Source organism: Gulosibacter chungangensis (genome assembly GCF_008831155.1).
GTDB lineage: Bacteria > Actinomycetota > Actinomycetes > Actinomycetales > Microbacteriaceae > Gulosibacter > Gulosibacter chungangensis.
Genome location: NZ_WBKB01000001.1, coordinates 344,679 through 401,472, shown reverse-complemented (window position 1 = coordinate 401,472; position 56,794 = coordinate 344,679). Strand labels below are relative to the sequence as shown.

The window sequence follows — 56,794 nt, the reverse complement described above, 5'->3', positions numbered from 1 at the left end:
AGCAGCGCCCGCAAGTCATTCGGCGCATTCGGAATCACCACGACCGGGCGCTTCGTGAGCTTGGCCGCAAGAATCTCACGCTTGGTGGTCTCGGAAACGGTCGCCACCGCATCCGCCCCGTTGAGCGCGAGCCGCTGCGGGCCGTAAGTGAGGTGGTAGGCGCGCCAGCCGAGCCGCAATAGCGGGTTCAGGTGCGTGGGGGGTTTGCGGTGCCGGTAATAAATAAGGTCGTGCAGGGTGACGATTGCCTTGTACTTGCGGCCGGTGGTGCCGATGGTTTGGAGCGGCGAGAACACCACATCGGGGCGGTAGTTATTGAGTTTGAAGGCCGCGATCGGCTCGAGCGCCGACTCATTCGAGTGGAAGAGCAGCCATTTCGCGCCCGTGGGAAGGTGCTCGAGCTGGCGCTCGTCATGGATGAGGAAGGTCACCTCGTCCGGCGACTGCGCGTGCACAGCGTTGCCAAGCTGCGCCGAATACCGGCTAATCCCGTCATGAAAGTCGGTGCGGATATACCGCGCATCGAAGAAAAATCGCATCCCCTCGAGCTTAGCGACCTCCCTTCACCCGGGGCGCGCGGCATAAACTCTCACTGAACCGCCCGCCGATCGAGGACTCACCGTGACCGTTGCCATGACCCCAGTCCAGGTACCGAAAGACGCAGTGTCATTGGGTAAAGGGCCGATCCCCGAGACCGATGCTGAACTCAAACAGCGCATCATCGAAGCGATCGAGAAGGATCTTGCCGAAAACGGTGCGACACTGCCGGTTCCGATTGCCGAGCGGGTGGCTGCAGCCTTTGGCGAGCAGCCAAATATCTCCTCCGTCACCGTGGACTTCAGCAACGTGACGCTCGCCGTGCAGGACGAAGCATCCGAGCAACAACCCGATCTCGGGCCCGCCGTCAAAAAGAAGGTAGAAGCGGAACTGAGCCACGTCGCAGTGCGCGCGAATCCGGCGAGGCTCGAGTCGATGCCGGTCAGCGCATCCTTCGAACTGGAAAATCTCGCGGTTGACTGGCTCACCGACGCGAATGGCGATGTGTGGCTGGCTGTGAGCGAGCGCAAACTCGAGGGATTCTCGGGGCAGGGCGAACTGCAGGCGGATATCGATGATGCTCGGGCCCTGGCTCGGGAACTCGCCGAACGGGCCGCGAAGGACGATTCGGTGCGGATCAAAGAGGTCGACTTCGACATCGAGGTGGAGCGGCCGCGCGGTGGCGAGCAGCGCATCCGGGCGACGGGTGTGCTCGATGGCGGCTACAAGTTCATTGGGGCTCAGGTGAAGGCCGAAGTGGATGCGGTGCTCGAGAACTCGACTGGCAAGGCTCGGGTGGAAGACTTCAAGCTGAGGTCGAGTAATCCGCTCGTGAAGCTGATGCTCCTCGTATTCCGCAAGCAGATTCGGGCGCGTCTCAGCGAGCCGATTGACCTCAATTCCGGCCTCCCGAAGGGCTACCGCATCGACCACCTCGAACTGCGCACCCGCGGCCGCGCCCTCATCGCCACCCTGCGACTTGGGTAGCACCGCCGTACGCCGAGGCGAATCCGCGCCATACTTAGGAGCGTTGTGTCTGCCACAAGCAAAGGATCAAGGGTGACCGAACCAACCTCCACCAGCATCGACCAGGGCGTACTCGCAGGGCTCGTCGGCGGCCTCGCCACCGGCGACATCGAGATCATCGACCTCACGAATAAGCTCAGCCCGAACACCCCCACGCTCACGCTGCCAGAACCCTTCGCGAACCTCATCGACCTCAGCCTCGAAAAGGTCAGCGAATTCGATGAGCCGGGCCCGCTGTGGGCACACAACAACATCCACATCGGCGAGCACATTGGCACGCACCTGGATGCTCCGAGCCACTGGATCAGCGGCCGCGACGGCGACGACGTGTCACAGATCCCGGTCGAGCGGCTCGTCGGACCTGCAGTGGTGATCGACAAGAGCGCCGAGGCCGCCGAGAACCCCGACTTCCTGCTCGAGATCGAGCACATCCAGGCTTGGGAGGCCGAGCACGGCAAGCTGCCCAAGGGCGGCTGGCTGCTCTACCGCACCGGCTGGGATGCGCGCGCTCAGGACGAGGAACAGTTCCTCAACTTCTACGAGGGCAAGAGCCACACCCCGGGGGTAAGCGCCGAGGCCGCGAAGTGGCTGGCCGAGGAGACTGAGCTGGCGGGCTTCGGCGTTGAGACCGTCGGCATCGACGCGGGTGACGGCTTCTCGCTCGAACCTCCCATGCCGGTGCACTACTACCTGCTCGGCAATGACAAGTACGGCGTCACCTCGCTGCAGAACCTCGCGAAGCTACCGACCACCGGCGCCGTCATTATCGTCAGCCCGCTGCCGATCGTGGGCGGTACCGCAAGCCCCGCGCGCGTGCTCGCCTTCGCCCCGAAGCGCGCGTAGCCCGAAGCGCGCGTAGCCCGAAGCGCGCGTAGCCCGAATCCGCCCGTATTCACCAGCACCGGGAACCCGCGCGCATCCGCCCGCGCGCGTCCACCTGCGCGTGCATTCAAACGGACTCGCGTCCTCAGACAACCTGCAGTCACGAACAGGAGTACCCCAGATGAACGTAGGCGAGGCAGTCGGCCACGCACTCGCACAGCTCGGCGTCCGCCAAGCTTTTGGTGTCGTCGGTAGCGGCAACTATCACGTCACGAACGGTCTGCTCGACGGTGGTGTGAAGTTCGTGGCTGCCCGTCACGAGGGCGGTGCGGCCACGATGGCGGATGCATACGCGAGGGTCTCGGGTGAAGTCGCGGTGGTCTCGCTGCATCCCGGTTGCGGACTCACGAACGCCGTCACCGGGATCGGCGAGGCCGCCAAGAGCCGCACGCCGATGATCGTGATTACCGGCGATGCCTCCGACACCGCCTCGAATTTCTTTATCGACCAGGATGCGCTGGCCGCCTCGGTCGGGGCGACAAACGTCCGTCTTCGCTCACCACAGACTGCGATTGTGGATGCTCGCCGTGCCTACGCGACTGCGCTGCGTGAGCGACGCACGGTCGTCTTCCACCTGCCGATGGACGTGCAGGAAACCGAGTTCCCCGCGGAGCGCTTCGATACGGCGCCGGCGGCGCATACTCAGCGATCGGCTTCGGGTAGCGCGGCACGCTTCGATACGGCGCCGGCGGCGCCTACTCAGCGTGCGGGGAATTCTCGTTCCTTGAGGAGCGCGGAGCCCTCCCAACGCTCCTTGAGTAGCGCGAAGCGCGTATCGAAAGGCCAGCCACAATTCACCGGTCTCACGCCAGTTGAACCAATCCCCGCACCACGCGCCGCCGATGAAGCAGTCCAAGATCTCGCCGACGCGCTACGCGCCGCTAAGCGCCCGGTCTTCATCGCCGGCCGCGGCGCTCGCGGTGTGGCAGCGAGGGACGCGCTCGTCGCCCTCGCCGACCAGACCGGCGCACTCCTCAGCGAAGGCGCGGTCGCAAAGGGCCTGTTCGCAGGAAACCCCTGGTCAATTGACGTTGCGGGCGGGTTCTCGTCCCCACTCACGGTGGAACTTATTGGCGCTGCGGATCTTGTCGTCGGCTGGGGCACCGCCCTCAATCAGTGGACCACCCGCCACGGTCAGATGATCGCTCCCGAGACCAAGATCGTGCAAGTCGACATCGAACCGGCAGGCATCGAACGACAGCGTCCCGTGGACCTTGCCGTCCTTGGTGATGTTGCTGCCACGGCAGCCGCGACGACCGAGCTGTTGCGCGCAACCGACGGTGCATCCGAGCCTGAACCCGACCGCGCATCCACCGAAGTTTCGTCACCGGCTCAGGACGGCGACTTCGGTTACCGAAGCGAGGCGCTCAAAGCGCGCATTGCCGCGGAGGTGAAGTGGCGCGGCCTGCCGTACGAGGACGAAAGCACCGCGGACCGGATCGATCCGCGCACCCTGTCGATCACGCTGGATGACCTGCTGCCGCGCGAACGCACGCTCAGCATCGACTCGGGCAACTTCATGGGCTATCCGAGCATGTACCTCGACGTGCCGGATGAGAACGCCTATGTCATGACGCAAGCTTTCCAAGCCATAGGCCTGGGTCTATCGACCGCGATTGGTGCGGCACTCGCGAGGCCGGATCGGTTGCCGGTGCTCGCGAGCGGTGACGGTGGTTTTCTGATGAGCATCGCAGAGCTGGAGACGCTCGGTCGCCTCGAGATCCCGATGCTGATAGTGATTTACAACGACCACGCCTACGGCGCCGAGGTCTACCACTTCACGCCAGATTCCGAACCCCGCGAGACCGTGGTGTTCCCGGACACCGATATCGCCGCGATCGCACGCGGTTACGGCTACGACGGTGTCATGGTACGCACAACTGCCGACCTAGGTGCGGTGGCCGAGCTCGTCGCACAAGGTTTGCGCAAGCCACTGATTGTGGATGCGAAGGTCACCGGGGGAGCGTCCTGGTGGCTCGCGATGGCGCTGAAGCACTGAGTTAGCGAATCACGCATACGCGCAGCGTCAGAACAGGCGCAGTTCGCCTGACTCGCTGCCGCGCATGTCCTCATAGTCGAGCACGACGCAGCGGATGCCGCGGTCTTCGGCAAGGGTGCGCGCTTGCGGCTTGATCTCCTGCGCCGCGAAAACGCCGGTCACCGGTGTTAGTAGCGGGTCGCGGTTCATGAGTTCCAAATATCGCGTCAGCTGCTCAACGCCATCAATTTCTCCACGACGCTTAATCTCGACCGCCACGGCCTTACCCTCCGGGTCCCGCGCGAGGATATCCACGGGGCCGATCGCGGTCATGTGTTCGCGTCGCACGAGGGTGTGCCCGTCGCCGAGCCGCTCAATTTGTGCGGCGAGGAGTTCCTGTAGGTGAGCCTCGACACCGTCCTTGGTGAGGCCCGGGTCGACACCGAGCTCAAAGTTCTGGTCGGAGATCCACTCGTAAATATTCACGCGCAGCTTGTCACCGGTCTTACGGTGCGTGACTTCCCAGCACTCGATTACGCCACCGAGCTGCTGCTCTTCACTCAGCTCAACCACGCTCAGAATTGCGGGCGGGCTCATCCAATTCAGCGGCTTATATGAGCCGCCGTCGCTGTGGACAAGCAGCGAGCCGTCAGCCTTGTGGATGAGCAGACGCGTAGCTTCCGGCAGGTGTGCGGTGAGGCGGCCGACATAGTCGACCGAACAACGAGCAATGACGAGGCGCATTCGTGAAAGGGTAGCGGGTTTATGCGCCGGTCGCTCGGAACAGCATTCCCGTTAGCGGGATGCTCCAAGTACGATCCAGCGGTCACCCACGACGCGGCCAATCAGGGTGATGCCGCGGCCAATGAGATAACCGCCGAAGGCGCACCAGAGCATGTTGACCGCGTATGCCCCCTGCACGTTCAGGCCGAGCACGATAAAGACCAGCGACACGAATGCGATCAGTGGGAAGATGCCCACAATCGCGAGGTACTTCAGGTCGCCCGCACCGATCAGCACCCCGTCGAGCACGAAGACCACCCCGCCGATGGGGAGGAAGAGCGCCATGGTGATGAATGCCGAAGGCAGCATATCGAGCACCGCGAATTCGTTCACAAAGAGGTAGCCGAATACCGGCGACAGCGCGATCATGACCAGCAGCAGCACCACGCCGAGCCCGACACCCCACCACACCAGCATCCAGGTCAGTCGTTTCACCTCCGACGCTCGACCCGCGCCGAGATCATGGCCGATGATGGCTTGGGCTGCGATGGCCAGCGCATCCAGGGTGAAGACCAGCACGTTGTAAACCGTGTAGGTCACCTGCAGGGTCGCGAGTTCCGAAACGCCCAGCTGCGCGCCTGCCCACATCAGTAGCAATAGCGCGATGCGCAGTGTCACGGTGCGGAGGATCATCAGCGAGGAACTCACGAGCGCCTCGCGGGGCTGGCCGATTCCGAAGGAGAGGCTCACCCCGTGGGTGTTCGCGGCCTGCATGCCAACGATGATGTAGATCACCGCCATGAGCGTTTCGGCGATGACCGTGCCGAGTGCCGAGCCCGCGATGCCCAGCTGCGCGCCGTAAATGAGCGCGGCATTCAGCCCCGCGTTGAGCACGGCGCCGCCCACAGCCACCAGAAGTGGCGTCTTGGTGTCTTGCAAACCGCGCAGCAACCCGGTTCCCGCGATCACCAACAGCATCCCCGGTAGGCCCCAGAGCGAGACGGTGAGATAACTCATCGCCGCCTCGTACACGAACTGATCATTCGTGAACACTCGCACCACCGGGTCCGCGATCACCAGGCCCAGTAAGAGCAGCACCACGCCGCAGGCAAGGCCGAGCCACATGCCGTCGATGCCGGCTCGCACGGCGCCCGCCCGATCTCCGGCTCCCAGGCGGCGGGCGACCAGCGGCGTCGTGGTGTACGCGAGGAAGACCATCAGCCCGGTAATCGTGGTGATGATGGTCGCGCCGATCGAGAGTCCCGCCAGCACCGATTCGCCGAGGTGCCCGACCATCGCGGTGTCGGTGAGCACGAACAGCGGTTGCGCGACGAGCGAACCGAGCGCGGGCACGGCAAGGGCCAGGATGCGGCGGGTCGTCTCGAAGCGGGAGGTCACCTGGCCATTCTCCCAGGAAACCGCGATCCGGTACGCCACTGCGCCGTCACTAGGCCGCTACAGCGCCGCCACCCGCAACCGCGTTCACAACCACGCATGGGTACCCTGGTGGTCATGACGACCAGCAAGAGCACGCAGCTTAGTTCAGGCATCGACTTCGAATCCCTCGACTCAGCGGTCCGGCCGCAGGACGACCTCTTCCGCCACGTCAACGGCAAGTGGCGTGCCAACACCGAGATCCCTTCGGATAAGGCTTCCTTCGGCTCCTTCCACATCCTGCACGATGAGGCAGAGGTTGCCGTCCGCGAGATTCTCGAGGGCAGCAAGGATGCCCAGCCCGACACTGGCCTCCGCAAGGCAGCGGATGCATACGCGGCATTTATGAATGAGGACCTGCTTTCGAAGCTCGGCGCAGACCCGATCGCGCAGGACATCATGCAGGCACTCGTGGTCTCCTCGATCGACGAGTTCCTCTGGCTACTCGGTCGTAACGAGCACAAGGGCGTGGGTGGTTTCTTCAGCCAGTACGTCATCGGTGACCTCGGCGACCCGACCAAGAACGCGCTCTATTTTGAGCAGTCGGGCCTGGGCCTGCCCGACGAATCCTACTACCGCGAGGAGCAGTACGCGCCGATCCGCGAGGCCTACCTCGCGCACATTGAGCGGATGTTCGTGCTCACCGATGTGCCCCGGCCCGCCGACCGCGCGAAGAACGTTTTCGAGCTCGAGACGGCCATTGCATCCCACCACTGGGATGTCGTGAAGACTCGTGAGGCCGACCTCACGTACAACCCGACCACGATCGATGAGTTCATGGCGCGCTTTGGCGAGCGCGACATCCGCGGTTGGATGCAGGAATTCCAGGCTCCCGAGGGCACCTTCCAGCGCTTCGTGCTGAGCGAACCGAGCTTTGCCGATGGCCTCGCGAGCCTGCTCACCGAAGAGCGTCTCGAGCAGTGGCGCGACTGGCTGGTGTGGCGGATCGTGCTCGCGCACGCCGCGATCCTGAGCCCCGAAATTTCGGCCGCAAACTTCGAGTTCTTCGGCACCACGCTGCAGGGCGTCCCTGAGCAGCGGGACCGCTGGAAGCGCGGTGTTTCGCACGCCGAATCGCTCCTTGGCGAAGCTATCGGCGAGGAATATGTCGCCCGTCACTTCAAGCCTTCCGCGAAGGCGAAGATGGATGCGCTGGTTGAGGATCTCCTCGCCGCCTACCGGGATTCGATTTCGCAGCTCGAGTGGATGGGCCCGGAGACTCGGGAGCGCGCGCTCGAGAAGCTCGGGAAGTTCACCCCGAAGATCGGTTACCCCTCGAAGTGGCGTGACTACTCGGCACTGCACATCTCGCCGAATGATCTGGTGGGTAACGTGCGCCGCGCCGCCGTATTCGAAGCGGACTGGGAGTATTCGAAGGTCGGCCAGCCGGTGGACCGCGAACTGTGGCTGATGACCCCGCAGACCGTGAACGCCTACTACCTGCCGCCGCAGAATGAGATTGTCTTCCCGGCCGCGATTCTGCAGTACCCCTTCTTTGAGGAAGAGCGGGATGCTGCCGCCAACTACGGTGCGATCGGTGCGGTGATCGGGCACGAGATTGGTCACGGTTTCGACGACCAGGGTTCCAAGTACGACGGCGACGGCAAGCTTGAGAATTGGTGGACGGATGCCGACCGCGAGGCGTTCGAGAAGCACACGGCTTCCCTGATCAGCCAGTACTCGGAGCTCTCACCCGAAGGCGTGGACGGCGAAACGGTCAACGGCGAGCTCACTATCGGCGAAAACATTGGCGACCTCGGTGGCCTCGGTATCGCCTGGAAGGCGTACCAGCGACACCTCGACGGCCAGGAAGCGCCCGTGATCGACGGGCTCACCGGCGCCGAACGGTTCTTCCTGTCCTGGGCGCAAGCCTGGCGAGAGAAGCGTCGCCCCGAGTACATGAAAATGTTGCTCGCGGTTGACCCGCACTCGCCCGCCGAGTTCCGCTGCAATCAGATCGTGCGCAATCTCGACCCGTTCTACGAGACCTTCGGCCTCGGTGAAGGGGATGCGCTGTGGCTGGATCCTGCTGAGCGCGTCGCAATCTGGTAGCGAGCTCGGTATCCACTTCGGGCGCAAGAACCGGGTTTGTCGCAGGACGTACACGTAACCGTGACGATTCTGCGACTAACCTGGAGTTTGAATTTGCAGTGAACCGAAGGGACCAGGATGAAGACCTCAAGCAAGCTTGCCCTCGTCGTTGGCCTTGCAGCCGGATACGTGCTCGGTGCACGTGCTGGCCGTGAGCGATATGACCAGATCGCTGCCGGTGCCAAGTCGGTCTGGAATTCCGGTCCGGTGCAGAAGCAGGTAGACAACGTTCAAGGCCTGACCGGTAAGTATGTGCCGAAGGCAGTGGAGTCTTCTTTCCGCGGCCTTGGCAAGCTGGTCTCCGGGCTCGTCAGCAAGATTCTGGGCAGTGGTTCGAAGAGCAGCGCCTCAAAGAACCGCGCCTCGAAGGCGCCAGAAGCCCCCGCTGGCACTGTGCCGAACCCGGCTTAGGCATCGTTCAAGAGTGAAGGAAAGGGAGTAGCGCAATGAGCGACTACGACAAGGCGTCCCACGAGCCCAGCCGCGGCCCGTTCCCGAACGCTGAAGAACCGGCTCGACTGGGGAAGTTCAACCCGAAATCACGCCGCTCGGTGAGCAAGCTTGCGGGGAGCGTACCCCGGCTCGCACTGTCCCTCGCGAAGGATGAGTTCGAGCACGCCAAGCAAGAAATGACCGCAAAGGCGAAATTCGGCGGCATTGGCGCCGGACTCTTCGCCGTGGTGGCCTTCTTCGCGCTCTCGTTGTGGGCGGTGCTTTTGGCAGCGGCAATCCTCGGGCTCAACACGGTGTTCGCACCGTGGCTGTCGGCTCTGATCGTGGCGGGTGTGCTGCTGGTGATCATGGTGATCGCCGCGCTCGTGGCGATCGCGCTATTCAAGAAGATGAAGGGTGTCATGCCAGCGGAGAGCATGAACTCGCTCAAGCAGGACGTCAACGCACTTAAGGGAGTCGGCAAGTATGAGTAACACCAATAGCGCCCCCAAGCGCAGCTCGAGTGAAATTCGTCGCGATATCGAGCACACTCGTCGCGAGCTTGCCGAAACGCTCGACGCTCTCGAATACAAACTCGATGTCCCTGCACGTTTCGGTGAGTGGGCAGATGAGCGCAAGGAACAGTTGCGGAAGGCCACCGAGGAATCCCCGGCGACCGTGATTGGCGTGGCCGCCGGTGCCGCGGTGGTTATCGGTGGCATTATCGCCGGGGTGATCGGTCTCGCACGTCGCGGCCGCTAATTGCGCACCCGGCTGGCAACACCATCCATCCAATTTCGACAGAGAGCTGTGTCATGACCGAAACTGTAGATTTCACTGAAGGTGCTGCCGTCTACTCGCTGTTCTTGGTATTTGCTGAGACCGAACTGATCGAAACGCGCGCTTCGGGCGACGAAGCGATTCGACTCACGAAAGAACTCGACTCGGTGTTTACGGAACTCACCGAGGAACATGTCCGCGTCCGTGGTGTCTATGACCTCACCGGCTTTGACGCGAGTGCTTCGGTGATGATCTGGCTCACTTCTGAGACCGTCGACGATCTGCAGTGGGCAAAGCGACAGCTGCACCGCACGCAGATCCTCGGAGACACGCTCGCGATTGAGTCGATCCTGACCCTGGGTGTGAGCGAACTCGCGGATGAACCCGGCGGTTGGATTAGCTTCGTGCCGGTGTCTCCCGGCCCGGTTGACGAAGAGTTCGAGGGCGAGGAAATCGACGATCCCGATATCGATAACCTCGACGAGGAATTCGAAGACGACGATGACACGACCGAGGCGACGCCAGCGGATCTCGAAGACCTGGATCTGGCCGCAGACGGCGAGGCCGGCGCCCAGGAAGCGATCCTCGAAACCACGAGCTTGCACGCCCAGATCGGTACCGGACCGGTCAGACTGTTTGCGGCCGTGGAAGCGGATGATCCGGGCGAGCTGATCGGACCCTCCCTCGGTTTGTTGGAAAATGGTCTGATGACCGTAGCGACACCTCGCACAGGGCGCTTTGTGACCCCGGCTGAACTCTACGAGATACTTCGATAGCTTAGGAATGGCATTCACTAAGCGGTATTCCTCCAAGTACTGAAACGGACGGCAACTATGACGACAGGCCAGCCTCTCAAGGGCTGGAAGGTTCTCGTGCCGCGCGGTGGAACTTTCGGTAATGATGCTGCCGAAGCTGTACGCGCGCGGGGAGCTTTCCCCATCACGGCACCGCTGATCAATTTTGCGAGCCCCGCACCGGAAGACGCGGATCTCCTCGCGGAAGCGCTCGTACGCCTCGAAGGCGGTGCCTACGACTGGCTTGCGGTGACCAGTGCCACGGCGGTCGACGTCATGCACTCGATGAACGTGCGGGTGCCCGAAGGCACCCTGATTGCGGCCGCGGGGGAGACCACCGCATCCTCCCTGGCTGCCAGCGGCTACCGGGTCGATTTCGTGCCCACGCACGACAACTCGGCAAAGGGTTTGCTGGTCGAGTGGCCAGAAATTCAGCGACGGATGCCGAAAGTGAACGTGCTCTGGCTGCACTCGGAAGCCTCCAAACCCGCCCTCGCGCGCGGTATGAGCCGCCGCGGTCACGGGGTGGAGTCGGTGGTCGCCTACCGTTCGGTGGGGGTCCCCGCACCGGAATCTATCCAGCACGACATTCTGAATTCCCGCATCCGCGCAATCCTTGTCACCAGCGGTTCGGTAGCGGAACAGCTCATCAAGCAGTTCCACCACATTCCGGAGGACATCATCCTCGGCGCGATCGGTCCTCGCACAGCGAAGGATGGGCGGGCACTCGGCTTGCGCATTGACGTGGTCGCGCGACACCGTTCGGTGGGATCGCTGTTGGACGGTCTCGCATGGGTTGCGGGAGGCGAGGTCATGCCGGAAACCGCGATGATCGACCTGCGTACGCTCGCGGCCTGGGATGACGATGCCCTGATCAGCAAGGAAGACGTGCCGGCTTCGGATGAAGCCCGGCCGGATACCGGTCAGCACGATCTGCGCTAGCGCCTGGTAGCGCCGAAGACACGCTAGAGACGAACCTTTGCGGCGAGTGGCACGCCATACTTTCGGCCGACGTCGTTAGGCTCGCTCTATGGCAACTCCTTTCACCCCCGATGAAGCGAACGGGCCACGCTCGAATGATTCCAGGGGACGTCGCGGGGAAGACGAACTTCACCGCGGAGACATTGAGCAGGTTCGGGCTCGGCGCGTTGAGCGCGCCGATCTCGTGCGCGAAATTCTTGAAAAGAAGCAAGCCGATGATGATCCCGGAGCTGCTGGCTGGAGCGGCCTCGGCCAGCCTGATCCGGTCAACCAGCCCGGTGAGAGCATCCAACCCGATGCGATCATCCTGCCCAACCAGATCCAGCCCGCGGTACGCCCCGAACCGGTCTTCGCACCGGCTGGGCCGAGCGTGCCAGCCGATCAGGCCATCCCCGCAACGCTGCACACACTCGCCGAATGGCGCGATCTTGACCAGCGCGAGCATGCTGCTGTCCGCAAGGCGCAGGACGAGGCGACGAGTCCTCGACAACGGGACAAGCTCGACCCCGCAAGTGATTTCCTGCGTGCGCTGCGGGCCTCCGGCGGCGCCGATTTCCTGCGTCGGCTGATCGACGATGTGATTCGGCCGGATGACCTGCTCGCCTCGGGGTTCGGGCTCAGCGATCTGCGGGATGAGATTCCGCCCTCGCTTACCCCGAAAACTCGCCGGTTCTTCAAACTCGGCGCTTTCGCCGGGCCCGGCATTCCGTTCGTAGCGGTGCCGGCAGTCCGTCGCGGGGCGCAGGCGTTCTTTGGGGACGCGCTCACACGCGAAAGCAACCTCGAGACTGCGCTCGCATCGATTCACGAGCAGAATGGCGCGGCCCGTGTCGTGCCGCTGAGTGACGCGGTTCTCGGCGACGTCGGGATGGATGCGGTGCTCGAGCGGGTGCGGGGGTTGATCGCGAATCCCGCGGTCACCGAGCTCGAACTCACTTGGAGCGATTTCAATCCGCAGGCGTGCGACTGGAATTTTGAGGGCAATGCCGATCAGGCGGCGATGCGCTACGCCACGCTGCTGCAGGAGGCAATGCAGCAGAACGTCACGTTGCTATTGCGCGCGACTTCCTCACGCGACCTGGAGCTGGTCATCGAGACGGTGATCCGGGCGATGGATTTCCACGGCCTCGAACGTGCCCAGCTGGGCGTGGTCGTCCCGGTGGATTTCCCCGATTCGAGCACGCTGCTGCGAAGGCTTACCGGTCGCGCGCACCTGCGTCGCGAAGACGGTGGGGCACCGGTACGCGTTTCGCTGTATCGCCTAGCCGATCGCGCACAGGAACGGGCTGATGCCGTGCTGCACGGCTGGAAGGTCGCAAGCTATGTGGAAGACGCGGATGTCGACGCGAATATGTTCCGCACGATTGACGCACTCCTTGCCCCGGAACACCGCGGCGTGATTGATCTCGAGGTCTCCGGCGAGGTGCGGATGGACGCGGTCTTTGCCGCTCACCTCGGGCGGATGCGCGAAAACTACGCCACCTTGGGCATTGTCCTTGACCGGGCGGATGCGTCGGAGATTCGCGCCCGTTTTCAGCAGTTCGGCGTGCGGGTATGCACACGAGTGCCATTGATTCCGGGGGACAAACTGCGCCCGGCGGGCACCTATTTGTGGTCGCTCGTGACCCGTGCCGAGCGGGATCTCGGACTGCACGAGGCCGCGCATATCAGCGTGGACGGGGTGCATTCAGAGGACGAACGGGTGCTACAGGCGATGGCGCGGATGCACCAGGTCCACGCCGGTCCGGTACGCAGCCAAGTTCGAATCGCGCCGGAAGACGCCCCCGGCATCACCGCATCCATTCCCCTCGAACTCTTCCCTGAGGGGCTCCTCGAAGACGAACCCTCGCAGTCGGCGCCCGCGGAGCGGAGCGCGCAGCCAACCGAGACGGCCAACGAAACCACCGTGCTCGGCTCGCGCGCGGAAGCCGACACTGCTGCAGCCGGAGTCAGCACAATCCACGACCCCGCGGCGGCCGGCGAAACCCGCGAGGTGCGGCCGACCGACGCCGCGGACCAAGCCAAGCTCAACCCCGCCGACACCGGCGCGGCCCCGAACCTCACCGAGGTGGTGCTCGGGCTGCGGCGTGGTCGGCTGCTGCGGAATACCTTCCGCAATGACCCCGCATCCGACCCCACCATCCGCTCCACGCGCGACTGGGCGGCCCGCGTGCAGCGCCGCGCGGCACATTCCGAACTCGGGGTCACCGAGGCCGCGAGTCACAAGCTGAAATCTGCCGCCGAAATCGACGAGGTGCTCAGCCTCGCGCGAGCCGCAGGCGAGCCCTGGAGTCAAACCAGCGGTTGGGAGCGCGCCGCTCGCCTCGAGCAGATCGCGAAGGCGATTGACGCTAATCGGGCGCGGTTGATCGAGGTCGCGATGAACGAGACTTCGCTCACCTTCGCCGAGGTGGATGCGGATGTCAGTAAGGCCGTGGACCTCGCGAACTTCGACGCCCACCTGGCTCGCCAGCTCGACCGGATGCAGGGGGCACAGTTCGACCCCGTAAAGGTCACGCTCGCGGTGCCTGGCTGGATCCCACCGGTTTCCAGCAACGCGGCGACGATCTTCGGTGCGCTCGGAGCCGGGAGTGCGGTGGTGCTCAAGGCTTCGGCCCGGACGGCACGGACCGCGGCGGTATTGGCGCGGGTGCTGTGGTCCACGGATCTGCCGGCCGACCTGCTGCAGGTGGTCTCTGCCGACCACGGCATGATGGATGAAGATCAGTTCGGCAGACAGCTCATCGTGGATCAGCGGATCGAGCGCGTGCTCATGCAGGGCGCCTACGTGACGGCCGCGCGCTTCCTCGAGTGGCGCCCGGATTTGCCGCTGCTCGGTTCGGTGGGCGGGAAATCCACCGTCGTGGTGACTCCCGCGGCCGACTATGACCAGGCCGCGGCAGAGATCGCTCGCTCGCTCGTGACCGCGACCGGGCAGATGCCGCTGCGGCCCTCCACGGTTATCCTCGTGGGTGCGGCGGCGCGCTCAGAACGCTTCATTCAGCAGCTCGCCGATGCGGTCACCTCCACCAGAACCGGCTATACTTCGGATCCTTCCGTACAGGCGGGTCCCCTCATGCGCCGGGCCAATGGCAAGGCACTCGCGATGCTCACCGAGCTCACCGGGGAAGAAAAATGGCTCGTGCAGCCGCGCAGCCTCGATGACACCGGTCGGCTCTGGACTCCGGGCATCCGCACGGGCCTCGCCGCAGACTCGACGGCCCTGCAGAATGATGCTCCGGTGCCGGTGATCAACATCCTCACCGCGCGCACGCTGGAAGACGCGATCGAGATTCAAAATCGCTATGACTACGGCCTCGGCGCCGGGCTCTTCTCGCTCGACCGCGCCGAGATTGCGCAGTGGGTGCAAGGCGTTGAAGCCGGCAACCTCTACGTGAACCGGGATGTGCTCGGCAACCAGGTGCAGCGACAGCCCTCCGGCGGTTGGAAAGAATCCATGATCGGCACCAAGCTGAAGTCGGGTGGTCCAAACACGCTGATTCACCTCGGTCGCTGGCGTGCCGATGAACACGAACAGTCGCACACTCTGCACCTGCGCGGGCTTGAAGAACCCGTGGCGAGGCTGATTGAGGCGCTGCAACCGGGGATGTCCTTCGATGAGTTCGAACGGGTGCGTCGCACCGCACTCAGCTGCCAAATTGCCTGGAATGAGGAATTCGGCGAGGTCGTGGATGCGACCAATCTGCCCGTGGAGCGGAATCTTTTCCGCTACCGCCCGGCACCCTGCGTGATTCGCTTCTCGGAGGATGGCACCGCCGATGAACTCGGTCAGGTACTCGTCGCCGCCACGGTTGCCAGGGCGCGGATCATGCTTTCCACAGCTTGGCCGCTCCCGCCCACGCTCGCGCGAGAACTGGAATTGCGTGACTCCGCGGTAAGGATCGAATCGAACGCCGAGTTTCTTGCCCGTATCGCGGCAGCTGGGCTCACGAAGGCCCCGCGGCTGCGGCTCATTGGGGGCTCCCGCAGTGAGGTGTGCGGGGCGCTCGAGAACGGCGTGGATATCGCGGTGTTCTCGGATGATGTCACCCTCGCGGGGCGCATCGAGATGCTGCCGTTCCTCCGTGAGCAGTCAATTTCGATTTGCGCGCACCGTCACGGTCGGCCGGATGCGCGGATGTGGGGCCTCTTCCCGCACGAGACCGTGCGGGATCCGGATGCCAGCCTCCTTGGCCGTGCGTAGCGGTAGGGTTTCCATATGAACGCTTCTGTATCGCCGCGCGCAATAGACGAAATTGCCAAGGTAAAGGATCACAGCGCGAGTAACTACGCGCCGCTCGAACTCGTCCTCGAATCAGCCGAGGGCGCCTGGATCACCGATGTCGACGGCAAGCGATACATCGATTGCCTCTCGGCCTACAGCGCCACCACCTTTGGGCACTCGTACCCGAAGTTCATTGAAGTGCTGCGCGAGCAGACCTCGAAGATCTCCATTGCATCCCGTGCCGTATATGTCGAAGGCTTTGGCGCCTTTGCCGAGGCGCTCGCGAAGCTCGCCGGTAAGGACATGATCCTGGCGATGAACACCGGTGCCGAGGCGAATGAGACTGCGATTAAGATCGCCCGCAAGTGGGGTTACCGCGTCAAGGGCGTACCGGCCGACCAGGCCAAGATCATTGGCGCCGAGGGGAACTTCCACGGCCGCACCACCACCATGATTTCGCTCAGCGACGACGATATCGCTCGCAATGACTACGGTCCGTTTACTCCGGGCTTCGAGCTGGTGCCCTATAACGACGCCGAGGCGCTGCGAGCAGCAATCGACGAGAACACCGTCGCGGTGATTCTCGAACCGATTCAGGGCGAAGCGGGCGTCGCTGTTCCGGACCCGGGCTACCTCGCCGAGGTGCGCAAGATCACCGCCGAGCACAATGTGCTGCTCATCCTCGATGAGGTGCAGACCGGCATGGGCCGCACCGGCACGACCTTCCGCTTCCAGGCTGAGGGTATCGAACCCGATCTCATCACCACCGCGAAGGCGCTCGGCGGCGGCATCCTGCCGGTGTCGGCGGTGATCGGCAACAAGGATGTGCTGGGAGTGCTCGAGCCGGGCACGCACGGCTCCACCTTCGGCGGCAACCCGCTCGCGGCCGCGATCGGTAAGGCCGTGGTGGATGAACTCGCGACCGGTAAATGGCAGCAGAACAGCCAGGACCTGCATCCGGTGCTCTTCGAGCCGCTGCGCGCGCTCGTCGGCCGCGGCGTCACCGATGTTCGCGGTGCGGGCCTCTGGGCCGGGGTCGATATCGATCCCGCGATCGGCAACGCCCACGATGTCTGCGAAGACCTGCTCGAGAAGGGCATCCTCGCGAAGGACACCCGCGGCAAGACCGTCCGTCTCGCGCCGCCGTTCATCGTGTCTCGCGAAGAGATTGAGCAGATCACCAACGCATTCACCGAGGTGATCGAAGCACGCTGGCAGCAGGCGCAGTCCGCCGGAGCTGCTGAGTAGCCATGCCCGTCTCCGCTCGCTTTTACACCCCGGGAATGGACACCTCAAACGATGGTTTCGAGGTGGACTACGTGGAACACATCCTGCGAATCGAGGGTGTCGACGTGCACGTGTACGAGTGGGCGACTGGGCGGTCGCCGAAGGGCGTCGTGCACGTTTCGCACGGCGCCGGCGACCACGCGCGTCGCTATCAGCGGCTCGCGAACGCACTGCGGGATGCTGGCTACGCGGTCGTCGCGGCAGACATGCTCGGCCACGGGCGCACCGGCGTCGGCAGTTGGGGGCTGAGTAATCTCGGCCCCGGCGGGATGCCCGCGGCTCGAAGGATGCTGCGCGAAACCGTGCGTTGGGCTCGGGGACGCTACCCGGGCATCCCGCTGATTGAAGCCGGCCACTCCTGGGGCTCGCTGCTTGGCCAGCAGCTGTTTTGGAACGAACCGGAGATATTTGACGCGATTGTCTGGACCGGGACGACTCTGGCGCTGCCGGGACTGGTGAACCCCGGCGATTACAACGCCAAGTGGGCCGGTGACGGTCACGGCATGAGCTGGCTCAGCCGCGATCCCGCCGAAGTGCAGGCCATGATCGATGACCCCTACGGTTTCGATATCGCCGACTCCTCGGTGTGGACGCCGCTTGGGGCAGTGCAGCTGCTCACCGCGCCACCCGCGCCGCGCTGCGGTCGTGCCGCACGCGTGCCGATACTCGTTATGACCGGCACCGAAGACCCGCTCGGGTACGGAGTGCGCGGACCGCGCGCGCTCGCGTGGAGCCTGCGGCACATTACCCGGATGCGCGATGTCACCTTCCGGATCTATCCGGAGTCGCGTCACGAGGTCTACAACGAACTTGACCGTAATGAGGTGACCGCGGAACTGCTCGAGTGGTTGCGCTGGCACTTTGAAGCTCCGGCTACGCGGTAGAAATGATCAACGAGGTTTCGCAGGAGGAAGACGCAGATGCAGGACAAGCGCGACTTGCACGGTGAATACAAGGTGCCGGGCGGCAAGCTGGTGGTGATCGATTTCGATGTCACCGACGGCAAGCTCGAGTTCGTGCGACTCGCTGGCGACTTCTTCCTGGAGCCCGATGAGGCCCTCGACGATCTCAATTCGGGACTCGAGGGGCTCCCTGCGGAGTCGACTTCTGAGGACATCGTCCGTGCGGTGCGCGAGGCGCTGCCGAAGGATGCGCAGCTGCTCGGCTTCTCGCCGGAAGCAATCGCCGTGGTGGTGCGACGAGCCCTGACCGGAGCGCGAAATTGGCGTGACTACGATTGGCAGATTCTGCATCCCAGTCCGCTGCCGCCGCGCGTGCACGTTGCCCTTGACCAGGTGCTGACCGAAGAGGTCGGCGCGGGTAGGCGCGGACCCACCCTGCGGATTTGGGAGTGGGATGAGGATGCGGCGGTGATCGGCTCCTTCCAATCAGTCAAGAATGAGATCGATATGGCCGCGGCCCGGGCTGAAGGCGTCGAGGTGATTCGCCGAATCTCGGGCGGCGGCGCGATGTTCATGGAAGCCGAATCGGTCGTGACCTATTCGCTCTACGTGCCAGCTGAACTGGTCGGTGGGATGAGTTTCGCCGACTCGTACGCGTACCTCGATGAGTGGGTGCTCGAGGCGCTCAATAACCTCGGCATTGAGGCAACCTATGAGCCGCTGAACGATATCGCCTCACCCAACGGGAAGATTGGTGGTGCCGCACAGAAGCGGCTCGGTTCTGGGGCGGTATTGCATCACGCGACCCTGTCCTATGACATCGACGCCGAGCGGATGGTGCGGGTGTTGCGGATCGGTCGCGAAAAGATGAGCGACAAGGGCACGAAGTCGGCGAAGAAGCGAGTATCGCCGCTGAAGTCACAGACCGGGATGCCGCGCGCGGAGATTATCGAGAGCCTCAAGGAGACGTTTGTTTCGCGGCACGGCGGCACGCCCGATGAGATCACCGACGCCGAAATGGCGCGGGCTCGCGAACTGGCCGAAACCAAGTTCGCGAGCCGCGAGTGGACGCACCGCGTCCCCTAGCCCCACCGATCCCTGAGTAGCGGAGCGTATCGAAGGAGCCACTTCGATACGTCGCTTGGCTCCTACTCAGTGACCGGCTTCCTGCTCGCCCGTTAAGTAGGCCGTAGGCCGTATCGAAACGACTAGTCCTCAGTAATCTCGCCGGTAACCGCGTTCACGTAGATGTCCCGCTGGTCGTCGTCTTCGTAGTCGATGCTCCAGACGACCTCGCCGTTTTCGGTTTCGAGCTCGACCTCATCGATCGTGCCGTTGTGGTGGCCGAGGGCGATTTCGATGGCCTCGATAATGGTGAGTTCGGCGGTGTCGATCTCGCGGCGATCGTCGCTGTCGAGCTCGCGGGTTTCGGTTTCGTCCAGGCGCGCGGTGCCATCGGTGAGGATGTCGATTTCGTGGACGGTGGTACCTTCGGCGACATCGATGTTGAAGATCTCGTCGTCATCATCGTCGTCGTCTTCACGATCAAGATCAAAGGCGAACGCGCCGTCGCCAACGAATGCTTCCGCAGCCTCGATTGCCGCGGCGTATTCGGAGGCGTCCACCGTGCTCTGAGCAGGTGCGCCAGTGTCGGTGCCGGCGTTGCTGTCATCGGTCGTGGCGCCCGCGTCTGGAGCCGTCGTCTGCTCGACGCCGGCATCGGTAGCCGGGGACTCGGCCGCCGGCTGGGTGTCGTTTGCTGTCCCAGCGCATCCAACGAGGCCGAGCAAGACGACCGTGGAGGCGAAGGTGACCATTGCTGTGCGTTGTGGAGTGCTGTTCATCATGGTTTCAGGTTAAGAAACCCCGATGAGAAGCGGATGAGCGGACGACCGCGCAATATGAGAACTTGATGAGCGCCTCCGCGCTGATCGGGCCTTCATTGAGCGGGTCGTCACTGAGGAGGCAGTTGCTGGGCGTGGGGCGCTGTTAGGCCCGAGCCTCAGTGAGGTGCTGATAGTCGGGGTGCCGCTTGAGCCAGGCATCCACGTAGGAGCAGTCGGGAATGAGCGCGAGCTTGCTGGTGCGTTCGAAATCGTCGAGCGCAAAGCGCACGAGCTTCGAGGCAACCCCGGTGCCCTGGTGAGCCTGGTCGACGACCGTGTGGTCGAAATGCACGCCGTCGGCGAGCTCCCGGTACGAGGCGAAGCCGACAATCTCGTCGTCATAGTGGACCACATAGCGATTGTTTCCCGGGTCCTTGGAGTAGCTGTATTCGGCCGGTGTCGTGTCGGATGCATTGGCTTGAGTCATGTCGCCAACCTAGGCAGCCAGTTTGAATCTTTGCCGTGATTTTGGGGCGACTGGTGCGTGGTTTTTGCGTGTTTCGGGGCGTCGAGGTTCCGCCGCTCGCGAACTCGGTGATTGCGAACTTGCCGGTGCTGCGGGCCCCGCGAGGCTTGGAAATGGCTGTTGGCGGTGGTGAGCTGGGCGCTTGAACGGGCAAATTGCTTCAGCGCCGGGTAAATTTGTGGCAATACCTGGCCGTGACGCCCGCGAATACTGCCCAGTCACGGCACTTGAGGAAGTGATGAGCATGACGAAATGTCCCCAGTGCGGTGCCGCAGCGAGTCCGTCACAGCGATTTTGTGGCGAATGCGGTACCCGACTGCAGCAGGCCGCCACGCCGCAAACGCCGGATGACCGTAACGCGGTGCCGCACCGTCCGGGTGGTGGCAAGCCTGACCCCTGGGACCTGGGGACGAGTGGTCAGATCGGTGAGGTTGAAGACGACTTCTTCAGCCGATATCGCCCCAAGTCTGCGGTGGCGGGTGAAGACCCGATTCCGGCTGCCCCGCATCGACCACGTCGTCGCTTTAACCCAGACCTGAATGGGAAGGGCACGCCATCGACTCCAGCACCGACACCGCCTTCGGTGCCGCCGCTGTTCCCTCAGCACACGGATGAGCACAGCGCGACGCCCGCGGATATCCCTTCGGGCGCGCAGCCGGGTCCGTCTGCCCCGGCACGGTCGCCCTTCGCGAATGTTCCCGGTAACGATCAGTCTCAGCGGGATGCGCAGGCCCAGTTGGATGCGCAGGCCCGGCTTGAGCGCGAGGCCCAGCAAGAGCGAGAGGCTGTTTTGCGTCGCGAGGCTGAGCAGCACCGCGAAGCGGAACAGCGTCGCGAGGCTGAACAGCGCGCGGCCCAAGAACAAGCAGCTCGTGAACAAGCTCAGCGCGAGCAGGCCCTGCGTGAACAAGCTCAGCGCGAGCAGGCCCAACGCGAGCAAGCCGAGCGGGAGCAGCTTGCCGCGCAGCAGCGCGCCCGACAGGAGCAGGCCGAGCGCGAACGTCGTGCGGCCGAGCAGCGTGCGGCCCAGGTGAAGGCGCTCCAAGACCAGCAAGCGGCGCGCGAACGAGCTCAGCAACAGCCTCAGGGCCAGGGGGCAGGGGCGCCGGGTGTCGGCGGTTTCGGCCAGCCTTCGCAGGGTCAGCCAGCGCAGGGCCAGCCCGCACAGGGTCAGCCCGCGCAGAACGACCCGCTCGCATGGATTGCACCGGCAAACTCGAACCCGTCAACAACTCCTAACCCGTCAGCAAACGTTCCCTCAGACCCGGACGACGCGACATTTACGCAGCTGATCACCGGTCTCGATAATGATCCAGCGGACCGGCCGATCCTCACGGATGGGTTTGATCAGACCGGGATCGTGCCGCTACCGCCGCGTCAGCAGGATGCTCCGACGCCGTCGCCGGCATCTGACGCGGAGCGTCAGGCGCAACAGCGCGCGGCCGAGTTTTATGGCACCACGCCCGCGGCTCCCGGTAACCGGCAGGGCATGCCTTCGTTGCCGCCGCTCAACGCTGACTTTGCGTCGGCGGATGAACCAAATGGGCAGCCCTCAGTAATTCCGGCGGCGCCAGTCCCTCCGACCGCGCCGACGCCACCGGCACCTGACACTGAGCCCAGCCCGGTGTCCTCGGCAGATGGTGCAGAGGCGGAACGCAGCTCACCGTTTAGCTCGCCGTTCGTGACCGAGGCGACGACACCTGAGACGGCTCGTCGTTCGCGACCGACCGGCTCCGACCAAGCCGGTACTGACCAAGCCGACGCTAACCAGGCGGCAGTCGATCAAGAAGAGGATTTCTGGCCCTTCGGCGATGAACTCGATGATGAAACGAGGCCGCTGCAGACGGCAGAGCCACGGAATCGGTATGAGTCTGGTGCGGGGTCTGCCGCTGCCGGGTCGGCCGCTGCGGGCGCGGCGGCCGGAGCCTCGAGCGCACCGGGGCCGGGCTATGACTTCGGCCTCGGCGGTGGCGCTGGGAGTGGTTCCGGAAGTGGCAGGGGCGGCTCGAGTGGTGACTCCGAGCAACGCAAGAAGGGGCTGAGGACGATCCTGATTGCCGCGGTGGCCGCGGTGGTTGTGATTGTGGGTGCCTTCGCGATCAGCGGACTGTTCCGTGGTGGCGACGAGGAGACCCCGGTTGCGGATGAGACGCAGCAGCAGGGTGAGGAGACCGCCGAGCAGCCAGCGGATCCGGAGCCGAATGAGGACCCTGAGACCCAAGAGCCCGAGACGCAGGCACCGGCTGACTTTGAACCGGTGACCTTCCAGTCGGGATCCGGCAATCTACGGTGCCAGATCACTCCCGAGGGTGGTGCCGCGTGCCAGATCCTGCAGCAGAACTTCAGCACTCCCGATGAAGCCTGCACGAGCGGTGGTGGCGCCGGAGTCGCAGTCGGCGTCAACGAAGAGGGTATTACCTGGCCCTGCCTGACCAGCAACCTCGGTGGCGGTGAGGTACTGGCGTATGACGAGCCCGTCGAGGCGGGGGACTACACCTGCTCGATCAACTACTCGACCGGTGTGAGCTGCGAAAACAGCTCGGGCGCATCCTTCTCGCTCGAATTCAATTCGGGCGTGGAGACCAACGGCGACACGGCCTCCGAACCGCAGTTTGAGCTCCAACCGGTCAACTAGCTCAGGCCCAGTTAACTAGCCCGAACCGTCAACTGCCTCGAGCTGGCCGGTCTGCTATTGCGAATCGGCCAGCTCGAGGCAGTTCGCGACGCCAGTAACGACATTGGCGCGTGGATGCGCACCCGAAGGTGCCCTGCATCCACGCGCCAATTCTCGTTGGGCTACTCGGCGCTGGTGTTATCCGGCCCTGGCGCTACTCGGCCGCCAGCGCCGCATCCACAATCGCCTTGGCCTCGGCCTGCACGATCGCGAGGTGATCCGGACCGTTGAAGGATTCCGCGTAAATCTTATAGACGTCCTCCGTGCCGGAGGGCCGGGCCGCGAACCAGGCGTTCTCGGTGACAACCTTGACCCCACCGATCGCGGCATTGTTGCCCGGAGCATTTGAGAGTTTCGCAAGAATCGGCTCTCCGGCGAGCTCGGTGGCAGTAATGCTGTCGCCAGATAGCTTCTTCAGCACCGCCTTCTGGGCCGGGGTGGCTGGCGCATCCACGCGCTGATAGGCCGGGTTCCCGAACTGCTCGGTGAGTTCCTGATAGCGATGCGCGGGCGTCTTGCCGGTCACCGCGACGATCTCAGCAGCGAGTAGCGCCAGCAGGATGCCGTCCTTATCGGTCGTCCACGTGGAACCGTCAAACTGCACGAAGGAAGCGCCCGCCGACTCCTCCCCGCCGAAGAGAATTGAGCCGTCCATCAGCCCCGGCACGAACCACTTGAAGCCAACCGGGACCTCCACGAGGTTGCGCCGCAGTGACTTCACGACCCGGTCGATCATCGAACTCGAGACGAGCGTTTTGCCGATGCCCGCGCCGCGGGGCCATTCCGGCCGGTTCGTGGCGAGGTAGTCGATGGCCACGGCGAGGTAGTGGTTCGGGTTCATTAGGCCACTTGACGGGGTCACGATGCCGTGACGGTCCGCATCCGCGTCGTTGCCGGTGAGGATGTCGTAGTCATCCTTGTGCGCGAGCACCGAGGCCATCGCCGCGGGGGAGGACGGGTCCATGCGGATTTTGCCGTCCCAGTCCAGCGTCATGAACGGCCAGCGGGGGTCGACGTTCGGATTCACCACCGTCAGGTCAATGCCGTAGGTTTCACCGATCAGCTGCCAGTATTCGACGCTGGAACCACCGAGCGGGTCGGCGCCGATGCGCACGCCGGCGCGCTGGATAGCTTCGAAGTCGATGACCTTTGCGAGATCCCGCACGTAGGCGGCGCGGAAATCATAGGTGCCAATGCGGTTGTCGGAGTTGACCTCGCGCACGCCCTCGAGGCCGCCAGCAATGAGTTCATTGGCGCGGTTCTCGATCCAGGTGGTTGCGTCGGAGTCCGCCGGGCCGCCGTGCGGCGGGTTGTACTTGAAGCCACCGTCTTCGGGCGGGTTGTGGCTCGGGGTGATGATGATGCCGTCGGCGAGCTCGGTGTTATCGCGATTGTTGTTGTGCACGATGATCGCGCGCGACAGCGCCGGAGTTGGCACCCAGGAACCGCGCGAGTCGGCCAGCACCTTCACGCCATTGCCGGCTAGGACATCCAGTGCGGTTTTTTCTGCCGGGTCGCTCAGCGCGTGCGTGTCGCGACCGATGAACAGCGGCCCGCGAATCTTCTGCGAGGCACGGTATTCAACGATGGCTTGGGTGATCGCCTTGATGTGCTGTTCGTTAAACGAGCTCTTGAAACTCGAGCCGCGGTGGCCGGAGGTTCCGAACGCCACGCGCTGGGCGGGGTCAGACACATCGGGCACGTTTCGGTAGTACGCGCCGATCAGCTGGTCGACATCAATAAGATCCTGGGGTCTGGCGACAGTGCCTGCTCGTTCATGCATGGAATAAGTTTCGCAATATTCATTGAATGCTGCCTGTCGGCGGGCCGTTTAGGGTGGAACCTATGAGCGAAATCGAAACGCCGCCCGCCGCATCCCCGAATGCGTCCGAGACTGTCTCGTTCTTGGGGCCGGCAGGAACCTTTACCGAGGCGGCGCTGAAGCTCGCTCCCGAGGCCAAGGGGAAGCACTGGAAGCCGGTCACGAATGTCCTCGAGGCGCTCATGGATGTGCAGCAGGGCCGGTCGTTCGCGGCGATGGTCGCGATCGAAAATTCGGTTGAGGGCGGCGTGACTGCGACGCAGGATGCGCTGGCCACGATGGACGGGCTGCGCATCTTTGGCGAGTATGTCGTGCCGATTCGCTTCGTGCTCGCTGTCCGGCCCGGGAAGTCGCTGCGCGATATCGAAACCATCGCGGCGCATCCGGTCGCGTATGGCCAGTGCCGGAAGTTCCTGCACCGCACGCTCCCGGACCACCTCTATGTGCAGGCTTCTTCGAATGTGGCAAGCGCGCGCCAGCTGTTCGAGGAAGACGGGCTCGCAGATGCGGCGATCACCCCGCCGACGATTCAGGACCACTTCGATGTGGAAATCGTTGCGGAAGACATTCAGGACTCTTCGATCGCACGCACCCGGTTCTTGCTCGTCACCACGCGCACCGATCTACCCGCACGCACCGGCAGCGATAAAACCTCGATCATCGTCACGCTGCCGGAAGAGCGGCCGGGTGGCTTGCTCTCGATGCTTGAGCAGTTCGCCGCGCGCGGCATCAACCTTTCAATGATTACCTCGCGGCCGATTCCCGAAAGCCCCGGCCGCTATCGCTTCGTGATTGATCTCGACGGCCACCTCGAGGATGCGCGGGTGTCGGATGCGCTGCTCGGCTTACGTCGCTACAGTCCCTCGGTGAAATTCCTCGGTTCGTATCCGCGCGCGGTGCCTTCGCCGGTGGCGGTGGATCCGTCCTATTCGGATGCGCACTATGCGCAAGCACAGGACTGGTTGGACGGGTTGGTCCGCTAGCGTGCCTCGATACGACTTCGTCTACTCGGCCGTCGATCGTTGAGTAGCGAAGCGTATCGAAACGCGACTAACGAGCCACGCGTACGGTGAGGGATTCCGGCAGCACCGTCACGCGGGCCGCGACAATCTCGCCGACCGCATCCCCGTCGATCTGGAAAGGTTCCGGGGTCGAATCGATGCGGAAGGTGAGCTCCGGGTCCTGATAATAACTGAGCACGCGAAGTTTCCGTGGCCCGAGTGGGCCCCGAACTTTGAACCGACGTGAAATCGCGCGGAACTGTTTGGCGACCCCGCGAGCAATCACTCCGGCGCCGACCGCGGCCCACCCCATCGGTCCGCGCGGCCGCATGATCACCATGTCGAGCTTGCCGTCGTCGAGTTCGGCGTCGGGAATAAGCCGAACTCCGCCGGTGAGGAGCCCGCAATTCCCAACCATGACACTGGATGCGCGTGAACCCCAGGTGCGTCCCGCACCGACTCGGTAGCGAATATTGAAGGCACCGGAGCCGATCATCCATTTCAGGATGCCGCCGATATACGCCGGCCAACCGATCCGCTGCTTCAGGTCGTCATCGGTGTGCGTGATCATCCCCGCATCCACCCCGATGCCAGAAATTACTGCGAAGACAAAGGTCTCGTGTTCGCCTTCGGGGCGCTCGACTTCCGCCTGACCGAGGTCGATGTGTCGATCGTGACCGTTGAAGGCAACGTGGAGCGCGCGAGCGAACGAAAATGCATCCAGGCCGAGATTGCGGGCCAGGAGGTTCCCGGTGCCGGCGGGCACGATGCCAAGCGGGATGCCGGTGCCGGCGAGCTGCTCGACGGCCACTCGAACCGTGCCGTCACCGCCCACGACGATCACCAGGTCGACTCCGGCGGCGAGCGCTTCGCGTGTTTGGCCGTGGCCGACATCCTCCGGGGTGGTTTCGAGGATGAGGGAGGAATCCCATCCGTAGACCTGCTCGTATTTGGGGAGTGAGCGACGAAGCCGACCGAGGTCAACTTTGCTTGGGTTCGCGATCACTGCTGCGCGTGGCGACATACCTGCATCCTAATTTCAAGAACTGCGTTGTCGCTGGCGGCTACCATGGCGTTGTGATTGACGTTCAGCTCCTTCGTGACCAGCCCGAACTCGTTAAGGCCTCCCAGCAGGCTCGCGGCAACGATCCGGCGACGGTTGATGCTGCGGTTGCGGCCGACCTTGCCCGCCGTGAGGCATTGCAGCACTTCGAGTCACTGCGTGCCGAGCAGAAGGCGAAGTCGAAGGAGATCGGCAAGGCGTCGAAGGATGAGCGCCCGGCCCTGCTCGCGGCCGTGCAGGATCTCGCGCAGCAGGTGAAGGATGCACAGGCCGCGGCTAACGATGCAGAAGAAGCCTTCACCACGGCGGTCATGAAAATCGAGAACATCGTGCTGGACGAAGTGCCGGCCGGTGGCGAGGACGACTTCGTGGTGCTGCGTCACGAGGGGGATAAGTCCGAGTTCGATTTTGAGCCGCGCGATCACCTCGAAATCGGTGAGTTGCTCGGCGCGATTGATATGACTCGCGGGGCGAAGGTTTCGGGCACTCGATTCAGCTTCCTGCGCGGTATTGGTGCGCAGCTGGAACTCGCGATTATGCAGCTGGGGTTGAACAAGGCGATTTCGAACGGCTTTGTGATGCTCACCCCGCCGACCCTCGTGAAGCCCGAAATCATGCGCGGTACCGGCTTCCTCGGCGAGCACGCCGACGAGGTCTACAACCTGCCTGCGGATGACCTCTACCTCACTGGGACCAGCGAGGTTGCGCTCGCGGGCTACCACGCCGACGAGATTATCGACGTGAGTGAGCCGCTGCGCTACGTGGGCTGGTCCACCTGCTACCGCCGCGAAGCGGGTTCGGCGGGGAAGGACACCCGCGGCATCATCCGCACGCACCAGTTCAATAAGGTCGAAATGTTCGTCTACACCGACCCCGCTCAGGCGGCGGAAGAGCACGCACGCCTGCTCGGCTGGCAGGAAGAGATGATGCAGGCGCTGGGCCTCCACTACCGCGTGATTGACACTGCGGCGGGCGACCTCGGTTCCTCGGCCGCGCGTAAATACGACGTCGAGGCCTGGGTGCCGACCCAGGGCACGTATCGCGAACTTACTTCCACCTCGAACTGCACGACCTTCCAGGCCCGCCGCCTCGGCATCCGGGCCCGCGGGGAAGACGGCAAAGCGCATCCGGTCGCGACCCTGAACGGCACGATCGCGACCACGCGCTGGCTCGTGGCCGTGCTCGAAACCCACCAGCAGGCCGACGGTTCGGTGCTGGTCCCAGAAGCCCTCCGCCCGTATCTGGGCGGTCAAGAGATACTGCTGCCGAAGGAATAAGCAAGCACAATGACCACCGACCCCTGGCTCATCGCACTCGATATTGACGGCACCATCTTGGATGTGGACGGGGAGATCCCCGATGCCACGCATCGTGAGATTGACCGGCTCGTTGCGGCCGGTCACGAGGTGATGCTTGCGACCGGGCGTTCCGCTCGCGACACCCTGCCGGTGCGCGAGCGGCTCGGAATTGAGCCGAAATATGTCGTGTCGGCAAACGGCGCCATGACGCTCGAGAAGGATGCGGCGGATGCGCGAGGCTATGCGGCTCGCTGGGTCGAGACCTTCGACCCCTCTGGGGCGCTCGAGGCGCTCAGCGGGGTGCTGCGGGATGCCCGCTTCGCGGTCGAAGGCTCGGATGGGATCTATCGCTACTCGGGTCGCTTCCCGGAAGGAACCTTCGAGGCGCAGGGAATCGAGGTGCCCTTTGCGGACCTCGCGAAGGAGCCGGTGACCCGCCTCGTGGTGGTCTCACCGGACCAGACCATTGAAGAGTTCCTCGCGAATATCGAAAAGTCGGGGCTGCACTCGGTGAGTTATTCGGTGGGCTGGACGGCCTGGCTCGATATTGCTCCGGACGGGGTCAATAAGGGAACTGCCCTGGAACGAGTGCGCGAGTCACACGGAATCGCCCGAGACCGCGTGTTTGTGGCGGGGGATGGCCGCAATGATATTGAGATGCTGCAATGGGCGGCTGCCGGCGGTGGTCGCGGGGTTGCGATGGGTAATGCGCCCCAGGAAGTGATTGACGCGGGCAACGAGCTGACCACGGACTTCTATCACGAGGGTTTGGCGAAGGCGCTCGCGAAGATTCCGGGCTAGGCGTGTGATCTCGCATCCGGCGAGTGATCTCACATCTGCCGCGTGTGATCTCACTTCTGAGGTGAGAAACTCTGGTTCGGGAGCGAGATTCCCTTTACACTGGAAGCTTGCACAATGGCGCTCAGGATTCGTTCGGTTCTTCCGGAAGAACTCCGCTACTATTGTGCGCAGCCAAGTAATTCGTTATCGAATTGTTGCTTGGTCGGGAGGGCTGTCCGAGCGGCCGATGGAGCTGGTCTTGAAAACCAGTGGGCAGCAATGTCCCGTGGGTTCGAATCCCACGCCCTCCGCACAGTGATGGGCGAGGTGCCTTTGGGCGCCTCGCCCAGACACCACCGTTGCACACCGACTTGAGGACATTTCTTGGCACGTCACCCCGCCAATCGGGATCCGCAGCAGCTGCGCCTCGGCGGAACCATGGCTCGCCACGGCCGACTTCCAACAACCACCGTGATGAAGTCGCTCGGTAAGGGCATCGCCATGGTGATGGGTGTCATCCTCGTCTCGGCGGTGACCTTCGGTGGCATCGTCTACGCAAACCTGCAGTCCGGTGTTGAGACCTTCGAGCTTGCCGATAACTCGGAACAGCAAGACCCGACCAATATCTTCGAAGGCGGGGTAAACATCCTGCTCGTCGGCAGTGACTCCCGCGCCGATGCAGATGGGAATGTCGCCGCCGGACAGTCCGAAGGCGTGCTGAACGACGTCAACATGATCTTCCACCTGTCGGAAGATCATTCGAACGCGACCGTCGTGTCGATTCCCCGCGACACCCTCGTGAGCCGGCCGGACTGCACCGGCGATGACGGTGAACAGCACTACGCGCAAGACGGCGTGATGATCAACTCGATCCTCAATGACGGTGGCATGAACTGCATCGTCAGCACCGTCGAGGAAATGAGCGGTATCGATATTCAGTACGCCGGCATGATCATGTTCAACGGTGTCATCGAAATGTCGAATGCCGTTGGTGGCGTCGAGGTCTGCGTCGAGCAGCCAATCAATGACACCTACTCGGATCTCTACCTGGATGCTGGCTACCACTCGCTGCAGGGTGAAGAGGCGCTGAAATTCTTGCGCACCCGCCACGGTGTCGGCGACGGCTCGGACCTCGCTCGAATCGAGAACCAGCAGGTGTTCCTGTCCTCGCTGATGCGCACGGTCAAGAGCAATGAGACGCTCACGAACCCCACGAAGGTCTACGGCCTCGCGCGTGCGGCGACGCAGAACATGGTGCTCTCGAGCAACCTCAACAGCGTTGACACCCTCGTGAGCCTCGCGAATGCGCTCGCGCAGGTGCCGCTGAACCAGTTCACCTTCGTGCGACTACCGGTGGTGGATTCGGAGTGGCAAGCAGGGCGCGTGGAGCCTGCCTACCCGGATGCGGATCAAATGTGGGAGCTGATCGCGAACGACCAGCCGCTCAACCTCGGTGCCGGTGAAGAAGAACCGGCGGATGCGGGGGACGAGACTTCGGATGCTGGTGAAGGTTCCGAGGATGGCAGCGAGTCGACTGCGGACGACTCAACGTCGACCGCGGAAGGGTCTGACGAGGTCGAGGGGCCGGGCGTGACGCAGGATGCAACGCCCACGCCGGACCTGTCGGGGCAGACCGCCGATACAGAATCCTGTTCGAACTCGGGCGGATTGTTCTAGCCGATCTGACGTGGAGCGAAAATCCATGTACACTTGGCGAGTCTGGACACGTGCTAGAGCGGCCGAATAGACCACCCTGCTAAGGTGGAGTCCCTGATTACGGGGACCGAGGGTTCAAATCCCTCCGTGTCCGCCAGATGAAAAGCCCCCGGCGTCGTTGCAGTTTCAACGAAGTTGGGGGTTTTGCCTTTCCCAATTCCCGATCTCGTCAACACTTTGGCACCAGCACTTCAACGCTGGCCCACGGTTTCTATACTTGGTAATCTGTTTCAGATATCGAAACGTCATTGAAGTCAGGCGGTGCCCATGGCTGAGGCAGGATCCCAGACGCTTTCACGCGGCTTGAAAGCGCTCGAGCTCGTTAGTGAGGCGAGTGAGCCGTTGACGGTTCCGCAGGTTGCTGAGCAGCTCGGCATCCATCGCTCAATGGCCTATCGGCTTGTGCGGACCCTAGAAGACCATGCCTTTGTGGTTCGTAACGCAGACGGGGCGCTGGAGGTTGGAGTGCGCCTTGTGGCGCTCGCGCGCAATGCCGCGCGAGACCTTCGCGCGGCTGCGACAGCAGAACTTACGCAGCTCGCGCAGGAGCTCGGCAAGACGGCGTTCATCGCCACCTATGACGGCGCAGAAGTCGTGACGCTCGTCACCGTGGAGCCGCAGCACACCGACTCCACGGTGGGGCAGCGGCCGGGCAGCCGCCATCCCATCGATAGCGGCGCTCCGGGGCGGGTTATTCGCTCTCAACTGCAGCCTGAGGTGCATCCACCGGCTCGGTACGAGCTCAGCCACGATGAGGTGATCAACGGGCTCACCTCGATCGCCGTGCCGGTCCGGCTCAGCAATGGGGTGCCCGCATCCCTGGCGATCGTTTATCTCACGGAAGAAATTGATGTGATCGAAGCGGTCGCGAAGCTAGAGGCGGCGGCGCAGCGAATCGAGCGCGCATCCCACTAGCTGGGAAAGTCGTCCCGTTTTGTGGCAAAGAGATCTCGTTCCGTCGTAGCTTTCCGGGTATTCCCTTCCTAGAAATGCAAAGGAGCAGGCGGGATGCCGAAACAAACATACGAGATCGCTGTTTTCCCAGGCGATGGGATTGGTCCGGAAGTCATTGACGCCACACTGACGGTGTTGCAGGCCTGCCAAGAGCGGTATGGACTGTCGCTGAACTACACCACGCACGATTTCAGTGCGGAGCTCTATCGCCGAACCGGGAAGAAAATCACCGCGGCTGACATGGACGAGATCGGTGAGCAGGCGGATGCGGTGCTCTTTGGTGCGATGGGGCTTCCAGAGGTGCGCGGTCCGGAAGGGCTCGAGCTCGGGGCCCAGGTCGAGATGCGAGCGCACTACGGGCTGCTTGCCAGCCTCCGTCCGGTGCGGCTCTTTGACGGGGTCGAGGGCCCGCTCAAGGATGAGAACGTGGACATGCTCGTGATCCGCGAGATCTCCGAAGGGATGTTCGCGGGGCTCGCAGACAAGCACGAACCGAGCGATGAGACCGCGACCGACCGGATGACCATCACGCGGGCGACCTGCGAAAAGCTCTTCGACGTAGCGTTCTCGCAGGCTCGTGCGCGGCGCAAGCGTGGCACGCCGGGGCGGGTGACCCTGCTGCACAAATCCAATGCGCTGCGCAGCAATGTGCTTATGGAGAAAGTCTTCGACGAGGTCGCCGCGAAAAACAAGGATGTGGACAGCCAGAAGTTCTACATCGACGTGGGATCGATGTACATGGTCACCGATCCGCAGCGCTATGACGTGATCGTCTCGGAGAACATCTTTGGTGACATTACCTCGGAGATTGCCGCCGGCCTCGGTGGTGGGCTCGGCATCGCGCCCTCGGCAGATGTGAGCCTCACCCACGGTGTCTTCCAGCCCTCGCACGGCAGCGCGCCGGACATCGCCGGGCAGGGGATCGCCAACCCGATCGCGATGATCCTCTCGGCAGCAATGATGCTCGAATGGCTCGGCGAGCAGCACGACGACGACCGCTGCACGGACGTGGCTCAACGCATCCAAGCAGCCGTCGAAACCGTGCTCGCAAATGGCCCGTGGGCCAAAGACCTCGGCGGCGATGCAGGTACGCAAGAAGTTGCCGACGCCGTGACCGCGGCACTCGCAGGAAAGTAGACCGACTCATGACGAACAAAGTGCTGTACCTCAACCCGTTGAAGGACTACATCGAAGGCTTTCAAGCCGCGACGCCGGAAGGCTACTCAGTGACGTTGATGTCGCCGGATGCATCGGTGGCAGAGATGGTGCGCGAGGCTGCGGATGCGGATTACATCGTTTCGGGGATAGAGATTCCGGACGTGGTGTTTCGCGCGGCAAAGCAGGTCAAATTCATTCAGTACATGAGTTCTGGCTACGGGCAACTGCCGGTTGAAGTGTTGAACGAGCTTGGAGTTCCGGTTGCGCAGATGAAGACACACTCGATCTCGGTTGCCGAACATGCGGTAACCCTCATGCTGTCATTGCTGCGAAGAATTCCCGAAGCCGCGAAACTCATCCGTGACGGCAAGTGGCGGCCCGATCTCGACGAGACCTCCTACGCGGAGCTCTATGGCAAGACCGTCGGCATCGTCGGGCTTGGCAACATCGGGCGCTGGGTTGGGCGAATCGTGCACCACGGGTTCGGCGCGAATGTGATCTATTACGACCACCACGAGATCCCATTGACAGTTGCGGAGCTCATTGGCGCGCGACCAGTGTCGCTCGACGAGCTCATGGAGCAGTCCGATGTCGTGTGCGTAAACATGCCGCTCAATGAGGGATCGCGGCACATTATTGGCGCCGAGGAACTCGCTCGGATGCAGTCCAGGGCCGTGCTGATCAATGTCGGTCGCGGTGAGGTGATCGATGAGGATGCGCTGACGCAGTCCCTCGTTGAAGGGCGCATCGCCGGTGCGGGGCTCGATGTCTTTGACAGTGAACCGCTGGATCTCAACAGTCCGCTATTGAACCTCGAGAACGTCATTTGCACGCCACACATGGCCGGTGTCGGTTGGGAGAACGTGCAACGGCGAATTGCGACAGCCTGGGGAAATATCGCGAAGGTGCAACGGGGTGAAGCGCCGGTAGGCGTCCTCACCGAGACCACGTTCGCGCGGGAGACCGCGGACGCGACCTGAGCGCATCCGCGGGTCTGCGCATCCGCCGGGATGGCATCCGGTCGCTACCGGCTGCCAGCACCACCGGCAGCGAACACCACCGGCTGCCAACACCAGACGGTGCTCACACCACAATTTCCGCAATGGTGCGGACTATCGAGTAGGACAATGATGTCAACGAATAACACAACGCCGAGCGGCGTGAGGCAGGACGAAGCCATGCACGAGCAGGATGAAGTGGCCAAGGACCCCTCGCGTACCGAGCTCATTGCCGTGCGCGACCCGGCTCTGGCCACGCAGAAGAAGCGATACACCTGGACGCGTATCAACGACATGCCGATCTGGTGGTTCCTGGCGGTACTAGCCACACTTGCTGTCGCCGTCTACACCGGCAACCTGCCGGGCGCACTGCTCGGAGGGTTTGCAGTCACGCTCACACTGGGCGGGCTACTGACCTGGATCGGAACGATGATTCCGGTACTCCGCGACTACGGTCTGGCGACGCTCCTGTGCACGTTCATCCCGTCGACCATCATCTTCCTCGGCGTCATGCCTGAGAACGTGATTGAGACCGTGACCGGCTTCATGAACGACGTAGGTTTCCTCGACTTCATCGTGGCTGCGATCATCACCGGTGCGGTACTCGGCATGCCGCGAAAGCTACTCATCAAGGCTGGGCCTCGATTTCTCATCCCTCTGGCTGGCTGCATCACCCTCACCTTTGTGATCATTGGCGGTATCGGTGCGCTGTTCGGCGGCGGCTTCGTTGAAAGCATGCTGCTGATCGCGGCGCCGGCGATGGCCGGTGGTATCGGTGTTGGGGCCATCCCGATGTCGGAGATGTATGCCGCTGAAACGGGTAATGATGTCGGCGGCTACTTCGCGCAGCTGGTCGCGGTCACGGCCCTCGCAAACGGTGTCTGCATTCTCTTTGCCGGTGTATTCAAGGGCATTGGATCGCGGAAGCCGAACCTCTTCGCCGGCTTCTACGGGAGCGGTCAGCTCATGCGTATTGAGGACAAGAACGGCGACCTCACCATGCCGAAGAAGAAGGGCTCCGCGAACTTCCTCAGTCTCGGTAAGGGCCTGCTGATCACCGCGGTGCTCTTCAGCCTCGCAACTGTCGTGAACGCGTACCTGCCGATGTTGCACACCTTCGCATGGTTGATTATCGCGGCGGCAATCCTCAAGGTCTTCAACCTGTTCCCGAGCGAGTTCGAAGAAGCTGCCACCGAGTGGGGTGACCTGATGACGAGCTACTTCGTGCCGGCACTGCTGGTCGGCGTGTCGATCGCGTACATCAACCTTGAAGAGGTGCTCGTGGCGGTCACCGACCCGATCTTCCTCTTGTTGGTGGTGCTCTGCGTGCTGGTTTCGGGTCTCGTTGCTGGTGTCCTGGGCTACCTGCTGAAGTTCTACTTCCTTGAGGCCGCGGTGATCCCGGGGCTGGTGATGGCTGACTCCGGCGGTAGTGGCGACGTGGCGGTGCTTTCGGCAGCAAACCTGATGCACCTGATGCCCTTCGCGGCGCTCGCCACGCGTATCGGTGGTGCGCTGACCCTGTTCATTACGGCGTTGCTCGTGCCACTGCTCTCGGTGGTCGCGTAGTCGAGATCTCGGCTCGGGCCTTCTGACCCGCTACGGATGCTGTCGGGTCGCCTCCTTGGGGCGACCCGGCAGCATCGTGCTGGCGATGACGAAAGCGATGAGGAACAGCGACCCGACCATGGCGGTCAGCCCCACCCATCCCCACTGCTGGAAAAACAGGCCGCCCACATACCCGAGGATGCTCGAGCCGATGTAATAGCTGAGGTTATAGAGGGCGGTGGATTGCGCACGGCCGAACTTCGGGTAGGCGCCCGCCCAGCCAGATGCGGTCGAGTGCGAGCCGAAGAACGCCGCGGTGAAGAGAATGAGCCCAGCGATGATCGCGATGAGGTTCGGGATGAGCATGATTCCGAGGCTGGCCCAGGTGATCACCTGCGTGATCAGCATGACGCGTTTGCGGCCGTATTTGCCTGCGAGACGACCTGCCGGTGGTGAGGAGACGGTTCCCGCGAGGTAGGCGAGGAACACCAGCGAAGACACCCACACCGGCAAGAAAAAGGGTGCCTCGGTGAGGTGATAGCCGAGATAGTTGTAGACGGCGACGAAGCCACCCAGGAGCAAGAATGGCTGCGTATAAAGGGCGATCAGGACGGGATTCTTGAGGTGCTGCCAAGAGTTCGAGAGCGTGAACTGAACCGACTGACGCATGGTGCTGCCGGTGCCACCCATGGGGATGAACCCCTGGGGTTGCGGGGTAATCACCATGAACAATATGGACGCGAGGATGGACAGCCCCGCGACAACGAGAAAACCGACCTCCCAGGAGCCGGTGGCCTCACCGACGGGGCCGCTGATGATTCGTCCCGAGAGGCCGCCGATCGTATTGCCGGCCACGAAGGTGCCGCCCGCGGCAGCAGCATCCGACCGGTGAATTTCTTCGTTGATATAGGCCATGGCGACTGCGGGCACACCACCGAGCGCGAGCCCCTCGAGGAATCGCATCGCGAGGGTCAACTCGAAATTGGGCATGGCGGTCGAAAGGAGGCCGAGCAGGGTCGCTGCGACCACGGCGATGGAGATGGTGCGTTTGCGGCCGATTCGGTCGGCGACCAGGGACCAAGGTACGACGGCGATGGCGAGGCCTGCCGTGCCCATTGAGATCATGAGTGATGAATCTGCGATCGAGACGCTGAAGGCGTCGGCGATCTGGGGGAGGAGGGCCTGGGGTGCGTAGAGCTGTGCGAAGGTTGCGATTCCTGCAAGGAGCATCGCAAGTTGGATGCGCGCATAGGGTCCCGTACCTCGGCGGTGTCCGATCCAGGTCGAGCCTGTCAGGGAGTAGCCGGGGTCGTTGTTCATCACAGTCCTAGGGTAGGCGTGTCGGGCGAGCGGGCGCCGTTGACCGGAGTCTTCCGGAGCCGATTTGCAAAGAAAAATTAATCTGGCTATGCTTGACCAGTCGCCAGCACGGCGGCACGCGCCTGTGGCTCAATGGATAGAGCATCTGACTACGGATCAGAAGGTTGGGGGTTCGAGTCCCTCCAGGCGCGCGATCGGCCCTGTTCTTCGGAACAGGGCTTTTCGTTTCTTGAGTGGGGTTGAAGCTGAGTGCCGGCTTATAGGCCTATCAGCCTCGAACCGGGTTGAAACCTCACCGACCCAGGTCCCAATACCACCGAGGCGTACCGTTTGCATCGACCCAGGCCGTTAGGACAACCCCGCTCAGCGTGAACACCCTGTCTCGCTGAGCGCCTCCGGTCGCGGAACCGGGCTTATAGGCCAAAACGTGTGGCTGTGACGAGGTTTGAGGACCTGCGCAGCGCCCGTACCTTGCTCTGACCTCGGGTGGCTATTGTGTGGCCATGGCTGAGAATACATCCGGTACCGTGGCCAGCCGCTGGCGTTGGGCAGTGCAGGGTGGAATCTACGGGGCAATCCTCGCGGTGGCCATAGCGGCGATTATCGGCTGGGTCCGTGCTGATCCGATCGACCCCATCACGACGTTCTACAACCCGGTGGACGGTAAAGAGCGGATTGCGGTTGGAGGCCACGCCGCCAACATTATTACTGTGCGAGACCAGCAGCAGCCGTCTGCTTTTCCTGACATTCCTGGAATAGGCGGCGACCGGTATGTGGTGGTCGTCATCACCATTGATGGAGCGGCCGAAGAAGTTGACGACCCGCAGGGTTTCGAAGGGCTACCTGAACCGCGCGAGCTGGACCTCGGCACGGTGGAATTCCGCGTGTTCGCCGTCGATAGCAGCGGTACGCGGAAGGAAGAGCTCGTTCCCTCCCCGCAATCTCAGCGAACGTTGGACGGATACCCCGGAGGTGTGATCTACACGACTGATCCTTTCTGGCTCACCCTCACGTACAACCCGCCGACGATTGCGGTCGATCACTACGAGCTTGAGCTGACGATTGGCGATGACACCGGCACGATGACGACTGAGCGGGATGTTCCATGACGGGGTCTGCTGCCATGCGCAAGATTCGCACTTTGCTCCTTCCACCTCGGGGCGCGGGCACACTGTTCTGGATTGTGCTGGCGGCGGTGAGCGTGATTCTGCTTGTCCTGCTGTTGCTCCTGCCACGCGGAGGAGAAACGCAGACTCCGGTGGCTGGTCCCGAGGCGAGTGCCCAGTTCGGTGAGGATGTGACGGTCTCGGTGCTGCCGGAGATTCGGGAGCAGGGGTGGCGTGCGAATGACAGCCGGGAGCCCTACCGGATGGATATTCGGCTGACCGTCGATAACCAGTCAGGGGAGATGATCCAGCGTTGGTTGAAGATCACGGTGCTGCCACAATCAGGTGCTGAACCAGGCGATCAACCAGGGGATGCCCCAGGAACTGGTGCGCAGGAGGGGCTCCGTGAGACCGGATCTGGCAGTTTGACGACCGTGCATGTTCCGCCTGGTCAGGCCACCGGCTTTGACTTCTCGTATGCCGTGGCTGAATCCTGTGGCGACTTCGTTGTACTGATCGAAGAAGAAGCATTCGACAAGGCTGAAGCTGACCGCCGCTACACGGAAGTGTCATTCCAGGTTCCCGGGCCGGATTGCTGAGCTAGCCACCTGTTGGCTCCCACCTGACGGCACTCACGTGACGTCTCCGTCAGGTACTACTCCTGCGCATCCCGCTCACCCGGCCGCGCGGACCGGGCGGCGGGCGCCAGAAATACCGCCAGCAGCGCTGCAGCCATCGGCACCAGCAGCGCATTCCGGAGGCCAAATTCCTCGCCGAGGAATCCGAGCGCGGGCGGGCCGACGAGGAACGCGATGTAGCCCAAGGTGGATGCGAGGGCAACGCGCTGAGTCGGGTTCGGTCCCGAGTCTCCCGCGGCCGAGAGCGTAAGTGGGAAGCCGAGCGATGCGCCGAGGCCCCACAGAATTACCGCGACCGCCGCCGCAATTTGATTCTCGGCAACCGACACCACGAGCAAGCCCGCTGCCGCAAATAACCCGCTCGCAGCTAGCACCGTGCCGCGACCGAACCGAGTCACCAAACCGCCGCCGAGGAAACGCCCCAGCATCATCGCAAACGCGAACACCGCAAAAATTGCCGAGCCGAGTGACTCCGGGAATCCGTGGCCATCGACCATCACCAGCGGCAGCCAATCATTCGCCGCGCCCTCCGCCAACGCGAGCGCCATGACCATCAAGCCGATCAAGACAATCCGCGCATCCGGACGGAAGCGATCTGACCTGGCCTTGATACCTCGAGCCAGCGCCTCGGCCTTCTTGGGCCGGCTAATTCGACCCGTGTCGCGGGGAAGCTTGCCCACGCTTGCCACCAGTAGCACCAGCGTCACCGCGAAGACGATCGACAGGTGCCACAACACGGGGAACGAAATCGCAGCGAGCCAAATCCCGAGCACGGCCCCGACCACATTTCCGAGGCTATAGAACCCGTGCAGCAGCGGCAGGAACGTCCGGCCGGTGATGCGTTCAACATCGCCGCCCTCGACATTCATGGCCACTTCCGCGCTACCCATACCCAGCCCAAACATCGCCAGGCCGATCGCCACCAGCAGCTGGGAACCGAGCACCGCACCGAGGCCGATCACCGGTAGTCCCGCGACGAGACCTGACATGCCGATTGTGATCGCAAGCCTCGCGCCAACACGCGCGACGAACGGTCCCGAGCACAGGATGCCCGCGAGGGATCCGAGCGACAGGCCAAATAGTACGAGTCCCATCTCAGCCGTGGATGCGTGAATCTGGTCGCGAATCGTCGGTGTGCGCGTCACCCAGGACGCAATCGCAAGCCCCGGAATTGAAAAGAGCGCAAACAGCGCAAGCTTGCGACGCATGACGGCTGACAAAAATGAACCTCTCGCGGGCCTGGCCCGGTGACGCGTGAAATCACTGATGAGAGCATCCTAGTGATGATTTCGCGAATATACGCCCTGGGCGATCCCAAGAGAATCAGCGGCGCTGGTCCTGGCGACTCTGCGCCGCGAAACCCGGCGCAGTACGACTCTCCGCCGTAAGGCCCGGCACTCCACGCACTAGGTCAGGTGCGCCGCCTCAGTGCTCCCGCAACTTCTTGATCAGCTCACCCTTCCGCAGCTTCGAATACCCGCTCAGCCCAAGTTCTTTCGCGCGCTCCCGGAGCTCCGACACTGTGCGGTCCTCGTAATCCTCGGCCTCGCCGCCGCGCTTACCGACCTTTGATCGTCCCTCGGCTGCCGCGGCGTTCGAGATCCGCGCCGCCTTTTCTTCCGACGCACCTTCTTCACGCAGGTGCTGGTACAACTTTTCGTCCTTGATGCTCGGATTCGGCATGGTTGCCTCCTAATCGATCGCGTGGCCCCAGCCTTGCCTCTCGACCATGGCATGACCTCCACGTCACCCGGGTGCGCGATCCGCAATATTCGGTGGATGCTCGGAAGAGCGCGGAATAGGGTCGGGGCCCGCGACGTTGCCCCGCTCAAGATCGCAAACCGGGTAATTGCAAACCAGGCAGCAGCCCAGCGCATCCCGATTCAGCATCTCAGCAAGCAGACCCACCAAGCAGCCACTCCGAAGGAGCCCCAATGGCCAACGCCACCCGCGGATTTGTGTACCACGTCGCCGACAACGACCCTGCCCGCATCCTGATGGCCACCGCATCAGCCCGCAATGCGATTGCGGCGCTTGGCGATGATGTGCGCGTCGACATCCTTGCGCAGGGTGGTGCCGTGACGGGAGCCACTAGGTCTGCTGCGCAGGCAGCTGACCTCGCTGCGGCGCTCAAGGAGCTACCGACCGTGCAGGTGTGGCTGTGCTCCCTCGCGGCCCGCGGAAACGGGATCTCCGAAGACGACTTGCTCGAGGACGTCCACTTCGCGGCCACTGCAACGGCACACGCGGCTCAGCGTCAGTTCGAAGGCTGGGCGTACATCCGCGGCTAGCGTCGGCTAGTCGGATAATCCAGTCGGCGAAGTCAGGCGCGGTGGCTCGGGCTCGCTTACGCCTAGCCCGGCGCGAGAAGCGCCGTAAGCTCTCGCAGAGCCTCGGCATCCGCCCGATACATTTGCCAGGTACCGGACCGCTCCATCGTGAGCAGCCCCGCGCTCACCAGCAGCTTCAGGTGATGCGACACGGTCGATTGTGAGAGCCCCAGCGCAGCCACAATCTCGCTCGTGGTCATCGGCAGGCCATCCTTGGCGGCAATGATCGACAGGATGCGAACCCGGTGCCCATCCGCGAGGGCGTGGATGCGCGCGGCGAGATCCGTCGCAACCACACCTTCGATGGGCGGCCGGTCGGGGCGGCCCGGCCAGGCAAAACCTGCGGGGTTCATCGTTCGCGATCGTGGAAGTCGGGCACGCTAGTCGACGTAATTATTCTGCGCCTGCAGCAGCGCCGTGCACAGCTCGTGGAGCTGTGTTTGCTGCTCCGGGCTGAGTGCGCGACTCATGTGGTCGTTGATGTTGCGGGTGTGGACTGCGGCGGCCTTGCGAAATGCCCGAACGCCCGACTCGGTAAGCCGAACGATGGTGCCTCGCGCATCCGTCGCATCCTCGGTCTTCTCGACAAAGCCGCGGCTCACGAGCCGATCGACCAGGCGCGATACTGAGGACTGCGTAATCAGCACTGACCGGTTCAGCTCGCGAAGCCGGAGACGGTGGTCCGGAGCGCGGTAGATGTTGAAGAGCACGTCGTACTCATTCATCGAGATACCTACCCCGGTGAACTCTTCCCGAAGATCTCGCATGACCGAAACCTGTGCGCGAAACAACGACTCCCACGCATCACTCGGCCGGACAGTTCGATTTCCCATCTACCCACCCTAAAGCGCCTTGGCTTAGAGGCGGATGCGGCCGCGCGCAGAATCAGCCCGCATTCGGCGCAAATCCCTCGCGAGTCGCATAAGGCAAGTACCTCACGCGCCCATGCGGCGGAACGTGACCGACCCAGCGCGCAGACTCGTGGTCGCCAGACTCAGGTGGCCTAGTCGCAGTCGCAGGTTAGACGCGGTCCGGTGAAGGGCTCGGGGCGTGCACCACGCGGACATCCGCGTGACGGTCAAAGCGGTAGCCCGCGCCACGAACGGTGCGGACGATGTCGGCGTACTCGCCGAGGCGCTGACGCAGACGACGCACGTGCACGTCAATCGTGCGCTCGTGCGGACGCTCTTCGGTGGTGTCGCGCCACAGCACATCGATGATTTCTTCACGGCTCACGGTGCGACCCTCACGGAGCACCAGTGCCTGCAGCAGTTCGAACTCTTTATAGGTGAACTCGGCGTTCTCGCCGCGCACCTCAACGCGCTTGCGCGAGGTGTCAATCGTGACCTTGGCGGATGCGCGCTTGGCTTCCTCGGCACGCTCCTCTTCCTGACGTGCCTGGCGACGGTCGCGCACGGCACCCGGTTCCTGGAGCGCCAGGCGGACGAGATCAATGTTTTCGCCGCGGGCATCGGCCGGTGCGAATGCGACGGATGCGTAGCTCTGGGCATGCGGGGCACGCTCGGCAATGACGGTGCGAAGGGCGGTGACGAGGTCGGTCAGCGAAATACCGTCGAGCTCCGAGGCGTCGCTGTCGAGACCAACGTAGAGCGCGAAACCGCGAGCCTCGGGAGCCGCTGCTTCCTTTGCCTCGGGCCGGGCAGTGCGCGCGGCTGCAGTGAACGCGGGCTTCGGCACAGCAGTAAGGTTCGGGCGACCGGCCTTTGAAGCGGCGGGCTTGCCCGCGGGCAGTGGTGCAATATTCGAGAAGGTCATGAGAAAAATCCTTGGTGATGATGTTTTGGTGACTTGTGCGTAGTCAGCGGGGCGTCGATGCCCGGGTGCTCAAGTGGAGATATCCAGCGATGAGCAAGCCTGATTAGGCGGGATTGGCTAACGGTGCGTAATTAGCGGCACATTCGACAACACGCCATCATGCCGACCATCATCATGTCGGCACGACCTGCCACCTCAAAGGCGGACACAGGGCGAGCAATCGTTTCAGTCATAGGCTTCAGCATCCACGAGGTGACGAAGAATGTCAAGGTTTAACCTTCTGCGTCGCCCCGTGACGCCCCGTGACAACTAGTCGGACGAACCGTAAGACTAGTCGGCCGAACCGTACAGCCGGTCACCCGCATCCCCGAGCCCCGGCACGATATAGCCGTGCTCATTGAGCCCCTCGTCGAGTGCGGCGACGACCACGCGCACATTGTCGTCAGGGAAGCGTTCCTGCATGAGCGCGACGCCTTCGGGGGCTGCGACCAGGCAGATTGCGGTGATTCCGGTTGCGCCGCCGTCCAGCAAGAACTGCACGGTCGCGGCGAGCGAACCGCCGGTGGCGAGCATCGGGTCGAGCACGAAGCACTGCCGGTCGGAGACATCGTCAGGCAGTCGCTTTGCGTAGGTCTCCGGCTGCAGGGTGTCTTCATTGCGACGGATGCCCACAAAACCGACCTCGCAGTACGGCATGAGCTGCAAGAAGCCGTCGAGCATCCCGAGCCCCGCACGAATAATCGGCACCGCAATCGGCAGCGGGCTCGCCACGTGCTTGCCGACCATCCCGGTAACGGGCGTGGTGACCGGTACATCCTGAACGCGAAGATCGCGGCTGGCTTCGTAGGTGAGAAGGTTCACGAGTTCGGCAACGAGCGAACGGAAGACGGGGGATTCGGTGCGCTCATCGCGAAGGATGGTCATCTTGTGGTCAATGAGCGGGTGGTTCGCTACGTGCAACTGCATGACACTAAGGGTACTGAGAGAATTGGGAAGTCAGCTCCCAGAAGCCTAGAATCCCAGAAAGTCACCCATGCGAGTACCGCCAGAGCTCGAAGCGCTCATGCGTATTGCGCTCACCGAGGCCTTAGTAGCGCCGCAAACCGGGGACATCCCCATCGGTGCCCTCGTTGTCGACGCAACCGGGCGCATCCTGGGTCGCGGGAAGAACGAGCGAGAGGCGCGACAGGACCCCACGGCGCACGCCGAAATTGTGGCGATCCGGCAAGCCTGCGCGGCCATCGGCAGCTCGCGCCTCGAAGGATGCACGCTCGTGACAACGCTGGAGCCCTGCGCGATGTGCGCGGGCGCGGCGCTCACCGCGCGGGTCGATCGCGTCGTATTTGGTGCCTGGGATGAAAAAGCGGGAGCCGCCGGTTCACGCTATGACTTACTGCGTGACCGACGGCTTCCGCTGAGTGCCGAGGTAATCGGTGGCGTGCTCGAAGCGGAATGCGCCAAACCGCTCACCGAGTTCTTTCGGACCGGCTAGAACCAGTTCGCTAGTCCCAGCTCATTAGTCCCAGCTCACTAGTCCCAGGAACGAATCACGATCGACTCGGTGGACACGTTCTTGCGCTCGGGCGCGGTGGTGTCGGGCTCAACAAACACTGCGACGTCGGTGCCAACGACGCCGCGCACCAGTGCACGGAGTTCGGCGATCACCGGCGGGAGCGAAGCCAGGTCCGGCACGTTCGCGATTGAGACACGAACACCAACCACTGCAATCTCTTCCGCACTACCCGCAACCTTGGTTACGAGTACTTCTTCGATATACGGACTGGTCAGCAGCGCTTCACGAATCTGTGTCGCGGGGCCGGAGTTAGGCATAATGCTCCCCTCTGGAACGGTGAATGTGGTCAAAAGCATACGACCTGGTTCCGAAAGCGAGCCGTAATCTGAGAAATTCCTTGATGCCCCATAGACTCAAGAATGTGACTCCTGCAGCTGAATCGACGAACGCTCCGGCCACCCCGCTCCCCACAATCGCCATGATCGGGACCGGCAATATGAACAGCGCCATCTTGTACGGGCTGCTTGATTCCCCGGTGGCACCGCGTGACGCCGTGCGAGTTACCACGCGCTCGCAGGCCAGTGCCGAGAAGTTTGCCGCTGACGACCGCATCACCGCTTTCGCACTCGAAACCGATCCCGAAGCGAACCGCAAGGCCGCTTCCGGTGCCGATATCGTCCTGCTCGGGGTGAAACCTGCCCAAATCGTGGCCGTGGCCGAAGACATCGCCGATGTCCTGCATCCCGAAACCGTGGTGATTTCGGTGGCCGCCGGAATCGAAACCGCGACGGTGGAAGCGCGCCTCCCCGAAGGCATCCGGGTGGTGCGCGTGATGCCCAATACGCCCTCGCAGATCGGTCTCGGGGCTACCGGCGTGGCGGCAGGCAAAGCCGCGGATGCGCAGGCCATGGCGCTTGCCCGCACGATTTTCGAGTCGGTCGGCTCGGTATATGAGGTACCGGAGTCGCAGATCAGCGCGATCGGCGCGGTCGCCGGTTCCGGCCCGGCACACGTGTACCTACTGATCGAGCAGATGGCGCGCGCCACCGAGCGGCTCGGGGTCGCCTATGAGGAAGCGCTCGACCTCACGGTGCAGACGTTTAAGGGGGCGATCGAAATGGCGCTGCAGGATGAGCACCGTGACGTCATCGACCTGCGCCGCAAGGTGACCAGTCCCAATGGCACCACCGAACAGTCGATCAAGGTGCTGCTGGATGCGGACCTCACCGCTACCTTTGAGCAGGCGCTGCGAGCGAATCAACGCCGCAGCGATGAACTCGCGGCCGAAAACCGATGAATAGGCTGCTGAGCTTTCCCGAGAACCTCTACGAGGTCCTCGGCGTTGCGCCCGCGGCAACCGACGAAGAAATTCGCCGCGCCGCCCGCCGCAGGCAACGCGAAACTCACCCCGACCTCGGTGGTAACGCGGCGGACTTCACTCGCGTGCGCCTCGCCGTCGAGGTGCTCTCGAATCCGCGCCACCGTGCCGAACACGATGCCTGGCTTGCCACCGAACGCGGGGTCGTCACCCCGCCGCGGCCCGACGGCGTGCGGCTGCGGCAGCAGCAACGCACCGCCCGCGCGCGCCCCTTCGAACCGCCCACGCAACCGGCGGGAGAGGCGGGCTCTGCCGCAGCAGCATCCCGTTCGGCTGCCGGGCGAAGCACCGCCGGAGCCGACGAACCCACGTATGACCGCATCCCGAAACCTGCCGCGGACGCGCGAAAAATGGGTTGGTACCGGCGCTCCTGGCCCGAGCATCCGGACGTCTGGCCGGGGCTGCACCCGAGCCCGCCGCTGCCGACCGTGCGCGAATACGTCACCGTGCTGCCCTTCGTGGTGCTCGGTGTGGTGCTGATCGCCGCGCAAATCATTCCGACTTCCCCGATGGCCACGCACTGGTGGTTTGGCACGGTGGCGCTTTGGGCGCTCGGCCTTGTGTGGATCGTAATGCGTGCCAGCGGTCGCTATCTTGCGCTGACCAAGGCGGTGTATTGGCTCAGTCTGGCCGGGATTTCCCTGGGCGCCGCGGGGCTTTTTCTCATCGCCATGATGCGCATTTTTGACTCGGCGGAAGGTGCGGGGCTCTTGACCGTGCGCGCCGCAATCGCGCTGGCCGGTGTGGGACTCGCGGCACTCGCCTGGTGGGGTTTGGAACCGCGCGCACGCCGAATGGAATTCGATCGGATGCTCGCAGACCTCGCCAATGACTCGGCGCCCGCGGCTGACTCAGATCAGCGGCAGTGGGGTCAGCCCGGTGCGACCGCGATGTCGCATTCCACCCCCGGGGTGAATGCCGTGCGGCGCATGTACGCCGAACAGCTCGTCGGTGAGCGGTTGGCAGTGCTCGAGCGGATGCCCGGGGTGCGAATCCTGCACGGCCTGCGGTTGCCCGGGGGAGACCCGCGGGTTGCCACGGTCTCGCACGCGGTCCTCGCCGGGCATCGGCTGGCGGTGATCGATTCGGTGCTGTGGCGCCCCGGGGCTTACGCGATTGATGCGCGCGGGCAGATGTGTTGTGATGGCGTACCGCTCGCAGCTTCGGTGCAGGAGTTTCCACACCGGGTGGAGCGGATGCACGAGTATTTCGGGGACATCGCGGAAGTTCGCGGCTGGCTCACGGTGGTTCCCGAATCGGCCGGCGATTTTTCCATCGACTACGCGCGCACCTGGCGTCGCGTGCGGCCCGCATCGGTAGCCTCGCTCCTGCGTGAAGTCGGCGATTGGCTCGCCGAAGACGGCACCGATGTTGATCGCCTGTTATTGCGAGATCTGCTCGAATTGCAGGTTGAGGCGTAGATACGCCGGGCGACGTTTTCCGCGTCGCGCCGGGCCGCTCCGTTCATCAGCACAATGAAGCTCATTCCGCTTCGTCTCCAGGCATAAGGAGATTCAAATACTCCCGCTTTAGGTTGGTATTCGGAATAGATTCACGAGGTTCACGCAGGGCCATTTCATGGCGAAGAACGCAGCGAAGAACTGAGATCAGGAGAACATCAATGACGACGTTTGCTGTCATCAACCCGGCCACCGGCGAAACGATCAAGGAGTACCCAACCGCTACCGCGGCCGAGGTGCAGGAGGCAATCACCTCGGCGCAGGATGCGTACCAGAACTGGGCGCGCAAGACCACGGTCGCGCAGCGCGCGGCTCTCGCACAGCGTGCCGCCGAGCTCTTCCACGAACGCAAGGATGAGCTTGGCGCGATCATTAACCGCGAAATGGGTAAGCCGCTCGACCAGTCGATTGGCGAGGCGGAGTTCTCGGGTGACATCACCGCGGCCTTCGCGAAGAACGCCGAGCAGTGGCTTGCGGACGAGCCGCTCGAGGTGGAAGACGGGCTCAAGACCTTCTTCCGCTACCAGGGCCTCGGAGTGATCCTCGGCATCATGCCGTGGAACTACCCGTACTACCAGGTGGCCCGCTTTGCGGTGCCGAACCTCATCCTCGGTAACACCATCATTCTGAAGCACGCCGCGCAGTGCCCCGAGTCGGCACTCGCGCTCGAGCAGCTCTTCCGCGACGCTGGGTTCCCCGAGGGTGCCTATGTCAATGTCTTTGCCACGCACGAGCAACTCTCGGACATCATTGCCGACGACCGCGTGCAGGGCGTCTCGCTGACCGGTTCGGAGCGTGCCGGGGCGATCGTTGCTGAGCAGGCCGGTCGCGCACTGAAGAAGTGCGTGCTCGAACTCGGCGGCTCGGACGTCTTCCTCGTACTCGACACCGATGACCTCGACCACGCGGTCGAGCACGCCGTTGGCGGTCGCATGGAAAACACCGGCCAGGCCTGCAACGGCTCCAAGCGCATCGTGGTGCTCGACAAGTACTTTGACGAGTTCTCGGAGAAGTTCAAGGCCGCAATCGGCGGGCAGTCCTACTCGGACGGCGACTTCGGTCCGCTCTCCTCGGCGGGCGCGACGAAGACCCTCGTGAGCCAGGTTGAGGACGCCATCAAGCAGGGCGCCGAAGTTGCTGTGGGGAACAACGACCCCGAGGGCAACGTTTACACGCCGACGGTGCTCACCAACATCACCCCGGCCATGGACGTCTACAGCCAGGAGCTCTTCGGCCCGGTCGCGCAGCTCTACCGTGTTTCGAGCGACGAGGAAGCGATCGAACTCGCAAACTCCTCGCCCTACGGCCTCGGTTCGGTAGTCATCTGCGATGACCTCGAGCGTGCCGAGCAGATCGGTAACCAGCTCGACGTCGGCATGGTCTTCATCGGCGGCGCGGGTCTCGAGGGCGCGGATGTGCCCTTCGGTGGCGTCAAGAAGTCGGGCTATGGTCGCGAGCTTGGCCGCGTAGGCATGCTCGAGTTTGCGAACAAGAAGCTCTTCCGCTTCGCCGCGAAGTAGTTTCGCTGCGTGCGTGCGTGCGCACGTTGGGTTGTGTTGCGTTGCGTTGCGTTGCGTGCGTTAGCCGCGTTGCGTTCGTGAGCTGAGCTGGCGGGGCTGCCCTGAACTAGGGCAGCCCCGTCCACCCATTGCCGGTATCGCTAACCATTGCCGAAGTATTGGCCATGGTTAGCGATACCGGCAATAGCTTTGCCGCAAATTGACTAGAGCGCGGCGAGCAACGCCACCACCGCGTCGCGGCTGCGAGCTGCGGCCTCATCGACACCCATGTGGAAGTCCTGCCCGGCCTGTGGGCCACAGAGATCCGAGATGCCGCGCACCGAGATAAACGGCACACCAAAGGCCCCTGCGGTCTGCGCGATGGCGCAGGATTCCATGTCGGTGGCCACCGCATCCGGGAAGGCTTCGCGCATATCGGCAACATTGCGGGCGGTCACAAAGGTGTCGCCCGAGAGGATGCGGCCTACCCGCAGCGCTCCCGCGGATGCGCCTGGAATGCCGGCCAGGGCAGCTTCAACGAGCTGCGGCGAGGACTCGAACCGCACCGGCTGACGCGGCACCTGACCGCGCTCGTAGCCGAACTCGGTCGCATCCGCCGTGCCATAGGTGCAGGATTCGGCCACGGCAATATCGCCGACCGAAATATCCGCCGGCAGACCCCCGCCGGTGCCGGCAGAGATTACGACCGATGGCGAAAACTCGCCGATAGCCCAGGTGGCGGCACTCGCGGCGGCGACAAGGCCAATATTGCTCGTCAGAAGCAGGGCTTCGACCGAGCGGCCATCGGCAAGTGAGAGCACGCCCCGCTTGGCGCTCGCGGAGGACAGCGGCACTGGAACCTCGCTGACCTCGCTCAGCAGCGCACCAAAGGCAGCTGCTTCCTCGGCCATCGCACAGATTATGAGCACTAGGCCGTCGACGAGAGCGTCTGCATCGGTCGAGGCGACAGAGTTCGGTAACGCAGAACCGGGCAGCGCAGAAGTGGAATCAGAACCCGCGGCCTCACCGGCCACTATGCATCCGCCTTCATGACGTTCGACCAACCGTCACGGGACATCAGGAACTTGGCCACCGCATCCTTCGCCCCGGCCAAGTCGTGGCTGGCAGCCCAACCGCACTGCACCTCATTCGCCGCCGGCACCGCTTCCGCCTCAAGCAGGTCGTGGAAGGTCTTCTCGAGTAGGTCGAAGAACTCCTCCTCTTCGACCCCAAGGGTGATCGCGTAGAAGCCCGTCTGGCAGCCCATGGGCGAGAAATCGATGAGCTTATCGGTGTGGTTTCTCATGAGCTCGGCCGTGGTGTGTTCGATCGAGTGGATCGTCGGCATCTCGAGGTGGTCCTCATTCGGCTGGGTGAACCGTACGTCGTACTTAATGAGCACATCCCCACCCGGGAGCTCCTTGCGGTCGGCCACCCGAACGTAGGGAGCCGCGACCTCACGGTGATCGAGATTGAAGGATTCAACATTCATGCGCATGCCAAAGAGCCTACGCGTAGCCAACGACAGAAGCGTGAGCGCTGCTAGCGCAGCGCGCTAAACCGCTCGATCCGTTCCCCGGTGCCAGCCACAATAATGAGGTCGAGGTTCGAGATGCGCATGTCAGGCGTGGCCTCTCGGAACTCATTGCCGGGCGACTTCACACCCATCACGCTCACCTGATACTTGCTGCGAATCTCCGCCTCGCGCAGCGTCAGCCCGCGAATCGGCTTCGGCGGATACATCTTCGCGAGCACGAACTGATCGTCAAAAGCGATGAAGTCAAGGAGTCGTCCGTTTAGCAGGTGCGCGGCACGCTCACCTGCCTCGGCCTCGGGGTAGATCACGTGATTCGCACCGATGCGTTTTAGGATGCGCCCGTGGGTACTCGACATCGCCTTCGCCCAAATCTGCGGCACCTTAAGATCGGACAGGTTCGCGGTAATGAGCACGCTCGCTTCGAGGGAAGTTCCCACGGCGACGACTGCGATCTTGAACTCCTTCGCGCCGATCTGCATGAGCGCATCCATATTGCGAGCATCGAGCTGGGCGGTGTGGGTGACTCGATCCGACCATTTCTGCACGAGCGTCGGATCCACATCGATCGCGAGCACCTCGCGACCGAGCCGGTCCAGCTGGCCCGCAACCGCGGCGCCGAAGCGGCCCAAACCGATCACGAGCACCGGGGCATTCGGTGGAATTGGTTCAGCCAACGATGATCCTTTCCTCAGGCAGCGTGTACAGCTGCCGCTTGTGTCTCGAGGCGAGCGCCGCGGCGAAGGTCACGGTACCCACGCGGCCGAGCCACATGGTCGCGGTGAGAATATACGTCGCCGAATCGGGCATTTCTTGCGTGAGCCCGGTCGACAGACCGCAAGTCGCAAACGCTGAAATCGTGTCGAAGAGGGCGTATTTGAATTCCGCTCCCGAAAGCTGCATGACCAAGATCGAAGCGACCGCCACAATCGTCGCGCCCCACAGCGCCACGGCAATCGCCAGCCGCAGCACGTCCACCGGAATCCGCTTGCCGAAAGACTGAATGTCACTCGCGCCCTTGGCCTCGGCCACGGCCGCCAGAAAAAGGATCGCAAGCGTGGTCACCTTGATGCCACCCGCGGTTGACGCCGAACCCCCGCCGACAAACATCAGCATGTCCATCACCAGCAGGCTCGAGTCGTTCATATGACCAATGTCGATCGTCGAGAAGCCTCCGGACCTGGTCATGGCTGACATAAACCCTGCGGTAATTGGCCGGAACCACGCATCCTCTTCGGCGAGTGTGCTCGGGTTGTCGAACTCGAGCAGATAGATCACCACCCAGCCGATAAAGAACAGCAGCACGGTGGTCACGAGGGTGAGCTTTGCGTGAATCGGCAGTCGCTGCTTCGTGCGCAGCCGCCGCACGAGCGCAAAAATCACCGGAAAACCGAGCGAGCCGAGAAAAACCGCGCCGCACAAGCAGCCAAGAAACCAAATGTTGTTCTGGAAGGGCTCGATGCCATCGGGGTGGTGCGAGAAGCCAGTATTCGTGAAGGCACTCGCCGCGTAGTAATAGGAATCGATAAACGCCGAGAGCGTGCCATAGCCGGGCGTCGCCAGAAATACCGGCAGGATGCACAGGGCCACGACGGTCTGAATCGTCACCAGCGAGATGGCTGCGGTGGCGAGGATGCCGCCGACCTCATCCAGCTTCACCGCCTGGGATTCAGCGACCGGGCCGGCGTGGGTGCGCAGGGGATTGCCATCGGAGGCGGCGAGGAGTTTTTGTCGCAGCCCCAATCGGCGGGTGACTACGCGGCCGAGCAGGGAGGCGAGCGTCAGTACGCCGAGCGCGCCGACCTGGATCCCGACAAAGACCAAAATATTGCCGAATACCGACCAGTGTGTGGCCATATCGACCACCGCCAAGCCGGTGACGCAAATTGTCGAGACCGCGGTGAACAGCGCATCCGCGAACGGCGTAACTTGCCCGTCTGCCGAAGCTGCGGGGAGCATGAAGAGGAAGGTCCACAGCGCGATGATCCCGGTGAAGATGCCCACCGCGAAGCGGCTCGGGGATTTCGTCGAGAAGTGGGAGGCCTGGTCGCGTACGCGTTGCCACGGTGAGCGTTTTTCGTGCTCAAGCCGGTATTGAAACGGCATGGCTGGCTCCTGGTGGCTAAGGGCTATGTTGCGGGTGGCAGTGGGATAGGGTCGCCAGCGATGCTACTCGCGTAGAGCGGGGCAGTGTAGCTGCCAGGCCTGGCAAATCTGGGAGCGACACTCTAGTGTTGAGGATGTACTCACAGATAACTCGTGTCACTCTAGTGACGTTAGTTACATTACGGCCGCGGATCGACAGGAGACAAGACACCATGGCGAATGACCTGTCTGATGTCCGTTTCCTTACGGTTGCCGAAGTCGCGGAGCTTATGCGCGTCTCGAAGATGACGATTTATCGCATGGTCCACGCGGGGGAACTTCCCGCAGTGAAATTCGGGCGGTCGTATCGGGTACCGGAATCGGCGGTCAAGGATGCGATCCGCGCCGCCACCGAGGGTGAGCAGCACTCCGCTTAGCGAGGCATGTGGTTGGCCGGTGAAGCGCCGGACGACCTGACTTGTGCGGCAAAGCGGGTGTAGACTGGCCCGAGCGCATTTTCCGGGGAGGGCTAACGCTCGTCGGGGCCGAACGGCCGAAATGCTCCCCGTTCGCAACTTGTAATCAATTTGAGGAAACAATATGGGTTCTGTCGTTAAGAAGCGCCGCAAGCGTATGTCGAAGAAGAAGCACCGCAAGCTGCTTCGCAAGACTCGCCACCAGCGTCGCAATAAGAAGTAGTTCACTGCTTCTGAAAGCGGGCACCGTTCTTCGGAACCGTGCCCGCTTTGCAGTTTCCGAGCGAGAACCTGACGTCGGCCCAACGTTGCGGCGGGAACGGCGTACACTTCTACGAGGTGTGCTGGGAAGTCTGGTCAGCGGTTCGCTTGCCGAACCTGATTTCTGACCACTCGCGATAGCAGAGGAATCCCTATGGCACTGTTGCCGAAGCACCGCCCAGATGACACGTTCTCGCTCAAAGAACGACTCAACTCCCGGAAGGTCGGCGGCACGCTGCTGCTCGCCGCTGCCGTGATCGCGATGATCCTCGCGAATACCCCGCTCGCGCCGTTCTACAACTTCATCCGCGACTTCGACCTGTCGATCCCCGCGCTGGGCATGCATCACATGACGGTCGCTCACTGGGCCAGCGACGGCATCCTGGCGATCTTCTTCTTCGTGGTCGGCATCGAACTCAAACGCGAGTTCGTGACCGGTCAGCTGCGCGATCCGCGGAAGGCCTCGCTCCCGATCGCGGCGGCCGTAGGTGGCATGGCCGTCCCGGCGCTCGTCTACACGGTCGTAGTTTCGTCCTCCGGCGTGGATGCGCTCGAAGGTTGGGCGATCCCGGTCGCCACCGATATCGCCTTCGCTCTCGGCCTCCTCGCGGTGTTTGGCAAAGGCCTGCCGTCTCCGTTCCGCGCATTCCTCCTCACCCTCGCGGTGATGGATGACCTGCTCGGCATCATTGTGATTGCGATCTTCTACACGGATGCGCTCGCACTGTGGTGGCTGGTCGGCTCGCTCGTGGTGATCGCGCTCTACGCCCTGTGCGTGAACCGCGGCTGGAACCCGCGCTGGCTGCTGATCCCGCTCGGGGTGATCGCCTGGTACTTCATGCTGCGCTCGGGCGTGCACGCCACGATCGCCGGAGTGTTGCTCGGGCTGGCTGTCCCCGCTCGGCCAATTCGAGACGACAAGATCTCCCTCGCCGAAGACATGGAACACGACTGGAACGCACTCTCCCAGGGCCTCGCACTGCCGGTCTTCGCGTTCTTCGCGGCGGGAGTACCCTTCGCCGCCGGCGACGGCACCTTCCTCGAAGCACTCGCGAACCCGGTGTTCCTCGGCGCCTTCCTCGGGCTGTTCGTGGGCAAACCGATCGGAATCTTCCTCACCGTGGCGCTGCTGCACCGCTCCAAACTCTTCCGCCTCGACAGTGCTTTGAAGCTGTGGGATATTGCAGCGCTCGGGGGACTCGCCGGGATCGGCTTCACGGTGTCACTGCTGATTGGTGAGCTTGCGTTCCGCGGTAATGAGGCGATGCTTGACTACGCACATCTCGGCGTCATCCTTGGATCGATTGCCGCGGCCTTTGCCGCGATCTTCATGCTGCGCCTGCGCGAGCGCGCCCACCACGCGGATGCGCTACCCGAAGGAAAGGTGCGCATGCCGTGATCGGGCGACTTTTTGGCCGCGGCCGGGTGGATGCATCAGGGCACGTCATCGACTTCTACGAGAAACCTGGCTGCCACCTCTGCGAGGACGCACTCGCGGTTGTCGAGGCAGAAGCCTCCCGCGCGGGCGCCGAACTGCGCCGCCACAACATCCTCGAAGACAAGGACCTGCAGCGAAAATACGGCGAGCTCATCCCGGTTGTCGTAATCGACGGCGAACAGCACTCGACCTGGTTCGTGCAGGAAGCTCGGCTGCGCCAGGCACTGAGATGACAGCGCTGTTCGCTTGACCCCACGGTGCAGTGCCAAGGTCAACAGACACGGCACACCCCATAATGGGAGCTGAGATCACACAGCTAAAGGAGGCTGCCGTGCTGGATGACATTGACCTCGCGATTGTGCGGGCACTTCGGCGGGATGCACGGCTATCGATCCGGGCGCTCGCGGAAGAAATCCACGTATCGCGCTCGACCGCGCACGAACGGGTGAACCGGCTCCTCGAACGCGGTGTGATCAGCGGCTTTTCGGCAGTGGTGGATCCTGCGCAGGCTGGCCTCACCGTGCGGGCCCTGCTCGTTGTAGATACCGGCGCAACCCCCGAGGGCGCGGGTCTGGCGGATGCGCTGCTTGAGATCCCCTTCGTGGTGCGGGTACAAACCATCGCCGGCGATATCGACTACGTGGTCGAGATCGCGGCCCCCACCCACGATGCGCTGAGCAATCTCGTATTGCGACGGGTGCTGCGGCTGCCGGGTGTGCATTCGGTCCGCACGCACCTCATCATCGGCGAACAAACCCGAGACCCCATCCAGCAGCCACCCGCCGACTACGAACCCGGCCCCTCCGACGGCGCCTGGTGAGCATCCATCCGATCGACTTTCGCCGGACGTTTGGCCCTTAACGCTGGAGGGCCCCGGACAAATGGCGCACCCAGGCCGACAGAATGACCGGCTGTCGGGAGTTGCCAAACCGGGTATCTAATCCCAGCCTGACCGGCGCATCCTGGGTACATGCGAGACAACGAAGTCGAGCCGACACGGGCCCGCGCACAGGACAGCATCCAACCCGGAAGCGACCGCCGCAGCCCCACGCTCAATACCCCAGGTTCCCAGTACGAGAAGCTGCTTGATCTGCTGCCCGGCGCAAGCCCGGTGCAGCTGATTGACGAGCACGGCAACGAGGTCGAAAACGCCACCGGCTACCCGATGCCGGATGCCGAGACCCTGCAGAACGCATACCGCGGCATGGTGATCGCCCGCCGTTGGGAAGCGCAGGTGACTGCGCTAACCCGCCAGGGTCGCCTCGCCACCTATCCCTCTGCCTACGGGCAGGAGGCGGGTGAGGTCGGCAGCGTGCTGTCACTCGAATCGCACGACTGGATGTTCCCGACCTACCGGGACTCCTCGGCGCTACTGACCCGCGGGGTACCGCCGCGCAATCTGCTGAGCTTCTTCCGCGGCGACTGGCACAGCTCCTTCGATCCGTATGAGTTCCGGATCAGCCCGCAGTCCACCCCGCTCGCCACACAGGCCCTGCACGCGGTTGGCTTCGCGCACGCCGAAAAACTGCAGGGGCGCAACACCGTCACCCTCACCTACCTGGGCGATGGCGCATCCAGCGAGGGCGACACCCACGAGGCGATGAACTTCGCCGCGACCTGGAACACCGCGACGGTCTTCTTCGTGCAGAACAACCAGTATGCGATCTCCACGCCGGTAAACGAGCAGATGCGCTCGCGGTCGATCGCCGACCGCGCCGCCGGGCTCGGGATGCGCGGGGTCTGGGTGGACGGCAACGACATTGCCGCGGTGATCGCAGTGACGAAGGATGCGATCGCTCGTGCCCGTGCAGGCGAGGGCCCGACCGTGATCGAAGCGCGCACCTATCGCCTCGAATCGCACACCAACTCGGATGACCCCACCCGCTATCGCACGTCCGAAGAAGCCGAATCCTGGAAGGCCTTCGACCCGATCGAGCGGCTCGCAAACTACCTACGCGCCAATGACCTGCTGACCGCGGAACTCGAAGCCGAGATCAGCGCCGAGGCCGAGGACAACGCCGCCAAGACCCGCGCGGCGATGAACGAAACGGTCGAAATCGATCCGCTCGAAATCTTCGATCACGTCTACGCAACCCCGCGCGCATCCCTCGAGGAACAGCGGGCCATGCTCGCCGAAGAGCTCGCCGCCCGCGAACCCGTTGGCGCTACCGCCGCATCCGCAACCGCTGCATCCGCTGCCGAGACCCAAGGAGCCACCTCATGACTTCGCTCACAATGCCGACCCAGCCCTCGCGTGAGGAACGGCCGAAGCAGCCGGGCGCCGCGACCGGTGCAACCAATCCTGTCGGCGAACCAGGGCAGGCCTCCGGCGTCGAGACCATGTCGATTGCCGGTGCGCTGAACGCCGCGCTGCGCGATGCGCTCGCGGCAGACCCGCGCGTGGTCGTATTTGGTGAGGATGTTGGCCCGCTCGGCGGCGTATTCCGCGTCACCGACAAGCTTTCGGCCGAGTTCGGGGCAGACCGGGTGTGGGACGCGCCGCTCGCCGAGTCGGGCATCGTCGGCACCGCGATCGGCATGGCG

Annotated in this window: 55 protein-coding genes and 3 tRNA genes (2 of these 58 only partly in view); 39 read left to right on the top strand and 19 right to left on the bottom strand. The window is 63.3% G+C overall.

What is annotated here, in order from left to right; all coding sequences use genetic code 11:
* Positions 1-539: the 5' portion of a glycosyltransferase family 4 protein gene (locus F8O05_RS01830; RefSeq protein WP_158051030.1), read on the bottom strand. Its footprint begins 586 nt before the window's first position; 539 of the gene's 1,125 nt are visible here — the first part of the coding sequence; its start codon is at positions 537-539; its stop codon lies off the left edge, out of view.
* Positions 540-621: 82 nt separating this feature from the next.
* On the opposite strand from F8O05_RS01830, the gene F8O05_RS01825 reads away from it, so the two are divergent.
* The 3 genes from F8O05_RS01825 (at position 622) to F8O05_RS01815 (ending at position 4,444) form a co-directional block, all read left to right on the top strand.
* On the top strand, positions 622-1,524 hold the full coding sequence (locus tag F8O05_RS01825) for a hypothetical protein (RefSeq protein WP_158051029.1): 903 nt from the start codon (positions 622-624) through the stop codon (positions 1,522-1,524).
* Between the two features lie 72 nt (positions 1,525-1,596).
* Positions 1,597-2,406 (top strand): cyclase family protein, encoded by an 810-nt coding sequence (locus tag F8O05_RS01820; RefSeq protein ID WP_158051028.1) that lies wholly within the window; start codon positions 1,597-1,599, stop codon positions 2,404-2,406.
* Between the two features lie 160 nt (positions 2,407-2,566).
* Positions 2,567-4,444, top strand: a complete 1,878-nt coding sequence (locus F8O05_RS01815) for a thiamine pyrophosphate-binding protein (RefSeq protein WP_158051027.1) — start codon at positions 2,567-2,569, stop codon at positions 4,442-4,444.
* A gap of 27 nt (positions 4,445-4,471) precedes the next feature.
* On the opposite strand, the gene nucS is transcribed toward F8O05_RS01815, so the two are convergent.
* Both nucS and F8O05_RS01805 read right to left on the bottom strand, forming a co-directional pair.
* Positions 4,472-5,167 (bottom strand): endonuclease NucS, encoded by a 696-nt coding sequence (gene nucS, locus F8O05_RS01810; RefSeq protein ID WP_158051026.1) that lies wholly within the window; start codon positions 5,165-5,167, stop codon positions 4,472-4,474.
* 51 nt (positions 5,168-5,218) lie between these two features.
* Positions 5,219-6,544 carry an MATE family efflux transporter gene (locus tag F8O05_RS01805; protein ID WP_225735673.1) on the bottom strand — a complete coding sequence of 442 codons (1,326 nt, stop codon included), beginning with the start codon at positions 6,542-6,544 and terminating at the stop codon, positions 5,219-5,221.
* 114 nt (positions 6,545-6,658) lie between these two features.
* On the opposite strand from F8O05_RS01805, the gene F8O05_RS01800 reads away from it, so the two are divergent.
* The 10 genes from F8O05_RS01800 to F8O05_RS01755 all read left to right on the top strand — a co-directional run bounded on the left by F8O05_RS01800 (position 6,659) and on the right by F8O05_RS01755 (position 19,158).
* Positions 6,659-8,632, top strand: coding sequence for a M13 family metallopeptidase (locus F8O05_RS01800; RefSeq protein WP_158051025.1), 1,974 nt, complete (start codon positions 6,659-6,661; stop codon positions 8,630-8,632).
* 117 nt (positions 8,633-8,749) lie between these two features.
* Positions 8,750-9,082: a YtxH domain-containing protein gene (locus tag F8O05_RS01795; RefSeq protein WP_158051024.1), complete on the top strand. Its 333-nt coding sequence runs from the start codon at positions 8,750-8,752 to the stop codon at positions 9,080-9,082.
* 35 nt (positions 9,083-9,117) lie between these two features.
* Complete coding sequence (locus F8O05_RS01790) at positions 9,118-9,597, top strand: phage holin family protein (RefSeq protein ID WP_158051023.1); 480 nt, start codon at positions 9,118-9,120, stop codon at positions 9,595-9,597.
* Entirely contained in the window at positions 9,590-9,865 is a 276-nt protein-coding gene (locus tag F8O05_RS01785) for a DUF3618 domain-containing protein (protein WP_158051022.1), read from the top strand. The genes F8O05_RS01790 and F8O05_RS01785 overlap by 8 nt, the downstream gene beginning before the upstream one ends.
* 53 nt (positions 9,866-9,918) lie before the next feature.
* Positions 9,919-10,659, top strand: coding sequence for a chlorite dismutase family protein (locus F8O05_RS01780; RefSeq protein WP_158051021.1), 741 nt, complete (start codon positions 9,919-9,921; stop codon positions 10,657-10,659).
* A 57-nt stretch (positions 10,660-10,716) separates the two neighbouring features.
* Positions 10,717-11,619 carry a uroporphyrinogen-III synthase gene (locus F8O05_RS01775; protein WP_158051020.1) on the top strand — a complete coding sequence of 301 codons (903 nt, stop codon included), beginning with the start codon at positions 10,717-10,719 and terminating at the stop codon, positions 11,617-11,619.
* Positions 11,620-11,707: 88 nt separating this feature from the next.
* Complete coding sequence (locus tag F8O05_RS01770; RefSeq protein WP_158051019.1) at positions 11,708-15,862, top strand: aldehyde dehydrogenase family protein; 4,155 nt, start codon at positions 11,708-11,710, stop codon at positions 15,860-15,862.
* Between the two features lie 15 nt (positions 15,863-15,877).
* Positions 15,878-17,131, top strand: a complete 1,254-nt coding sequence (rocD, locus tag F8O05_RS01765) for an ornithine--oxo-acid transaminase (protein WP_158051018.1) — start codon at positions 15,878-15,880, stop codon at positions 17,129-17,131.
* A 35-nt stretch (positions 17,132-17,166) separates the two neighbouring features.
* Complete coding sequence (locus F8O05_RS01760; RefSeq protein ID WP_192496982.1) at positions 17,167-18,054, top strand: alpha/beta hydrolase; 888 nt, start codon at positions 17,167-17,169, stop codon at positions 18,052-18,054.
* Between the two features lie 54 nt (positions 18,055-18,108).
* A complete protein-coding gene (locus tag F8O05_RS01755) occupies positions 18,109-19,158 on the top strand; it encodes a lipoate--protein ligase family protein (RefSeq protein ID WP_158051341.1) in 1,050 nt (349 codons plus the stop codon).
* Between the two features lie 122 nt (positions 19,159-19,280).
* Here the strand turns inward: F8O05_RS01755 and F8O05_RS01750 are convergent, their stop codons facing one another.
* Positions 19,281-19,919: a PepSY domain-containing protein gene (locus F8O05_RS01750; RefSeq protein WP_158051016.1), complete on the bottom strand. Its 639-nt coding sequence runs from the start codon at positions 19,917-19,919 to the stop codon at positions 19,281-19,283.
* Between the two features lie 142 nt (positions 19,920-20,061).
* Positions 20,062-20,385, bottom strand: coding sequence for a GNAT family N-acetyltransferase (locus F8O05_RS01745; RefSeq protein ID WP_158051015.1), 324 nt, complete (start codon positions 20,383-20,385; stop codon positions 20,062-20,064).
* Positions 20,386-20,668: 283 nt separating this feature from the next.
* On the opposite strand from F8O05_RS01745, the gene F8O05_RS01740 reads away from it, so the two are divergent.
* Positions 20,669-23,059 carry a zinc ribbon domain-containing protein gene (locus F8O05_RS01740; protein WP_192496981.1) on the top strand — a complete coding sequence of 797 codons (2,391 nt, stop codon included), beginning with the start codon at positions 20,669-20,671 and terminating at the stop codon, positions 23,057-23,059.
* Positions 23,060-23,252: 193 nt separating this feature from the next.
* Here F8O05_RS01740 and pgm read toward each other — a convergent pair whose 3' ends face one another.
* The gene (gene pgm, locus F8O05_RS01735) at positions 23,253-24,881 is read right to left on the bottom strand and encodes a phosphoglucomutase (alpha-D-glucose-1,6-bisphosphate-dependent) (RefSeq protein WP_158051013.1); all 1,629 of its coding nucleotides are present in this window, start codon (positions 24,879-24,881) and stop codon (positions 23,253-23,255) included.
* A 62-nt stretch (positions 24,882-24,943) separates the two neighbouring features.
* Here pgm and pheA point away from each other — a divergent pair, with 62 nt between their 5' ends.
* Positions 24,944-25,903: a prephenate dehydratase gene (pheA, locus tag F8O05_RS01730; RefSeq protein ID WP_158051012.1), complete on the top strand. Its 960-nt coding sequence runs from the start codon at positions 24,944-24,946 to the stop codon at positions 25,901-25,903.
* Between the two features lie 67 nt (positions 25,904-25,970).
* Here the strand turns inward: pheA and F8O05_RS01725 are convergent, their stop codons facing one another.
* On the bottom strand, positions 25,971-26,945 hold the full coding sequence (locus tag F8O05_RS01725) for a diacylglycerol/lipid kinase family protein (protein ID WP_158051011.1): 975 nt from the start codon (positions 26,943-26,945) through the stop codon (positions 25,971-25,973).
* 53 nt (positions 26,946-26,998) lie between these two features.
* On the opposite strand from F8O05_RS01725, the gene serS reads away from it, so the two are divergent.
* The 9 genes from serS (at position 26,999) to F8O05_RS01680 (ending at position 35,457) form a co-directional block, all read left to right on the top strand.
* Positions 26,999-28,261: a serine--tRNA ligase gene (serS, locus tag F8O05_RS01720; RefSeq protein ID WP_158051010.1), complete on the top strand. Its 1,263-nt coding sequence runs from the start codon at positions 26,999-27,001 to the stop codon at positions 28,259-28,261.
* A 9-nt stretch (positions 28,262-28,270) separates the two neighbouring features.
* Positions 28,271-29,083, top strand: coding sequence for an HAD family hydrolase (locus F8O05_RS01715; protein WP_158051009.1), 813 nt, complete (start codon positions 28,271-28,273; stop codon positions 29,081-29,083).
* Positions 29,084-29,288: 205 nt separating this feature from the next.
* Positions 29,289-29,373: transfer RNA gene (locus F8O05_RS01710), tRNA-Ser, on the top strand.
* Positions 29,374-29,446: 73 nt separating this feature from the next.
* A complete protein-coding gene (locus tag F8O05_RS01705) occupies positions 29,447-30,739 on the top strand; it encodes an LCP family protein (protein WP_158051008.1) in 1,293 nt (430 codons plus the stop codon).
* A 44-nt stretch (positions 30,740-30,783) separates the two neighbouring features.
* Positions 30,784-30,875: transfer RNA gene (locus F8O05_RS01700), tRNA-Ser, on the top strand.
* Between the two features lie 170 nt (positions 30,876-31,045).
* Entirely contained in the window at positions 31,046-31,693 is a 648-nt protein-coding gene (locus F8O05_RS01695; RefSeq protein ID WP_158051007.1) for an IclR family transcriptional regulator, read from the top strand.
* Positions 31,694-31,786: 93 nt separating this feature from the next.
* A complete protein-coding gene (locus tag F8O05_RS01690) occupies positions 31,787-32,869 on the top strand; it encodes an isocitrate/isopropylmalate dehydrogenase family protein (protein WP_158051006.1) in 1,083 nt (360 codons plus the stop codon).
* Between the two features lie 8 nt (positions 32,870-32,877).
* The gene (locus F8O05_RS01685; protein WP_158051005.1) at positions 32,878-33,870 is read left to right on the top strand and encodes a 2-hydroxyacid dehydrogenase; all 993 of its coding nucleotides are present in this window, start codon (positions 32,878-32,880) and stop codon (positions 33,868-33,870) included.
* 150 nt (positions 33,871-34,020) lie between these two features.
* Positions 34,021-35,457 carry a 2-hydroxycarboxylate transporter family protein gene (locus tag F8O05_RS01680; protein ID WP_192496980.1) on the top strand — a complete coding sequence of 479 codons (1,437 nt, stop codon included), beginning with the start codon at positions 34,021-34,023 and terminating at the stop codon, positions 35,455-35,457.
* A gap of 30 nt (positions 35,458-35,487) precedes the next feature.
* On the opposite strand, the gene F8O05_RS01675 is transcribed toward F8O05_RS01680, so the two are convergent.
* The gene (locus F8O05_RS01675) at positions 35,488-36,756 is read right to left on the bottom strand and encodes an MFS transporter (protein WP_158051340.1); all 1,269 of its coding nucleotides are present in this window, start codon (positions 36,754-36,756) and stop codon (positions 35,488-35,490) included.
* 118 nt (positions 36,757-36,874) lie between these two features.
* Between F8O05_RS01675 and F8O05_RS01670 the strand changes: the two genes are divergently transcribed.
* The 3 genes from F8O05_RS01670 (at position 36,875) to F8O05_RS01660 (ending at position 38,461) form a co-directional block, all read left to right on the top strand.
* A tRNA-Arg gene (locus F8O05_RS01670) sits at positions 36,875-36,947 on the top strand.
* Positions 36,948-37,259: 312 nt separating this feature from the next.
* Positions 37,260-37,865, top strand: coding sequence for a hypothetical protein (locus tag F8O05_RS01665; protein ID WP_158051003.1), 606 nt, complete (start codon positions 37,260-37,262; stop codon positions 37,863-37,865).
* The gene (locus F8O05_RS01660) at positions 37,862-38,461 is read left to right on the top strand and encodes a hypothetical protein (protein WP_192496979.1); all 600 of its coding nucleotides are present in this window, start codon (positions 37,862-37,864) and stop codon (positions 38,459-38,461) included. The genes F8O05_RS01665 and F8O05_RS01660 overlap by 4 nt, the downstream gene beginning before the upstream one ends.
* A 56-nt stretch (positions 38,462-38,517) precedes the next feature.
* Here F8O05_RS01660 and F8O05_RS01655 read toward each other — a convergent pair whose 3' ends face one another.
* Both F8O05_RS01655 and F8O05_RS01650 read right to left on the bottom strand, forming a co-directional pair.
* Positions 38,518-39,720, bottom strand: a complete 1,203-nt coding sequence (locus F8O05_RS01655) for an MFS transporter (RefSeq protein WP_225735672.1) — start codon at positions 39,718-39,720, stop codon at positions 38,518-38,520.
* Positions 39,721-39,925: 205 nt separating this feature from the next.
* Positions 39,926-40,183 carry a DUF7218 family protein gene (locus F8O05_RS01650; RefSeq protein ID WP_158051001.1) on the bottom strand — a complete coding sequence of 86 codons (258 nt, stop codon included), beginning with the start codon at positions 40,181-40,183 and terminating at the stop codon, positions 39,926-39,928.
* A 251-nt stretch (positions 40,184-40,434) separates the two neighbouring features.
* Here F8O05_RS01650 and F8O05_RS01645 point away from each other — a divergent pair, with 251 nt between their 5' ends.
* Positions 40,435-40,791 carry a DsrE family protein gene (locus F8O05_RS01645; RefSeq protein WP_158051000.1) on the top strand — a complete coding sequence of 119 codons (357 nt, stop codon included), beginning with the start codon at positions 40,435-40,437 and terminating at the stop codon, positions 40,789-40,791.
* A gap of 62 nt (positions 40,792-40,853) precedes the next feature.
* Here the strand turns inward: F8O05_RS01645 and F8O05_RS01640 are convergent, their stop codons facing one another.
* From F8O05_RS01640 to upp, 4 genes are all read right to left on the bottom strand, one after another.
* Positions 40,854-41,183 carry an ArsR/SmtB family transcription factor gene (locus tag F8O05_RS01640; RefSeq protein ID WP_158050999.1) on the bottom strand — a complete coding sequence of 110 codons (330 nt, stop codon included), beginning with the start codon at positions 41,181-41,183 and terminating at the stop codon, positions 40,854-40,856.
* A gap of 27 nt (positions 41,184-41,210) precedes the next feature.
* On the bottom strand, positions 41,211-41,663 hold the full coding sequence (locus F8O05_RS01635) for a MarR family winged helix-turn-helix transcriptional regulator (protein ID WP_158050998.1): 453 nt from the start codon (positions 41,661-41,663) through the stop codon (positions 41,211-41,213).
* 187 nt (positions 41,664-41,850) lie between these two features.
* Positions 41,851-42,606: a winged helix-turn-helix domain-containing protein gene (locus F8O05_RS01630; protein WP_158050997.1), complete on the bottom strand. Its 756-nt coding sequence runs from the start codon at positions 42,604-42,606 to the stop codon at positions 41,851-41,853.
* A gap of 330 nt (positions 42,607-42,936) precedes the next feature.
* Complete coding sequence (upp, locus tag F8O05_RS01625) at positions 42,937-43,572, bottom strand: uracil phosphoribosyltransferase (RefSeq protein WP_158050996.1); 636 nt, start codon at positions 43,570-43,572, stop codon at positions 42,937-42,939.
* A gap of 67 nt (positions 43,573-43,639) precedes the next feature.
* Between upp and F8O05_RS01620 the strand changes: the two genes are divergently transcribed.
* Complete coding sequence (locus F8O05_RS01620) at positions 43,640-44,098, top strand: nucleoside deaminase (protein ID WP_404811348.1); 459 nt, start codon at positions 43,640-43,642, stop codon at positions 44,096-44,098.
* A gap of 38 nt (positions 44,099-44,136) precedes the next feature.
* On the opposite strand, the gene F8O05_RS01615 is transcribed toward F8O05_RS01620, so the two are convergent.
* On the bottom strand, positions 44,137-44,436 hold the full coding sequence (locus tag F8O05_RS01615; RefSeq protein WP_158050995.1) for a hypothetical protein: 300 nt from the start codon (positions 44,434-44,436) through the stop codon (positions 44,137-44,139).
* A 104-nt stretch (positions 44,437-44,540) separates the two neighbouring features.
* On the opposite strand from F8O05_RS01615, the gene proC reads away from it, so the two are divergent.
* The 3 genes from proC (at position 44,541) to F8O05_RS01600 (ending at position 48,477) form a co-directional block, all read left to right on the top strand.
* Complete coding sequence (gene proC, locus F8O05_RS01610; RefSeq protein ID WP_225735671.1) at positions 44,541-45,416, top strand: pyrroline-5-carboxylate reductase; 876 nt, start codon at positions 44,541-44,543, stop codon at positions 45,414-45,416.
* Positions 45,413-46,918 (top strand): J domain-containing protein, encoded by a 1,506-nt coding sequence (locus tag F8O05_RS01605; RefSeq protein ID WP_158050993.1) that lies wholly within the window; start codon positions 45,413-45,415, stop codon positions 46,916-46,918. Before proC ends, F8O05_RS01605 begins: the two co-directional genes overlap by 4 nt.
* Before the next feature lie 200 nt (positions 46,919-47,118).
* Entirely contained in the window at positions 47,119-48,477 is a 1,359-nt protein-coding gene (locus F8O05_RS01600) for an NAD-dependent succinate-semialdehyde dehydrogenase (RefSeq protein ID WP_158050992.1), read from the top strand.
* A 203-nt stretch (positions 48,478-48,680) separates the two neighbouring features.
* Here the strand turns inward: F8O05_RS01600 and mtnN are convergent, their stop codons facing one another.
* From mtnN to F8O05_RS01580, 4 genes are all read right to left on the bottom strand, one after another.
* Positions 48,681-49,385, bottom strand: coding sequence for a 5'-methylthioadenosine/S-adenosylhomocysteine nucleosidase (mtnN, locus tag F8O05_RS01595; RefSeq protein ID WP_263970264.1), 705 nt, complete (start codon positions 49,383-49,385; stop codon positions 48,681-48,683).
* A gap of 104 nt (positions 49,386-49,489) precedes the next feature.
* Positions 49,490-49,954 carry an S-ribosylhomocysteine lyase gene (locus F8O05_RS01590; protein WP_225735670.1) on the bottom strand — a complete coding sequence of 155 codons (465 nt, stop codon included), beginning with the start codon at positions 49,952-49,954 and terminating at the stop codon, positions 49,490-49,492.
* Between the two features lie 44 nt (positions 49,955-49,998).
* Entirely contained in the window at positions 49,999-50,667 is a 669-nt protein-coding gene (locus F8O05_RS01585; RefSeq protein ID WP_158050990.1) for a potassium channel family protein, read from the bottom strand.
* Complete coding sequence (locus F8O05_RS01580; protein ID WP_158050989.1) at positions 50,660-52,096, bottom strand: TrkH family potassium uptake protein; 1,437 nt, start codon at positions 52,094-52,096, stop codon at positions 50,660-50,662. Before F8O05_RS01580 ends, F8O05_RS01585 begins: the two co-directional genes overlap by 8 nt.
* A 212-nt stretch (positions 52,097-52,308) precedes the next feature.
* On the opposite strand from F8O05_RS01580, the gene F8O05_RS01575 reads away from it, so the two are divergent.
* The 7 genes from F8O05_RS01575 to F8O05_RS01545 form a co-directional block, all read left to right on the top strand.
* Positions 52,309-52,512 carry a helix-turn-helix domain-containing protein gene (locus F8O05_RS01575; RefSeq protein ID WP_026937530.1) on the top strand — a complete coding sequence of 68 codons (204 nt, stop codon included), beginning with the start codon at positions 52,309-52,311 and terminating at the stop codon, positions 52,510-52,512.
* 163 nt (positions 52,513-52,675) lie between these two features.
* Positions 52,676-52,774 (top strand): 30S ribosomal protein bS22, encoded by a 99-nt coding sequence (locus F8O05_RS01570; RefSeq protein WP_019174583.1) that lies wholly within the window; start codon positions 52,676-52,678, stop codon positions 52,772-52,774.
* Positions 52,775-52,966: 192 nt separating this feature from the next.
* The gene (gene nhaA / locus F8O05_RS01565) at positions 52,967-54,211 is read left to right on the top strand and encodes a Na+/H+ antiporter NhaA (protein ID WP_158050988.1); all 1,245 of its coding nucleotides are present in this window, start codon (positions 52,967-52,969) and stop codon (positions 54,209-54,211) included.
* Entirely contained in the window at positions 54,208-54,483 is a 276-nt protein-coding gene (locus F8O05_RS01560; RefSeq protein WP_225735669.1) for a glutaredoxin family protein, read from the top strand. The genes nhaA and F8O05_RS01560 overlap by 4 nt, the downstream gene beginning before the upstream one ends.
* A 98-nt stretch (positions 54,484-54,581) precedes the next feature.
* Positions 54,582-55,070 carry an Lrp/AsnC family transcriptional regulator gene (locus F8O05_RS01555; RefSeq protein ID WP_192496978.1) on the top strand — a complete coding sequence of 163 codons (489 nt, stop codon included), beginning with the start codon at positions 54,582-54,584 and terminating at the stop codon, positions 55,068-55,070.
* Between the two features lie 150 nt (positions 55,071-55,220).
* A complete protein-coding gene (gene pdhA, locus F8O05_RS01550) occupies positions 55,221-56,474 on the top strand; it encodes a pyruvate dehydrogenase (acetyl-transferring) E1 component subunit alpha (RefSeq protein WP_158050986.1) in 1,254 nt (417 codons plus the stop codon).
* Positions 56,471-56,794, top strand: partial view of an alpha-ketoacid dehydrogenase subunit beta gene (locus F8O05_RS01545; RefSeq protein WP_404811347.1) — the beginning only. The gene runs 759 nt beyond the window's last position; the window shows 324 of its 1,083 coding nt (coding positions 1-324); the start codon lies at positions 56,471-56,473; its stop codon lies beyond the right edge, outside the window. Before pdhA ends, F8O05_RS01545 begins: the two co-directional genes overlap by 4 nt.

Coding starts and splice junctions, on each gene's coding strand:
- F8O05_RS01785 (WP_158051022.1), top strand. CDS start 9,590: ATGAGTAACACCAATAGCGCCCCCAAGCGCAGCTCGAGTGAAATTCGT.
- F8O05_RS01715 (WP_158051009.1), top strand. CDS start 28,271: ATGACCACCGACCCCTGGCTCATCGCACTCGATATTGACGGCACCATC.
- F8O05_RS01740 (WP_192496981.1), top strand. CDS start 20,669: ATGACGAAATGTCCCCAGTGCGGTGCCGCAGCGAGTCCGTCACAGCGA.
- F8O05_RS01790 (WP_158051023.1), top strand. CDS start 9,118: ATGAGCGACTACGACAAGGCGTCCCACGAGCCCAGCCGCGGCCCGTTC.
- F8O05_RS01780 (WP_158051021.1), top strand. CDS start 9,919: ATGACCGAAACTGTAGATTTCACTGAAGGTGCTGCCGTCTACTCGCTG.
- pdhA (WP_158050986.1), top strand. CDS start 55,221: ATGCGAGACAACGAAGTCGAGCCGACACGGGCCCGCGCACAGGACAGC.
- upp (WP_158050996.1), bottom strand. CDS start 43,572: ATGCAGTTGCACGTAGCGAACCACCCGCTCATTGACCACAAGATGACC.
- F8O05_RS01770 (WP_158051019.1), top strand. CDS start 11,708: ATGGCAACTCCTTTCACCCCCGATGAAGCGAACGGGCCACGCTCGAAT.
- F8O05_RS01775 (WP_158051020.1), top strand. CDS start 10,717: ATGACGACAGGCCAGCCTCTCAAGGGCTGGAAGGTTCTCGTGCCGCGC.
- F8O05_RS01635 (WP_158050998.1), bottom strand. CDS start 41,663: ATGGGAAATCGAACTGTCCGGCCGAGTGATGCGTGGGAGTCGTTGTTT.
- F8O05_RS01660 (WP_192496979.1), top strand. CDS start 37,862: ATGACGGGGTCTGCTGCCATGCGCAAGATTCGCACTTTGCTCCTTCCA.
- F8O05_RS01815 (WP_158051027.1), top strand. CDS start 2,567: ATGAACGTAGGCGAGGCAGTCGGCCACGCACTCGCACAGCTCGGCGTC.
- F8O05_RS01580 (WP_158050989.1), bottom strand. CDS start 52,096: ATGCCGTTTCAATACCGGCTTGAGCACGAAAAACGCTCACCGTGGCAA.
- F8O05_RS01650 (WP_158051001.1), bottom strand. CDS start 40,183: ATGCCGAATCCGAGCATCAAGGACGAAAAGTTGTACCAGCACCTGCGT.
- F8O05_RS01665 (WP_158051003.1), top strand. CDS start 37,260: ATGGCTGAGAATACATCCGGTACCGTGGCCAGCCGCTGGCGTTGGGCA.
- nucS (WP_158051026.1), bottom strand. CDS start 5,167: ATGCGCCTCGTCATTGCTCGTTGTTCGGTCGACTATGTCGGCCGCCTC.
- F8O05_RS01760 (WP_192496982.1), top strand. CDS start 17,167: ATGGACACCTCAAACGATGGTTTCGAGGTGGACTACGTGGAACACATC.
- F8O05_RS01675 (WP_158051340.1), bottom strand. CDS start 36,756: ATGAACAACGACCCCGGCTACTCCCTGACAGGCTCGACCTGGATCGGA.
- F8O05_RS01570 (WP_019174583.1), top strand. CDS start 52,676: ATGGGTTCTGTCGTTAAGAAGCGCCGCAAGCGTATGTCGAAGAAGAAG.
- F8O05_RS01590 (WP_225735670.1), bottom strand. CDS start 49,954: ATGCGCATGAATGTTGAATCCTTCAATCTCGATCACCGTGAGGTCGCG.
- F8O05_RS01685 (WP_158051005.1), top strand. CDS start 32,878: ATGACGAACAAAGTGCTGTACCTCAACCCGTTGAAGGACTACATCGAA.
- F8O05_RS01795 (WP_158051024.1), top strand. CDS start 8,750: ATGAAGACCTCAAGCAAGCTTGCCCTCGTCGTTGGCCTTGCAGCCGGA.
- F8O05_RS01600 (WP_158050992.1), top strand. CDS start 47,119: ATGACGACGTTTGCTGTCATCAACCCGGCCACCGGCGAAACGATCAAG.
- F8O05_RS01605 (WP_158050993.1), top strand. CDS start 45,413: ATGAATAGGCTGCTGAGCTTTCCCGAGAACCTCTACGAGGTCCTCGGC.
- pgm (WP_158051013.1), bottom strand. CDS start 24,881: ATGCATGAACGAGCAGGCACTGTCGCCAGACCCCAGGATCTTATTGAT.
- F8O05_RS01750 (WP_158051016.1), bottom strand. CDS start 19,919: ATGATGAACAGCACTCCACAACGCACAGCAATGGTCACCTTCGCCTCC.
- F8O05_RS01680 (WP_192496980.1), top strand. CDS start 34,021: ATGTCAACGAATAACACAACGCCGAGCGGCGTGAGGCAGGACGAAGCC.
- F8O05_RS01645 (WP_158051000.1), top strand. CDS start 40,435: ATGGCCAACGCCACCCGCGGATTTGTGTACCACGTCGCCGACAACGAC.
- F8O05_RS01640 (WP_158050999.1), bottom strand. CDS start 41,183: ATGAACCCCGCAGGTTTTGCCTGGCCGGGCCGCCCCGACCGGCCGCCC.
- F8O05_RS01620 (WP_404811348.1), top strand. CDS start 43,640: ATGCGAGTACCGCCAGAGCTCGAAGCGCTCATGCGTATTGCGCTCACC.
- rocD (WP_158051018.1), top strand. CDS start 15,878: ATGAACGCTTCTGTATCGCCGCGCGCAATAGACGAAATTGCCAAGGTA.
- F8O05_RS01745 (WP_158051015.1), bottom strand. CDS start 20,385: ATGACTCAAGCCAATGCATCCGACACGACACCGGCCGAATACAGCTAC.
- F8O05_RS01690 (WP_158051006.1), top strand. CDS start 31,787: ATGCCGAAACAAACATACGAGATCGCTGTTTTCCCAGGCGATGGGATT.
- nhaA (WP_158050988.1), top strand. CDS start 52,967: ATGGCACTGTTGCCGAAGCACCGCCCAGATGACACGTTCTCGCTCAAA.
- pheA (WP_158051012.1), top strand. CDS start 24,944: ATGAGCGAAATCGAAACGCCGCCCGCCGCATCCCCGAATGCGTCCGAG.
- F8O05_RS01695 (WP_158051007.1), top strand. CDS start 31,046: ATGGCTGAGGCAGGATCCCAGACGCTTTCACGCGGCTTGAAAGCGCTC.
- F8O05_RS01800 (WP_158051025.1), top strand. CDS start 6,659: ATGACGACCAGCAAGAGCACGCAGCTTAGTTCAGGCATCGACTTCGAA.
- F8O05_RS01575 (WP_026937530.1), top strand. CDS start 52,309: ATGGCGAATGACCTGTCTGATGTCCGTTTCCTTACGGTTGCCGAAGTC.
- F8O05_RS01725 (WP_158051011.1), bottom strand. CDS start 26,945: ATGTCGCCACGCGCAGCAGTGATCGCGAACCCAAGCAAAGTTGACCTC.
- F8O05_RS01630 (WP_158050997.1), bottom strand. CDS start 42,606: ATGACCTTCTCGAATATTGCACCACTGCCCGCGGGCAAGCCCGCCGCT.
- F8O05_RS01615 (WP_158050995.1), bottom strand. CDS start 44,436: ATGCCTAACTCCGGCCCCGCGACACAGATTCGTGAAGCGCTGCTGACC.